The sequence below is a fragment of the Serratia sp. (in: enterobacteria) genome (assembly GCF_051654945.1).
In the GTDB taxonomy this organism is placed as follows: Bacteria; Pseudomonadota; Gammaproteobacteria; order Enterobacterales; family Enterobacteriaceae; genus Chania.
Genome location: NZ_JBOFZA010000118.1, coordinates 403,236 through 460,779 on the forward strand (window position 1 = coordinate 403,236; position 57,544 = coordinate 460,779).

Annotated in this window: 54 protein-coding genes, 1 pseudogene and 2 riboswitches (2 of these 57 only partly in view); of the genes and pseudogenes, 38 read left to right on the top strand and 17 right to left on the bottom strand. The window is 52.5% G+C overall.

Annotation, left to right across the window (positions count from 1 at the left end; translation table 11 throughout):
• Positions 1–945, bottom strand: partial view of an aldo/keto reductase gene (locus tag ACRDCA_RS27220; protein ID WP_438692287.1) — the 5' portion only. The gene continues 9 nt to the left of window position 1, outside the view; only the first 945 of its 954 coding nucleotides appear in the window; its start codon is at positions 943–945; its stop codon lies off the left edge, out of view.
• Positions 946–1,217: 272 nt separating this feature from the next.
• Between ACRDCA_RS27220 and ACRDCA_RS27225 the strand changes: the two genes are divergently transcribed.
• From ACRDCA_RS27225 to baeR, 6 genes are read left to right on the top strand one after another with little or no spacing between them, the layout of a single operon-like run.
• Positions 1,218–2,468 carry an MdtA/MuxA family multidrug efflux RND transporter periplasmic adaptor subunit gene (locus ACRDCA_RS27225; protein ID WP_438692288.1) on the top strand — a complete coding sequence of 417 codons (1,251 nt, stop codon included), beginning with the start codon at positions 1,218–1,220 and terminating at the stop codon, positions 2,466–2,468.
• Entirely contained in the window at positions 2,468–5,587 is a 3,120-nt protein-coding gene (locus tag ACRDCA_RS27230) for an MdtB/MuxB family multidrug efflux RND transporter permease subunit (RefSeq protein ID WP_438692289.1), read from the top strand. Before ACRDCA_RS27225 ends, ACRDCA_RS27230 begins: the two co-directional genes overlap by 1 nt.
• Complete coding sequence (mdtC, locus tag ACRDCA_RS27235) at positions 5,584–8,664, top strand: multidrug efflux RND transporter permease subunit MdtC (protein ID WP_438692290.1); 3,081 nt, start codon at positions 5,584–5,586, stop codon at positions 8,662–8,664. The genes ACRDCA_RS27230 and mdtC overlap by 4 nt, the downstream gene beginning before the upstream one ends.
• A 33-nt stretch (positions 8,665–8,697) precedes the next feature.
• Positions 8,698–10,143 (top strand): MFS transporter, encoded by a 1,446-nt coding sequence (locus tag ACRDCA_RS27240; protein WP_438692291.1) that lies wholly within the window; start codon positions 8,698–8,700, stop codon positions 10,141–10,143.
• Positions 10,140–11,516: a two-component system sensor histidine kinase BaeS gene (baeS, locus tag ACRDCA_RS27245; RefSeq protein WP_438692292.1), complete on the top strand. Its 1,377-nt coding sequence runs from the start codon at positions 10,140–10,142 to the stop codon at positions 11,514–11,516. The genes ACRDCA_RS27240 and baeS overlap by 4 nt, the downstream gene beginning before the upstream one ends.
• 12 nt (positions 11,517–11,528) lie before the next feature.
• Positions 11,529–12,245: a two-component system response regulator BaeR gene (gene baeR / locus ACRDCA_RS27250; protein ID WP_438692293.1), complete on the top strand. Its 717-nt coding sequence runs from the start codon at positions 11,529–11,531 to the stop codon at positions 12,243–12,245.
• 3 nt (positions 12,246–12,248) lie between these two features.
• Here baeR and ACRDCA_RS27255 read toward each other — a convergent pair whose 3' ends face one another.
• Both ACRDCA_RS27255 and ACRDCA_RS27260 read right to left on the bottom strand, forming a co-directional pair.
• Positions 12,249–12,638, bottom strand: a complete 390-nt coding sequence (locus ACRDCA_RS27255) for a type II toxin-antitoxin system VapC family toxin (RefSeq protein ID WP_438692294.1) — start codon at positions 12,636–12,638, stop codon at positions 12,249–12,251.
• Between the two features lie 6 nt (positions 12,639–12,644).
• Entirely contained in the window at positions 12,645–12,905 is a 261-nt protein-coding gene (locus tag ACRDCA_RS27260) for an antitoxin (protein ID WP_438692295.1), read from the bottom strand.
• Between the two features lie 353 nt (positions 12,906–13,258).
• Here ACRDCA_RS27260 and ACRDCA_RS27265 point away from each other — a divergent pair, with 353 nt between their 5' ends.
• From ACRDCA_RS27265 to gutQ, 16 genes are all read left to right on the top strand, one after another.
• Positions 13,259–13,597: a YegP family protein gene (locus ACRDCA_RS27265; protein ID WP_438692296.1), complete on the top strand. Its 339-nt coding sequence runs from the start codon at positions 13,259–13,261 to the stop codon at positions 13,595–13,597.
• A 178-nt stretch (positions 13,598–13,775) separates the two neighbouring features.
• Positions 13,776–15,128 carry a prephenate-dependent tRNA uridine(34) hydroxylase TrhP gene (trhP, locus tag ACRDCA_RS27270; protein ID WP_438692297.1) on the top strand — a complete coding sequence of 451 codons (1,353 nt, stop codon included), beginning with the start codon at positions 13,776–13,778 and terminating at the stop codon, positions 15,126–15,128.
• A gap of 534 nt (positions 15,129–15,662) precedes the next feature.
• On the top strand, positions 15,663–16,562 hold the full coding sequence (gene yegS / locus ACRDCA_RS27275; protein WP_438692298.1) for a lipid kinase YegS: 900 nt from the start codon (positions 15,663–15,665) through the stop codon (positions 16,560–16,562).
• 372 nt (positions 16,563–16,934) lie between these two features.
• A complete protein-coding gene (gene manD, locus ACRDCA_RS27280; RefSeq protein ID WP_438692299.1) occupies positions 16,935–18,149 on the top strand; it encodes a D-mannonate dehydratase ManD in 1,215 nt (404 codons plus the stop codon).
• A gap of 14 nt (positions 18,150–18,163) precedes the next feature.
• A complete protein-coding gene (locus tag ACRDCA_RS27285) occupies positions 18,164–19,177 on the top strand; it encodes a Zn-dependent oxidoreductase (protein ID WP_438692300.1) in 1,014 nt (337 codons plus the stop codon).
• A gap of 104 nt (positions 19,178–19,281) precedes the next feature.
• A complete protein-coding gene (locus tag ACRDCA_RS27290; RefSeq protein WP_438692518.1) occupies positions 19,282–20,676 on the top strand; it encodes an MFS transporter in 1,395 nt (464 codons plus the stop codon).
• Positions 20,677–20,744: 68 nt separating this feature from the next.
• Positions 20,745–22,205, top strand: coding sequence for a mannitol dehydrogenase family protein (locus ACRDCA_RS27295; RefSeq protein ID WP_438692301.1), 1,461 nt, complete (start codon positions 20,745–20,747; stop codon positions 22,203–22,205).
• Positions 22,206–22,304: 99 nt separating this feature from the next.
• A complete protein-coding gene (locus tag ACRDCA_RS27300) occupies positions 22,305–22,991 on the top strand; it encodes a GntR family transcriptional regulator (RefSeq protein ID WP_438692302.1) in 687 nt (228 codons plus the stop codon).
• Positions 22,992–23,221: 230 nt separating this feature from the next.
• Positions 23,222–24,271 carry a class I fructose-bisphosphate aldolase gene (fbaB, locus tag ACRDCA_RS27305; protein WP_438692303.1) on the top strand — a complete coding sequence of 350 codons (1,050 nt, stop codon included), beginning with the start codon at positions 23,222–23,224 and terminating at the stop codon, positions 24,269–24,271.
• Positions 24,272–24,511: 240 nt separating this feature from the next.
• Positions 24,512–25,060: a PTS glucitol/sorbitol transporter subunit IIC gene (gene srlA / locus ACRDCA_RS27310; protein ID WP_025121953.1), complete on the top strand. Its 549-nt coding sequence runs from the start codon at positions 24,512–24,514 to the stop codon at positions 25,058–25,060.
• A gap of 15 nt (positions 25,061–25,075) precedes the next feature.
• Complete coding sequence (srlE, locus tag ACRDCA_RS27315; protein ID WP_438692304.1) at positions 25,076–26,056, top strand: PTS glucitol/sorbitol transporter subunit IIB; 981 nt, start codon at positions 25,076–25,078, stop codon at positions 26,054–26,056.
• A gap of 18 nt (positions 26,057–26,074) precedes the next feature.
• The gene (gene srlB / locus ACRDCA_RS27320) at positions 26,075–26,437 is read left to right on the top strand and encodes a PTS glucitol/sorbitol transporter subunit IIA (RefSeq protein ID WP_438692305.1); all 363 of its coding nucleotides are present in this window, start codon (positions 26,075–26,077) and stop codon (positions 26,435–26,437) included.
• Positions 26,438–26,447: 10 nt separating this feature from the next.
• A complete protein-coding gene (gene srlD / locus ACRDCA_RS27325; protein ID WP_438692306.1) occupies positions 26,448–27,227 on the top strand; it encodes a sorbitol-6-phosphate dehydrogenase in 780 nt (259 codons plus the stop codon).
• A 327-nt stretch (positions 27,228–27,554) separates the two neighbouring features.
• On the top strand, positions 27,555–27,911 hold the full coding sequence (gutM, locus tag ACRDCA_RS27330) for a transcriptional regulator GutM (protein ID WP_438692307.1): 357 nt from the start codon (positions 27,555–27,557) through the stop codon (positions 27,909–27,911).
• 84 nt (positions 27,912–27,995) lie between these two features.
• The gene (gene srlR / locus ACRDCA_RS27335) at positions 27,996–28,772 is read left to right on the top strand and encodes a glucitol operon DNA-binding transcriptional repressor SrlR (RefSeq protein WP_438692308.1); all 777 of its coding nucleotides are present in this window, start codon (positions 27,996–27,998) and stop codon (positions 28,770–28,772) included.
• Entirely contained in the window at positions 28,765–29,736 is a 972-nt protein-coding gene (gene gutQ, locus ACRDCA_RS27340; protein WP_438692309.1) for an arabinose-5-phosphate isomerase GutQ, read from the top strand. Before srlR ends, gutQ begins: the two co-directional genes overlap by 8 nt.
• Before the next feature lie 42 nt (positions 29,737–29,778).
• On the opposite strand, the gene ACRDCA_RS27345 is transcribed toward gutQ, so the two are convergent.
• The 3 genes from ACRDCA_RS27345 to thiM form a co-directional block, all read right to left on the bottom strand.
• On the bottom strand, positions 29,779–30,237 hold the full coding sequence (locus ACRDCA_RS27345; protein ID WP_438692310.1) for an inhibitor of vertebrate lysozyme family protein: 459 nt from the start codon (positions 30,235–30,237) through the stop codon (positions 29,779–29,781).
• A gap of 259 nt (positions 30,238–30,496) precedes the next feature.
• Positions 30,497–31,297: a bifunctional hydroxymethylpyrimidine kinase/phosphomethylpyrimidine kinase gene (thiD, locus tag ACRDCA_RS27350; RefSeq protein ID WP_438692311.1), complete on the bottom strand. Its 801-nt coding sequence runs from the start codon at positions 31,295–31,297 to the stop codon at positions 30,497–30,499.
• Positions 31,294–32,088 carry a hydroxyethylthiazole kinase gene (gene thiM, locus ACRDCA_RS27355; RefSeq protein WP_438692312.1) on the bottom strand — a complete coding sequence of 265 codons (795 nt, stop codon included), beginning with the start codon at positions 32,086–32,088 and terminating at the stop codon, positions 31,294–31,296. Before thiM ends, thiD begins: the two co-directional genes overlap by 4 nt.
• 36 nt (positions 32,089–32,124) lie before the next feature.
• Positions 32,125–32,221, bottom strand: a riboswitch (TPP riboswitch).
• 197 nt (positions 32,222–32,418) lie between these two features.
• Here thiM and ACRDCA_RS27360 point away from each other — a divergent pair.
• Both ACRDCA_RS27360 and ACRDCA_RS27365 read left to right on the top strand, forming a co-directional pair.
• Positions 32,419–32,658 carry an HTH-like domain-containing protein gene (locus ACRDCA_RS27360; protein ID WP_001318412.1) on the top strand — a complete coding sequence of 80 codons (240 nt, stop codon included), beginning with the start codon at positions 32,419–32,421 and terminating at the stop codon, positions 32,656–32,658.
• Between the two features lie 46 nt (positions 32,659–32,704).
• On the top strand, positions 32,705–33,142 hold the full coding sequence (locus tag ACRDCA_RS27365) for a DUF6998 domain-containing protein (protein ID WP_438692313.1): 438 nt from the start codon (positions 32,705–32,707) through the stop codon (positions 33,140–33,142).
• A gap of 96 nt (positions 33,143–33,238) precedes the next feature.
• On the opposite strand, the gene ACRDCA_RS27370 is transcribed toward ACRDCA_RS27365, so the two are convergent.
• From ACRDCA_RS27370 to ACRDCA_RS27380, 3 genes are all read right to left on the bottom strand, one after another.
• Positions 33,239–34,012, bottom strand: a complete 774-nt coding sequence (locus ACRDCA_RS27370; RefSeq protein WP_438692314.1) for a hypothetical protein — start codon at positions 34,010–34,012, stop codon at positions 33,239–33,241.
• Between the two features lie 145 nt (positions 34,013–34,157).
• Positions 34,158–34,349, bottom strand: a complete 192-nt coding sequence (locus tag ACRDCA_RS27375) for a hypothetical protein (protein ID WP_438692315.1) — start codon at positions 34,347–34,349, stop codon at positions 34,158–34,160.
• Between the two features lie 1,461 nt (positions 34,350–35,810).
• Complete coding sequence (locus ACRDCA_RS27380) at positions 35,811–36,017, bottom strand: hypothetical protein (RefSeq protein WP_042718840.1); 207 nt, start codon at positions 36,015–36,017, stop codon at positions 35,811–35,813.
• Positions 36,018–36,202: 185 nt separating this feature from the next.
• Between ACRDCA_RS27380 and ACRDCA_RS27385 the strand changes: the two genes are divergently transcribed.
• The 4 genes and pseudogenes from ACRDCA_RS27385 to ACRDCA_RS27400 form a co-directional block, all read left to right on the top strand.
• Positions 36,203–36,553 (top strand): hypothetical protein, encoded by a 351-nt coding sequence (locus tag ACRDCA_RS27385; protein ID WP_042718839.1) that lies wholly within the window; start codon positions 36,203–36,205, stop codon positions 36,551–36,553.
• A 239-nt stretch (positions 36,554–36,792) separates the two neighbouring features.
• Complete coding sequence (locus ACRDCA_RS27390) at positions 36,793–37,350, top strand: recombinase family protein (RefSeq protein ID WP_438692316.1); 558 nt, start codon at positions 36,793–36,795, stop codon at positions 37,348–37,350.
• A gap of 361 nt (positions 37,351–37,711) precedes the next feature.
• Positions 37,712–38,815, top strand: a complete 1,104-nt coding sequence (locus ACRDCA_RS27395; protein ID WP_438692317.1) for a hypothetical protein — start codon at positions 37,712–37,714, stop codon at positions 38,813–38,815.
• Positions 38,816–38,904: 89 nt separating this feature from the next.
• Positions 38,905–39,214, top strand: a pseudogene (locus ACRDCA_RS27400) (recombinase family protein); the annotation flags it as partial.
• A gap of 152 nt (positions 39,215–39,366) precedes the next feature.
• Here ACRDCA_RS27400 and ACRDCA_RS27405 read toward each other — a convergent pair.
• The 3 genes from ACRDCA_RS27405 to ACRDCA_RS27415 all read right to left on the bottom strand — a co-directional run bounded on the left by ACRDCA_RS27405 (position 39,367) and on the right by ACRDCA_RS27415 (position 43,592).
• Positions 39,367–40,983 carry a TIGR02391 family protein gene (locus ACRDCA_RS27405; protein WP_438692318.1) on the bottom strand — a complete coding sequence of 539 codons (1,617 nt, stop codon included), beginning with the start codon at positions 40,981–40,983 and terminating at the stop codon, positions 39,367–39,369.
• Positions 40,984–40,987: 4 nt separating this feature from the next.
• Positions 40,988–42,037 carry a DNA cytosine methyltransferase gene (locus ACRDCA_RS27410; RefSeq protein WP_271132466.1) on the bottom strand — a complete coding sequence of 350 codons (1,050 nt, stop codon included), beginning with the start codon at positions 42,035–42,037 and terminating at the stop codon, positions 40,988–40,990.
• Between the two features lie 250 nt (positions 42,038–42,287).
• Positions 42,288–43,592 carry a tyrosine-type recombinase/integrase gene (locus tag ACRDCA_RS27415; protein WP_438692319.1) on the bottom strand — a complete coding sequence of 435 codons (1,305 nt, stop codon included), beginning with the start codon at positions 43,590–43,592 and terminating at the stop codon, positions 42,288–42,290.
• Positions 43,593–43,659: 67 nt separating this feature from the next.
• Positions 43,660–43,750: riboswitch (TPP riboswitch) on the bottom strand.
• Positions 43,751–43,861: 111 nt separating this feature from the next.
• Here ACRDCA_RS27415 and rluF point away from each other — a divergent pair.
• The 4 genes from rluF (at position 43,862) to ACRDCA_RS27435 (ending at position 48,377) form a co-directional block, all read left to right on the top strand.
• Complete coding sequence (gene rluF / locus ACRDCA_RS27420; protein WP_438692320.1) at positions 43,862–44,611, top strand: 23S rRNA pseudouridine(2604) synthase RluF; 750 nt, start codon at positions 43,862–43,864, stop codon at positions 44,609–44,611.
• A gap of 338 nt (positions 44,612–44,949) precedes the next feature.
• Positions 44,950–46,536 (top strand): phosphoethanolamine transferase, encoded by a 1,587-nt coding sequence (locus tag ACRDCA_RS27425; protein WP_438692321.1) that lies wholly within the window; start codon positions 44,950–44,952, stop codon positions 46,534–46,536.
• A gap of 83 nt (positions 46,537–46,619) precedes the next feature.
• The gene (locus tag ACRDCA_RS27430; protein ID WP_438692322.1) at positions 46,620–46,835 is read left to right on the top strand and encodes a YgdI/YgdR family lipoprotein; all 216 of its coding nucleotides are present in this window, start codon (positions 46,620–46,622) and stop codon (positions 46,833–46,835) included.
• Between the two features lie 123 nt (positions 46,836–46,958).
• Positions 46,959–48,377: an MFS transporter gene (locus ACRDCA_RS27435; RefSeq protein ID WP_438692323.1), complete on the top strand. Its 1,419-nt coding sequence runs from the start codon at positions 46,959–46,961 to the stop codon at positions 48,375–48,377.
• A 104-nt stretch (positions 48,378–48,481) separates the two neighbouring features.
• On the opposite strand, the gene glsA is transcribed toward ACRDCA_RS27435, so the two are convergent.
• Both glsA and pepT read right to left on the bottom strand, forming a co-directional pair.
• A complete protein-coding gene (glsA, locus tag ACRDCA_RS27440; protein ID WP_438692324.1) occupies positions 48,482–49,420 on the bottom strand; it encodes a glutaminase A in 939 nt (312 codons plus the stop codon).
• A gap of 290 nt (positions 49,421–49,710) precedes the next feature.
• The gene (gene pepT, locus ACRDCA_RS27445) at positions 49,711–50,940 is read right to left on the bottom strand and encodes a peptidase T (protein ID WP_438692325.1); all 1,230 of its coding nucleotides are present in this window, start codon (positions 50,938–50,940) and stop codon (positions 49,711–49,713) included.
• Between the two features lie 244 nt (positions 50,941–51,184).
• Between pepT and ACRDCA_RS27450 the strand changes: the two genes are divergently transcribed.
• From ACRDCA_RS27450 to ACRDCA_RS27460, 3 genes are all read left to right on the top strand, one after another.
• Positions 51,185–52,777: an ABC transporter substrate-binding protein gene (locus tag ACRDCA_RS27450; RefSeq protein ID WP_438692326.1), complete on the top strand. Its 1,593-nt coding sequence runs from the start codon at positions 51,185–51,187 to the stop codon at positions 52,775–52,777.
• A 300-nt stretch (positions 52,778–53,077) separates the two neighbouring features.
• Complete coding sequence (locus ACRDCA_RS27455) at positions 53,078–53,548, top strand: SRPBCC family protein (protein ID WP_438692327.1); 471 nt, start codon at positions 53,078–53,080, stop codon at positions 53,546–53,548.
• Between the two features lie 38 nt (positions 53,549–53,586).
• Positions 53,587–54,012 carry a GNAT family N-acetyltransferase gene (locus ACRDCA_RS27460; RefSeq protein ID WP_438692328.1) on the top strand — a complete coding sequence of 142 codons (426 nt, stop codon included), beginning with the start codon at positions 53,587–53,589 and terminating at the stop codon, positions 54,010–54,012.
• A 16-nt stretch (positions 54,013–54,028) separates the two neighbouring features.
• On the opposite strand, the gene ACRDCA_RS27465 is transcribed toward ACRDCA_RS27460, so the two are convergent.
• Complete coding sequence (locus ACRDCA_RS27465) at positions 54,029–55,231, bottom strand: MFS transporter (RefSeq protein ID WP_438692329.1); 1,203 nt, start codon at positions 55,229–55,231, stop codon at positions 54,029–54,031.
• A 94-nt stretch (positions 55,232–55,325) separates the two neighbouring features.
• Between ACRDCA_RS27465 and ACRDCA_RS27470 the strand changes: the two genes are divergently transcribed.
• The 3 genes from ACRDCA_RS27470 to ACRDCA_RS27480 are packed head-to-tail and all read left to right on the top strand — an operon-like array spanning position 55,326 to position 56,424.
• Entirely contained in the window at positions 55,326–55,778 is a 453-nt protein-coding gene (locus tag ACRDCA_RS27470) for a winged helix-turn-helix transcriptional regulator (RefSeq protein WP_438692330.1), read from the top strand.
• A 2-nt stretch (positions 55,779–55,780) separates the two neighbouring features.
• Complete coding sequence (locus ACRDCA_RS27475; protein WP_438692331.1) at positions 55,781–56,083, top strand: putative quinol monooxygenase; 303 nt, start codon at positions 55,781–55,783, stop codon at positions 56,081–56,083.
• Complete coding sequence (locus ACRDCA_RS27480) at positions 56,080–56,424, top strand: DUF2645 family protein (protein ID WP_438692332.1); 345 nt, start codon at positions 56,080–56,082, stop codon at positions 56,422–56,424. The genes ACRDCA_RS27475 and ACRDCA_RS27480 overlap by 4 nt, the downstream gene beginning before the upstream one ends.
• Positions 56,425–56,465: 41 nt before the next feature.
• Here the strand turns inward: ACRDCA_RS27480 and ACRDCA_RS27485 are convergent, their stop codons facing one another.
• Positions 56,466–56,804 carry a hypothetical protein gene (locus ACRDCA_RS27485; protein ID WP_438692333.1) on the bottom strand — a complete coding sequence of 113 codons (339 nt, stop codon included), beginning with the start codon at positions 56,802–56,804 and terminating at the stop codon, positions 56,466–56,468.
• A 152-nt stretch (positions 56,805–56,956) separates the two neighbouring features.
• A protein-coding gene (gene guaA / locus ACRDCA_RS27490) for a glutamine-hydrolyzing GMP synthase (RefSeq protein WP_438692334.1) crosses the window boundary here: on the bottom strand, positions 56,957–57,544 show its 3' portion. Its footprint extends 990 nt past the window's final position; 588 of the gene's 1,578 nt are visible here — the last part of the coding sequence; the start codon falls outside the window, past its right edge — the gene reads right to left on this strand; its stop codon occupies positions 56,957–56,959.

A 57,544-nucleotide genomic window follows, 5' to 3' on the forward strand; every position in this document is an offset into this window, starting at 1 on the left:
GCTCGCTTCATCCAACGTCTTGATATCCTCGGCAGCCAATTGCAGGTGTGTGGCACTCACCAACTCATCCAACTGGGCTAGCGAGGTGGCACTGACGATCGGCGCGGTGATACTCGGGCGGGCGATCAACCAGGCCAACGAGATCTGTGCGGGTGTGGTCTGGTGCTTCTCCGCCAGCCGATCGAGCGCAGCCAGAATGCGGAAACCGCGCGGGTTCAGATAGCGGGACACGATGGTGTCCCCGCGCTGGCTCTTACCCACATCCTGCGCGCTGCGATATTTGCCGGTAAGGAAACCGCTGGCCAACGAGAAAAAGTTGATCACCCCCAGACCATGCTGCTGCGCCACCGCTTCCAGCGCCTGCTCATAACCTTCACGGGCGTACAGATTATATTCCGGTTGCAGGGTTTCATAACGCGCCAACCCGTTCTGCTCACTGACTTTCAACGCTTCCACCAGCCGATCCGCCTGATAGTTGGAAGCCCCGATGGCGCGCACTTTCCCAGCCTTGATCAATTCATCGAACGCCGCCAGGGTTTCCGCCAGCGGAGTGTCCCGATCGTCATCATGGGACTGATAGAGATCGATATAATCGGTTTGCAAACGGCGCAATGAAGCTTCGACCGCCTGACGAATATAGCGCGGTGACAGGCCTTGCTTGCCCTCACCCATCGGTTTGCCCACCTTGGTCGCAATGATCACCTGGTCGCGCTTACCGCTTTTCTTCAGCCAGTTGCCGATCACCGTTTCCGATTCGCCGCCCTGATTGCCCGGTGCCCAGCTTGAATAGACGTCGGCAGTATCGATAAAATTCAGCTGATTGGCCACCAGCGCATCCAGCAGGCTGAAAGACGTGGCAACATCAGCCGTCCAGCCAAACACATTGCCGCCAAAGGTCAGTTGCGGCACCCGAATACCGGAACGGCCCAACTCTTGCTTGCTCATGATGTGGCTCCTGAGAGAAAGGAAAAAATTCGCTCTAAATTATTAGCGCGAAAACGATGGGAACGCTAAAACGAATCGGTTATATGTCAGAAAATGTAAAACTAAGCCTGGTTACGGCTAAATAGACATTTTCCTCCGATAAACCTGACGGTTCCTCCATATTTCCTTCATTTTTGCATCGTGACCGCTCGCTAAACTAGTATCCTGTAAGGAGAATCACTTTTGGCAATTGATTGCCCGCACGACTGTCTCTGGAGAGAATGTTCAACACCATGAATACAAAACCAAAACGCCGCTCATTGCCCTTGCGCCTGCTAACCATCGTTATCGTGGTACTCGCCGCCATTTTGCTCTGGCGTCACTTTAGCGCGCCACAGGCTACCGATGCAGCACTGGGTGCACGTCAGGCGGGTTCAGCCCCAGCCAATGCCGGTGGCAGAAGAGGTGCTCCGATGTCTCCGGTACAGGCAGCGACCGCCGTTGAGCAGAGTGTGCCGCGTTTCCTCTCGGGATTAGGTACCGCCACCGCAGCCAATACCGTGACCGTAACCAGCCGCGTCGATGGCCAATTGATGGCCATCCACTTTACCGAAGGCCAGCAGGTCAAAGCCGGTGATTTGCTGGTTGAGATCGACCCACGCCCTTACGAAGTGCAATTAACCCAGGCGCTGGGGCAGTTGGCCAAAGATCAGGCGACGCTGGCCAATGCCAAACGCGATCTGGCCCGTTATCAGCAGTTGGCAAAAACCAATCTGGTCTCGCGTCAGGAACTGGATACCCAGGAATCACTGGTACGCCAGACCGAAGGGGCGATCAAGGCCGATCAAGGAGCGGTGGACAGCGCCAGGCTGCAAATAACCTACAGCAAGATCACCGCGCCGATTGATGGCCGCGTGGGTCTGAAATTGGTTGATGTGGGCAATTACATCGCCAGTGGCAGCACCACCGGCATCGTGGTGATCACCCAAACGCATCCTATCGATGTGGTATTCACCCTGCCTGAGAGCAATATCGCCGATCTGGTCAAGGCACAGAAAACTGGCCCGGTGAGCGTCGAAGCCTGGGATCGTACCAATCAACAACTGTTAACCACCGGTGAGCTATTAAGCCTGGATAACCAGATCGATACCGCTACCGGCACCATCAAGCTAAAGGCTCGCTTTGCTAATCAGGACGATGCGTTGTTCCCAAACCAGTTCGTTAACGCCCGGCTGAAGGTCGCCACCCTGCAAAATGCGGTAGTGATCCCTACCGCTGCGCTGCAAATGGGCAACGAAGGCAACTTCGTCTGGATCCTGAACGCAGACAATAAGGTCAGTAAACATCTGGTCACTGCCGGCATCCAGGATAGCAAGCAGGTGGTCATCAGCGCCGGGATCAATGTGGGCGATCGCGTGGTCACCGACGGTATCGACCGCCTGACCGATGGCATGCAGGTTGAAGTAGTGGCGCCTCATAGCACCGCTGCCACATCGACCACGGAACCACCGAAACATCGCGGCAAGCCTCAGGGGAATTCCTGATGCAGTCGATGCCTCCTCATAGCGGCGGCGGGCCTTCCCGCCTGTTTATTCTGCGCCCGGTAGCCACCACACTGTTTATGCTGGCCATCATGTTGGCCGGGATTATCGGCTATCGTTCACTGCCGGTTTCTGCCTTGCCGGAAGTGGATTATCCTACGATCCAGATCGTCACGCTCTACCCTGGCGCCAGCCCGGATGTGGTCACCTCGGCGATCACCGCACCGCTGGAGCGCCAGTTCGGCCAGATGTCCGGCCTTAAGCAGATGGCCTCGCAAAGCTCTGGCGGTGCATCGGTGATCACCCTGCAATTCCAGCTTGAACTGCCGCTGGACGTTGCCGAGCAGGAAGTACAGGCAGCCATCAATGCCGCCACCAACCTGCTGCCCAGCGATCTGCCCTACCCGCCGATTTACAGCAAGGTTAACCCTGCCGATCCACCTATTCTGACGCTGGCCGTTACCTCAACCGCCATGCCGATGACCCAGGTAGAAGACATGGTGGAAACCCGGGTGGCGCAAAAGATTTCCCAGGTCACCGGGGTTGGTCTGGTCACCATTTCCGGTGGCCAGCGCCCGGCCGTGCGGGTGAAGCTCAATGCCACGGCGGTCGCCGCCTATGGGCTGGATAGCGAAACCATTCGCACCGCCATCAGTAACGCCAACGTCAACTCGGCCAAAGGTAGCCTGGATGGCCCGACGCGGTCGGTCACGCTGTCTGCCAACGATCAGATGAAAACCGCTGAGGATTACCGCCAGCTGATTATCGCCTATCAGAACGGCGCGGCTATCCGCCTGCAAGATATTGCCACCATTGAGCAAGGGGCAGAAAACAATCGCCTGGCCGCCTGGGCCAATAAAGACCCGGCTATCGTGCTCAATATTCAGCGCCAGCCAGGCGTCAACGTCATCACCACCGCCGACAGCATCCGCGAGATGCTGCCTGATTTGATCAAGAGCCTGCCCAAGTCGGTGGACGTCAAGGTACTGACCGACCGCACCACCACCATCCGCGCCTCGGTCAACGATGTGCAGTTTGAGCTGTTGCTGGCGATCGCCCTGGTGATCATGGTGATCTACGTCTTCCTGCGTAACGTCCCGGCGACTATTATCCCGAGTGTGGCAGTACCGCTTTCCCTGGTGGGCACCTTTGCCGCCATGTATTTCCTCGATTTCTCCATCAACAACCTGACGTTGATGGCGCTGACCATCGCCACCGGCTTTGTGGTGGATGACGCCATCGTGGTGATTGAAAACATCTCCCGCTATATCGAAAAGGGCGAAAAGCCGCTCGATGCGGCGCTGAAAGGGGCTGGAGAGATCGGCTTTACCATTATCTCGCTGACCTTCTCACTGGTGGCAGTGCTGATCCCGCTGCTGTTTATGGGCGATATCGTTGGCCGTCTGTTCCGCGAGTTTGCCGTAACGCTGGCGGTAGCGATCCTGATTTCCGCACTGGTGTCGCTGACGCTGACGCCGATGATGTGCGCCCGCATGCTCAGCCATGAGTCGCTGCGCAAGCAGAACCGTTTTTCCCGCGCCTCCGAACGTTTCTTTGACCGGGTGATCGCCCAATACGGCGTCTGGCTGAAAGTGGTGCTGAATCATCAGTGGTTAACGCTAGGCGTGGTCTTCGGCACCATGGCGCTGACCGTTTTACTGTATCTGGTGATGCCAAAAGGCTTCTTCCCGGTGCAGGATAACGGCATCATTCAGGGCACGCTGGAAGCGCCGCAAAGCGTTTCATTCAGCAATATGGCCGAACGCCAGCAACAGGTAGCAGCCGAAATCCTCAAGGATCCGGCGGTAGAGAGCCTGACGTCCTTTGTCGGTGTGGATGGCAGCAACGCCACGCTCAACAGCGGCCGTTTGCAGATCAACCTGAAACCGTTGAGCGAACGTAGCGATCGCATTCCGGCGATCATTACCCGCCTGCAACAACAGACGGCACAGTTTCCGGGTGTGAAACTGTATCTGCAACCGGTGCAGGATCTGACTATCGATACCCAGGTGAGCCGCACTCAGTACCAGTTCACCCTTCAGGCCATGTCGCTCGATGAGCTCAGCCTGTGGGTGCCGAAGCTGATGGCTGAATTACAGCAGGCACCGCAACTGAGCGAAGTGACCAGCAACTGGCAGGATCAGGGGCTGGTGGCCTTTGTCAATGTGGATAGGGACTCGGCCTCACGCCTTGGCATCACCATGAGCGATATCGACAGCGCGCTGTATAACGCCTTCGGTCAACGCCTGATCTCGACCATTTACACCCAGGCCAACCAGTATCGGGTGGTGCTGGAGCATGATGTCTCCAGCACTCCGGGGCTTACCGCGTTAAACGATATCCGCCTGACCAGTAGTAACGGCACCATCGTGCCATTAAGTACCATCGCCAAAATAGAAGAGCGCTTCGGGCCGCTGTCGATCAACCATCTCGCTCAGTTCCCGTCGGCCACGGTGTCGTTTAACGTGGCAGGTAATTACTCGCTCGGAGAAGCGGTGGAGGCGATCACTCAGGCAGAGAAAGACCTCGACATGCCTAAAGACATCACCACCCAGTTCCAGGGGGCCACGCTGGCGTTCCAGGCGGCGCTTGGCAGTACGCTATGGCTGATCCTGGCGGCGGTGGTGGCGATGTATATTGTGCTGGGCGTGTTGTATGAGAGCTTTATCCACCCGGTGACTATCCTGTCGACCCTGCCAACCGCCGGTGTCGGAGCGCTGCTGGCGCTGATGCTGTCCGGCCATGAGCTGGATGTAATCGCCATTATCGGCATCATCTTGCTGATCGGCATCGTCAAAAAGAACGCCATCATGATGATCGACTTTGCGCTGGCCGCCGAGCGTGAACAAGGCATGACGCCGTACGACGCCATCTATCAGGCCTGCCTGCTGCGTTTCCGGCCAATCCTGATGACCACGCTGGCCGCGCTGTTGGGCGCTTTACCGCTGATGCTGAGTACCGGCGTCGGGGCCGAACTACGTCGTCCACTGGGCGTCTGTATGGTCGGTGGCCTGGTGATGAGCCAGATCCTGACGCTGTTCACCACGCCGGTGATTTACCTGCTGTTTGATAAATTGGCGCGTAATACTCGCCGCCAGCCAGAACCGCAGGAGCTGCCGTGAAATTTTTCGCCCTGTTTATCTACCGGCCAGTCGCCACGACACTGCTGACGCTGGCGATCGCCATCGCCGGGGTGATTGGCTTCAAGCTGCTGCCGGTGTCGCCGTTGCCGCAGGTGGATTTCCCGGTGATCTCCATCAGTGCTTCTTTGCCCGGTGCCGATCCGGAAACCATGGCATCCTCGGTAGCGACGCCGTTGGAACGAGCGTTAGGCCGCATCGCCGGGGTCAATGAGATGACCTCGATGAGTTCGCTCGGCAGCACGCGGGTGATTTTGCAGTTCGATCTCGATCGCGATATCAACGGGGCCGCGCGTGACGTACAGGCGGCGATTAACGCCGCCCAAAGCCTGCTACCTACCGGAATGCCAAGCCGCCCCACCTACCGCAAGGTCAATCCGTCCGACGCGCCGATTATGATCCTGACGCTGACTTCGGATACCTACAGCCAGGGGCAGTTGTATGACTTCGCTTCAACGCAGCTGGCGCAGAAGATTGCCCAGACTGAAGGCGTAGGTGATGTCTCGGTCGGCGGCAGCTCCTTGCCAGCCGTGCGCGTGGAGCTTAATCCCGGTGCTCTGTTTAACCAGGGTATCTCACTGGATGCGGTGCGGCAAACCATTGCCAACGCCAACGTGCGCCGCCCGCAAGGCGCGGTTGATGACCCACAGCAGCGTTGGCAGATCCAGGCCAACGACGAACTGAAAACCGCGGCGGCGTATCAGCCGTTGGTCATCCACTACAACAATGGTGCAGCGGTGCGCCTGAGTGACGTGGCCAACGTCATCGATTCGGTGCAGGACGTACGCAACGCCGGGATGACCAACGCCAAACCGGCCATCATTCTGGCTATCAGCCGCGCCCCCGACGCCAATATCATTGAAACCGTGGATCGTATCCGCGCCGAGTTGCCCGCACTGCAAGAGAACATCCCCGCCTCGATCGAATTGAGTATCGCCCAGGATCGTTCGCCAACGATCCGTGCCTCGTTGGCTGAGGTGGAGCAGTCCCTGGTGATCGCCATCGGCCTGGTGATCCTGGTGGTGTTTATCTTCCTGCGTTCTGGCCGCGCGACGCTGATCCCGGCAGTAGCCGTGCCGGTGTCCCTGATCGGTTCGTTTGCCGCCATGTACCTGTGCGGCTTCAGCCTGAACAACCTGTCGTTAATGGCGCTGACCATCGCCACCGGTTTTGTGGTGGATGACGCCATCGTGGTGCTGGAAAACATCTCGCGCCACGTCGAGGCCGGGATGAAACCGATCAAAGCCGCCCTGCAAGGGGTGCGTGAGGTCGGCTTCACCGTGCTTTCCATGAGCGTATCGCTGGTGGCGGTGTTTATCCCCTTGCTGTTTATGGCCGGTTTGCCGGGCAGACTGTTTCGCGAGTTTGCCGTGACGCTGTCGGTCTCGATCGGGCTTTCGCTGCTGATTTCGCTGACGCTGACGCCGATGATGTGCGCCTATCTGTTACGCTACCAGCCAGCGCGTGAACAGCGACGTATCCGGGGTTTTGGCCGGTTGTTGCTGGGCTTGCAGCAGGGTTATGGCCGCTCGTTAAACTGGGTATTGGGCCATTCGCGCTGGGTGTTGGCGGTGTTCCTGGCCACCATCGCCATCAACGTCTGGCTGTATATCAGCATTCCCAAAACCTTCTTCCCCGAGCAGGATACCGGCCGCCTGATGGGCTTTATCCAGGCCGACCAGAGCATCTCTTTTCAGGCGATGAGCGTCAAACTGCAAGACTTTATGCGGATCGTCCGGGAAGACAAGGACGTGGATAACGTTACCGGCTTTACCGGCGGCTCACGCACCAACAGCGGTTCGATGTTTATCTCCCTTAAGCCGCTTTCGGAACGCACCGATGATGCCCAGAAGGTGATTGCCCGTTTGCGCGCCAAGCTGGCGAAAGAGCCGGGAGCCAGCCTGTTCCTGATGGCGGTGCAGGATATCCGCGTGGGTGGCAGGCAGGCCAACGCCAGTTACCAATACACGCTGTTGGCCGACGATTTGAGCGCACTACGCGAATGGGAGCCGAAGATCCGCACCGCACTGGCGGCGTTGCCAGAGCTGGCGGACGTCAACTCCGATCAGCAGGACAAAGGTTCGGAAATGGACCTGAGCTACGATCGCGAAACCATGTCGCGGTTGGGCATTTCGGTGAACGACGCTAACAATCTGCTCAACAACGCCTTCGGTCAGCGCCAGATTTCCACTATCTATCAGCCGCTGAACCAGTACAAAGTGGTGATGGAAGTGGCTCCGCCGTATACCCAGGACGTGAGCGCGCTGGAAAAAATGTTTGTGATTAACAGCGGTGGCCAGGCGATCCCATTGTCTTACTTTGCCCAATGGCGGCCAGCCAACGCTCCGCTGTCGGTAAACCATCAGGGCCTGTCGGCGGCCTCTACCATCTCGTTCAACCTGCCGGAAGGTGGCAGTCTGTCCGAAGCGACAGCAGCCATCGAACGCACCATGACCCAGTTGGGCGTACCTTCCACCGTGCGGGGTTCGTTTGCCGGTACCGCCCAGGTATTCCAGGAAACGCTGAAGTCACAGCTGTTCCTGATCGCGGCGGCTATCGCTACGGTGTATATCGTGCTGGGTATTCTGTATGAGAGCTATATCCATCCGCTGACCATTCTGTCCACGCTGCCTTCTGCCGGGGTAGGAGCGTTGCTGGCGCTGGAGCTGTTTGGCGCGCCCTTTAGCCTGATTGCGCTAATCGGTATTATGCTGTTGATTGGCATCGTCAAAAAGAACGCCATCATGATGGTCGACTTTGCCCTGGATGCGCAGCGCAACGGCGGGATCAGCGCCCGCGAGGCGATCTTCCAGGCCTGCCTGCTGCGTTTTCGCCCCATCATGATGACGACGTTGGCAGCCCTGTTCGGGGCATTACCGCTGGTGCTGTCGAGTGGTGACGGGGCAGAGCTGCGCCAACCGCTGGGGATCACCATCGCCGGGGGCCTGATAATGAGCCAATTGTTGACGCTGTATACCACTCCGGTGATCTATCTGTATTTCGACCGCCTGCAGATGAAGTTCCGTCGCGGCAAAAAACTGGCGCCGCTGCCGCAATAAGCGGCAGCAACATAGAGATAAAGAGCCAATGAGATGAGCATCAAACCAAGCTCCCCGCCAGGTTCGACTTCGGTACAATGGCAACTGTGGATCGTGGCGTTTGGCTTTTTTATGCAGACGCTGGATACCACCATCGTCAATACTGCGTTGCCCTCCATGGCGGTCAGCCTGGGGGAAAATCCGCTGCGCATGCAGTCGGTGATTGTCTCCTATGTGCTGACGGTGGCGGTGATGCTGCCTGCCAGCGGCTGGTTGGCGGATCGGATGGGCGTCAAACGGGTATTCTTCAGCGCTATCGTGCTGTTCACTCTCGGCTCAATCCTGTGTGCCCGTTCGGAAACATTGAACGAGCTGGTGGCCTCCCGCGTGATACAGGGCATCGGCGGCGCGATGATGGTGCCGGTTGGCAGACTGACGGTGATGAAAATCGTACCGCGTGAACAGTATATGGCAGCGATGACTTTCGTCACCCTGCCCGGCCAGATCGGCCCGCTGATGGGGCCAGCACTGGGGGGCTTTCTGGTGCAATACGCCAGTTGGCACTGGATTTTCCTGATCAACATTCCCGTCGGTATCGCTGGGGCCACCGCCACCGCGCTGCTGATGCCCAATTACACCATGCAGACCCGGCGTTTCGATATCAGCGGCTTTATCATGCTGGCGATCGGCATGGCCACGCTGACGCTGGCGCTCGACGGGCATAAAGGCATGGGGCTTTCTTCTGCCACCATCGCCGGGCTGGTCGTGATGGGTTGCGCGGCGCTGGCTGGCTACTGGTTGCACGCGCGCGGTAACAGCCGGGCGCTGTTTTCATTACGACTATTCAAGACGGAAACCTACCGCGTCGGCCTGACCGGCAGCCTGTTGGGGCGCATCGGCAGCGGTATGTTGCCGTTTATGACCCCACTGTTTCTCCAGATCGGCATGGGCTTTTCCCCGTTCCACGCCGGGTTGATGATGATCCCGATGATCATCGGCAGCATGGGCATGAAGCGCATCGTGGTGCAGGTCGTTAACCGTTATGGCTACCGTAACGTGCTGGTGGCCGCCACGCTGATGCTGGCGCTGGTCACCCTGAGTTTCCCACTGGTAGCAATGCTGGGCTGGGTGTATCTGCTGCCGGTGGTGCTGTTCTTCCAGGGGATGGTAAACTCCTTGCGTTTCTCCGCCATGAATACCCTGACGCTGAAAGATCTGCCCGATCGGCTGGCCAGCAGCGGCAACAGCCTGCTGTCGATGGTGATGCAGCTTTCCATGAGCCTGGGCGTCAGCATTGCCGGGATCCTGATCGGCAGCTTCGCTCATCATCAGATGGTCGCCGATAGCCCGGCCATCCACAGCGCCTTTATCTACAGCTACGGCTGCATGGCGCTGATTATTGCCCTACCCGCGCTGGCCTTCGCCCGGGTACCGACCGACATCGCCCCCAACCGCACGTTGACCAAAGAGCCGGGCACCGGCTCCACGAGGATGCAATGAGAATTGGCATTACCGGCAAGCTGTTTATGGCGATCCTCGCCACCTGTATGTTGGTGTTAATCACCATGCACTGGGGCGTACGCGTCAGCTTTGAACGGGGTTTTATCGACTATATCAAGCACAGCAATGAGCAACGCATCAGCATGCTCGGCGACGCGTTGGAAGATCAGTATCGCCGCCACGGCAACTGGGAGTTTCTGCGTAACAACGATCAGGTGGTGTTTCAAATCATGCGCTCGTTCGAACAGAACAGCGACAGTAGCCACAATCTACCGCCAAAAGGTTGGCGCACCCAGTTCTGGGTTGTGGATAGCCAGTATCACAAGCTGGTCGGCTCTTCAGCCCCGATCCCCAGGGAGAATGAGAGTACACGCCACCCGATTCATTTCAATAATCAGATTGTCGGCTGGGTGGTGGCTACTCCGCCGGAGAAACTGACGCGCAACGCGGATATCAACTTCGATCGCCAGCAGCGGCGCACCAGTTGGATGATTGTTGGGCTATCCACTTTGTTGGCTGCGGCAGTGACCTGGTTGATGTCGCGTGGGCTACTGGCACCGGTTAAACGCCTGGTCGGCGGCACACATCGCCTGGCGGCGGGAGATTTCAGCGCCAGGGTTGCGGTCAGCAGCCAGGATGAGCTGGGCAGACTGGCGCAGGATTTCAATCAGCTTGCCACCTCGCTGGAGAAAAACGAACAGATGCGACGGGCGTTTATGGCAGATGTTTCCCACGAGTTGCGCACCCCGCTGGCGGTACTACGCGGCGAGCTGGAGGCGCTGCAAGACGGCGTTCGCCAGCCGACGCCAGCCTCACTCAGTTCGCTACAGGCGGAGGTCTCCACCCTCACCAAGCTGGTGGACGATCTGCACCAACTTTCACTCTCCGATCTCGGCGCCCTCGCCTACCGTAAATTACCGGTAGATTGCGTACACCTGGTGCAGATCGCGGTAGCCGCCTTCCGTGAGCGTTTTCACGCCAAGCAATTGAAGATCGTCACTTACTTGCCGGAACAGATGCCGCTATTTGGCGATCCCGATCGTTTAAACCAGCTGTTCAACAACCTGTTGGAAAACAGCCTGCGCTATACCGATGCCGGTGGTAGGCTGGAGATTGGTATCGAACGCCTGCCTGGAACGGTGCGAATTTATTGGCAGGACAGTGCTCCTAGCGTGAATGACGAACAGTTGGCGCGCATCTTCGAACGCTTTTACCGCACCGAAGGATCGCGTAACCGCGCCAGCGGCGGTTCAGGGTTGGGCCTGTCCATCTGCCAGAACATTGTTGAGGCACACGGCGGCGAGATCCGTGCACAGCACTCGCCTTTCGGCGGCGTGCGCATTACAGTAGATTTCCCCACCTCTGGTGAATAACAAGGCTTCGTAATGGAAAACTCAAATCAGCCACTGCAGATCATGATTGTGGAAGATGAACCCAAGCTGGGCCAACTGTTGGTGGATTACCTGCAAGCTGCTGGCTATGCCACCCGCTGGCTGAGCAACGGCAGCGAAGTGATCCCGGCAGTCCATGAGCATCCACCAGCGCTTATTTTGCTGGATCTGATGCTACCGGGCTGCGATGGCTTAACCGTTTGCCGTGAACTGCGCCGTTTTACCGATATCCCCATCATGATGGTGACCGCTAAAATCGAGGAGATCGACCGCCTGCTGGGGCTGGAGATCGGGGCGGATGATTACATCTGCAAGCCCTATAGCCCGCGTGAAGTGGTGGCCAGGGTAAAAACCATATTGCGCCGTTGCTATCGCCCGCTGGAGCACAGCGACGATGAATCACTGCTGCATATCGATGAGCCGCGCTTTCAGGCCAGCTATCAAGGCAATATCCTGGATCTGACGCCAGCAGAGTTCCGCCTGCTGAAAACCCTGGCCTGCCAGCCGGGCAACGTATTTTCGCGCGAACAACTGCTGAACAATCTGTATGACGATTACCGGGTGGTGACCGATCGCACCATCGATAGCCATATTAAAAACCTACGCCGCAAGCTGGAACTGATCGATGGCGACAAGGCGTTTATCCGTTCTGTCTACGGGGTGGGCTACCGTTGGGAAGCGGAGCAGTGCCGGTTGGTCAATGGGCTGTGACGCTCACAGCGTCCAGTCTTCCACCTCGAGATCCGTGACCATCGTGAAAGCCCGATCGCTGGTCACTATGGTCGCCCCCCGGCTCACTGCGTGTGCAGCAATAAGCTGATCCAGGGCCCCCATCGGCTTGCCTTGCTTTTCCATCTTCGCCCGCAACGTGCCATAGCATTGCGCCGCCGCCGGATCCCAAGGGTAAATGGTCACGGCATCCAGAAACAGCGTCACCGATTGCTTTAATGCTTTATTTTGACGCTTGGCGACGCCATATAACAACTCTGCCTGAGTGATGCTGGAAATGCACACGACTGACGGCGGAACCCGGCTCATCGCAACAAGGAGCCGGGGATGTTGACGAAAAAGATGACTCACCGTGTTCGTGTCGAACATATACATTGTTAACTATTCCTCCTTAAACGGATCCCGCTCGGCAATGCCTTGCTGGCGATCTTCGGCCGTCAGGAAATCATCTGGCACCGCCACACGTTGCAGCATTGTCAGCAACGGCTGCCAAGAATCAGGTTTCATTGGCTGCGTCGACAAAATGACGTTGCCTTGTTCATCACGGCGGATATACACCTGGTCCGTATCGAATTCGAATTCCACTGGCAATCTCACCGCCTGATTTCTACCATTTTTAAAAAGCTTAGCGATTCTTTCCATGCGCACCTCCATAAACTGGCATAGGCCAAAGCATATGCCAGTTCAGCCTGGATGCCAAGGCTAAGCTGCCTATTTTTTGTTCGCATAAAGAATGCGGATATCAGTCACCCTATCCTCTCAACACAGCGAAATCACCTGATGTTGAACGTTTTATGCCAACCATGCGAACGGCTTCGCAATCCCTATGCAACTGGGTAAACCCGTCGTCCAACAGCGGGTTTACCATGCAAACCATCAGCACAAAAAGTCACCAATTTCTGTGCACTGGCGCGCAATACTTCCTTGTAGCAAAAACGCTTTTCAAGACATTAACTACACTTATCTCACTTATCGGAACCGACAGGAGCAAGACCATGGCAACCGGACATTATGAACTGACAAAATCGAGCAACGGGCAGTATCACTTCAACCTGAAAGCCAGCAACGGCGAGATCATTCTCTCCAGTGAAATGTATGCCAGCAAAGCCTCGGCGGAAAACGGGATTGCCTCCGTGCAAACCAATTCCCCACACGAGGCGCAGTTTGAAGTGAAAGTCAGCAGTAACAACAAACCCTATTTCGTGTTGAAAGCCAAAAACCATCAGGTGATTGGTACCAGCCAGATGTACAGTTCGGAAAGCGCGGCGAAAAACGGTATTCAGTCGGTGATTAAAAACGGCCCGTCCACCGACGTGCGAGACTTGAGTGCCTGATCCCATCCCGCCTACGCGCGGTGCTGACTGCCGCGCGGTTTTCTAATGATGAAGATCAATCTCCCCTAAGAATTTCCGGTTAATTGCTGATTTCTTGCCGGGCTGCCGTTACAATCCCCCGCTTTCACTGCGCCATTGAGTGGCGCGGTGCTGACCTGAAATCAGACCGAGAATCACTATGTTTACTCCAGAACTCCTTTCCCCGGCGGGAACGCTGAAAAACATGCGTTACGCCTTTGCCTATGGTGCCGATGCGGTTTACGCTGGCCAACCGCGTTACAGCCTGCGGGTACGCAACAACGAATTTAACCACGAGAACCTACAGCAGGGCATTAACGAAGCCCATGCGCTAGGCAAAAGATTCTACGTGGTGGTTAACATCGCGCCGCACAATGCCAAACTGAAAACCTTCCTGCGCGATCTGAAACCCGTGATCGACATGGGTCCAGATGCGCTGATCATGTCCGACCCCGGTTTGATCATGATGGTGCGTGAAGCCTTCCCGCAGATGGACATTCACCTCTCGGTGCAGGCCAACGCGGTCAACTGGGCAACGGTGAAGTTCTGGCAGCAAATGGGCTTGACGCGGGTGATCCTTTCCCGCGAGCTATCGCTGGATGAAGTGGCGGAAATCCGTAGCCAGGTGCCAGAGATGGAGTTGGAGATCTTCGTTCATGGCGCACTCTGCATGGCCTACTCAGGCCGCTGCCTGCTTTCCGGTTACATCAACAAACGCGATCCCAACCAGGGGACCTGCACCAATGCCTGCCGCTGGCAGTACAAGGCGGAAGAAGGTAAAGAAGACGATACCGGCAGCATCGTGCATATGCATGAGCCAATCCCGGTGCAAAATGTCGAGCCGACGCTGGGTATCGGCGCACCAACCGATAAAGTGTTTATGCTTTCCGAAGCGCAGAAGCCCGGCGAGTACATGAGCGCGTTCGAGGACGAGCACGGCACCTACATCATGAACTCCAAAGATCTGCGGGCCATCCAGCACGTGGAGCGACTCACCCAGTTGGGCGTACACTCGCTGAAGATTGAAGGCCGTACCAAGTCGTTCTATTACTGCGCCCGTACCGCACAGGTTTATCGCCGTGCCATCGACGATGCCGTTGCGGGTAAACCCTTCGACCCGAGCCTGCTGACCACTTTGGAAGGTCTGGCTCACCGTGGCTATACCGAAGGTTTCCTACGCCGCCATACGCACGACGCCCATCAGAACTACGATTACGGTTCTTCCATTTCCGAGCTGCAACAGTTTGTCGGCGAGTTTACCGGTGTGCGTCGCAACGGTTGGGCTGAAGTGGATGTCAAAAACAAGTTCCTGGTCGGTGACAGCGTAGAGATGATGACACCAGGCGGTAACGTATTGTTTACCTTGGAAAGTCTGCAAAACAAGAAGGGCGAAACGATTGATGTCGCCCCGGGCAATGGCCATATCGTTTATTTGCCAATCCCCGAGGATATCAACCTCGATTATGCGTTGCTGATCCGTAATTTACCGAAAGACACTAGCCAGGCTGGTTAAAATGTTAATCGCCACCCGTCTGGGTGGCAATTTTTGACGAAATATTAGAATCAGATCACATCAATTAGCGTACGGCTTGGTTATTATCAAGCTGCTTAAAACTAACAACGAAAATATTTGCATAGCAATACTAGGAACCACCTCCTTAGCCAGCCCAATCTCCCTTGGGTTGGCCTTTTCTTTTTTTCCCCTTTAAATTCAATTAACTGAAATTCCATTGACTCTTTTTAGGATATTTCTTGCAATGTAGCTATCGGCTAATCATTCCTGTTGCAATATATAAATTATTCTATAGCGATTAATGAACTGGTTAATACGAACGTTTATCTCTCGCCAAGAAAGATATTACTCCCATTGGGCATTGACGAAATAAATATCCTCCCGCGAACTAATTCGGTATTACCTGAATATTCTTATGGCCCACCACGGGGTTGTGGTTTATCGTTAACGGCTTGTGTTAGGGTTCAAACCATTGGGAAGCCTTACCTGGCCACCCCTTGCAAGCCGATTTGTTTTTCACCACAAGGATCAGGAATGCACCAATATTCACCAGCACTGCTTATCATCAATGGTAAAAGCTCCGGCAACGAGGAAGTTCGCGCAGCGGTAAACATGCTGCGCCATGAGGGCCAGACCCTGCATGTTCGCGTCACCTGGGAATTGGGTGATGCCGCTCGTTACGTCAAAGAGGCCAGCCAACTGAGGGTGGAAACCGTGATCGCCGGTGGCGGCGACGGCACGATCAACGAGGTCGCTGCCGCATTGGCACAGCTTCCCGCTGAGTTTCGCCCAATACTTGGCATCCTGCCGTTGGGCACCGCCAACGACTTTGCGACCGCCTGCTCGATCCCGCTACAGCCAGATTTGGCCTTGCAGTTGGCGATCAAGGGCCGGGCTGTGCCGATCGATCTGGCCAAGGTGAACGACGAACGCTATTTCGTCAACATGGCGACCGGCGGTTTCGGCACCCGCATCACCACCGAAACCCCGGAAAAACTGAAGGCGGCGCTGGGGGGCGTCTCTTATTTCATCCACGGGCTGCTGCGCCTGGATGCGTTGAAAGCCGACAGTTGCGAGATCCGTGGGCCTGATTTTCATTGGACTGGGGAAGCACTGGTGATTGGTATCGGTAACGGCAGGCAGGCCGGGGGTGGGCAAAAACTCTGCCCTGGCGCACTGATTAACGATGGTTTATTGCAGGTACGCCTGCTCACTGCCGAAGAGTTGCTGCCGACATTGGTGAGTATTCTGTTCAGCGGTGAGGAAGATTCCAACGTCGTCGATGCCTCATTGCCATGGTTGGAGATCTCCGCGCCGCATGACATCACCTTCAACCTTGATGGCGAGCCACTAAAGGGCCGCAACTTCCGCATTGAGGTGCTGCCGAATGCCATTGAGTGCCGTCTGCCGCCGAATTGTGATTTGCTGGAATAATCACGTTTCACCCCGGTGTAATTCCCCTCACCCTAACCCTCTCCCCAAGGAGTGGGGACGGTACGTGCCACAATTTGGCTCCTGCACCTGACCTCGGCTCGGAACCTGCCCCCTCTCCCAAAAACCAGTGTTCATGGGACCCCGCGCTATCTCGTTGGAGAGGGATGGGGTGAGGGGCTCATACCACTAATTGCCTCTCCTCCCTGAACATATCTACGCACCAATCCACCTCTTTTCCCTGCAACCCACAACCCGCGATCCACGAATAATTGTGATCTGCTTCGGCAATTCTCGCAAATCATACTTGTATGGTAGTTAGTTCAAGGTTAATTTCCGCCCATACGTTATCAGCCAGAACAGGATGTGGAAGTCATGAAAATTGTTAAAGCCGAGGTGTTCGTCACTTGCCCAGGGCGAAATTTCGTCACCCTGAAGATCACTACCGATAGCGGGCTGACCGGGATCGGCGATGCGACCCTGAATGGCCGCGAACTGCCAGTAGCCTCTTACCTGGAAGATCACGTCTGCCCACAGCTGATCGGTCGTGATGCTCACCAGATCGAAGACATCTGGCAGTACTTCTACAAAGGCGCCTACTGGCGTCGTGGCCCGGTGACCATGTCGGCCATCTCTGCGGTGGATACGGCGCTGTGGGATATCAAGGCCAAAGCGGCCAATATGCCGCTGTACCAACTGCTGGGCGGCGCTTCACGTACCGGCGTCATGGTGTATTGCCACACCACCGGCCACTCGATTGACGAAGTGCTGGACGATTATGCCAAGCACAAAGAAATGGGCTTCAAAGCGATCCGTGCGCAATGTGGCGTGCCAGGCATGAAAACTACCTACGGTATGGCCAAGGGCAAAGGCCTGGCGTATGAGCCAGCCACCAAAGGCAACTGGCCGGAAGAGCAGCTGTGGTCAACCGAAAAATACCTCGATTTCACCCCTAAACTGTTTGAAGCCGTGCGTGACAAATTCGGTTTCGACGAGCACCTGCTGCACGATATGCATCACCGCCTGACGCCGATCGAAGCCGCCCGCTTTGGCAAAAGCGTTGAACAATACCGCCTGTTCTGGATGGAAGATCCAACCCCGGCCGAAAACCAGGAGTGCTTCCGCCTGATCCGCCAACATACCGTGACTCCGATTGCGGTGGGTGAAGTGTTCAACAGCATCTGGGATTGCAAACAGCTGATTGAAGAACAGCTGATCGATTACATCCGCACCACCATCACCCACGCCGGGGGCATCACCGGGATGCGCCGCATCGCCGATTTCGCCTCACTGTATCAGGTTCGTACCGGCTCGCACGGCCCTTCCGATCTTTCGCCAATCTGCATGGCGGCGGCGTTGCACTTTGACCTGTGGGTACCGAACTTCGGCGTGCAGGAATATATGGGCTACTCCGAACAGATGCTGGAAGTGTTCCCACATAACTGGACGTTCGACAACGGCTATATGCATCCGGGCGAAAAACCAGGGTTAGGCATCGAGTTTGACGAGAAACTGGCTGCCAAATATCCCTACGATCCCGCCTACCTGCCGGTAGCACGCCTGGAAGACGGCACCCTGTGGAACTGGTAAACCTAGGAGTTTCTATGAAAAGCATTACTGTTCAACAGCCAGGGCAATTAGTGATTGAAGAGCGCCCGTTGCCATCGCCGCAGCCAGGCGAAGTCCGTATCCGCGTGGTGAGCGCCGGGATCTGTGGTTCCGACGTGCATATCCATCGCGGCCACAATCCGTTTGCCAAATATCCACGCGTGATCGGCCATGAATTCTTTGGCCATATCGACGCTATCGGCGAAGGCGTCGAGCCGTCACGCATTGGCGAACGCGTTGTAGGCGACCCGGTAGTCAGCTGCGGCCATTGCTACCCTTGTTCGGTCGGCAGGCCCAACGTCTGCACCGAATTACAGGTCATTGGCGTACACCGTGACGGCGGTTTCAGCGAATACGTGACACTACCGGCCAAAAATGCCCATCTTGTGCCGGACAGCATTCCCGACAACGCCGCCACGATGGTCGAGCCCTTTACCATTGCCGCCAATATGTGTAGTCAGCTGCAACCTGGCCCGTTAGATGTCGCATTGGTGTATGGCGCGGGCCCGATGGGCCTCACCTCCATTCAGGCTCTGCGCGGTGTGTACGGCGTCAAAGAAATTATTGTGGCCGACCGTATCGATGAACGTCTGGCGATGGCTACCGCCAACGGCGCGGATCGGGCGATCAATAATACCCAGCTGGATTTGGCCAGCGAACTGCAAAAGCTCGGCATCCGGCCAACGCTGATCATTGATGCGGCCTGCCATCCAGCCATTTTGCCAGAGGCTATCGGCTTGGCTTCTCCAGCCGCACGCATTGGCATTATGGGCTTCTCTGCCGACCCCTGCGTGCTCAGCCAGCAAGCCATTACCAGTAAAGAGATCTCGATTTTCAGTTCACGCCTGAACAGCAACCGCTTCCCACAGGTGATTGCCTGGATGACAGAACACAAGATCCAGCCGGAAAAGCTGATCACCCATCAGTTTGGTTATACGCAAGTGCTCGACGCGATGGAGATCTTCGAAAAGGACCAAAAACAGTGCTGTAAGGTTCTATTGAAATTCTGACCTGTTCCCTCCGGCGACAGCCCTGGTCGCTGGAGGGAAACGGGGGCTTCTGAACCTAATCTTTGCCGTACCTACAACAACAATTTGCAGAGAACAGAACAATGATGAACGCAAAAATTGACAACACTCAGCCGGAAAGAAGTACCTCGGACCTGATCAAGGCGGCCGTTTCCGGCTGGCTTGGTACCGCGCTGGAATTTATGGATTTTCAGCTTTATTCACTAGGCGCAGCGTTAGTTTTTCATGAAATATTTTTCCCGGAGCAGTCTGCCGCCATGGCATTGATTCTGGCGATGGGAACCTACGGAGCGGGATATATCGCCCGTATTGCCGGGGCCTTCTTCTTCGGGCGCATGGGGGATACCATTGGCCGCAAGCGGGTGCTGTTTATTACCATTACCATGATGGGGATTTGCACCACCTTAATCGGCGTACTGCCCACCTATGCGCAAATCGGTATTTTTGCCCCTTTACTGCTGGTGTTGCTGCGTATTATTCAAGGGCTGGGCGCCGGCGCGGAAATATCCGGTGCCGGTACCATGCTGGCAGAATATGCGCCTAAAGGTAAACGCGGCATTATCTCCTCGCTGGTTGCCATGGGCACCAACTGCGGCACGCTGTCGGCAACCGCTATCTGGGCGGTGATGTTCTTCTTCCTGTCGAAAGAAGAGCTGCTGGCCTGGGGCTGGCGCGTACCTTTCCTGGCCAGCGTGGTGGTGATGCTGTTCGCCATCTGGCTGCGTATGAACCTGAAAGAAAGCCCGGTATTTGAAAAGGTTAACGACGATAGCACCACCGCAACCCCGGCTAACGCCGTGGCCGATAATACCCATTCGCTGGCGGCAATGTTCACCAGCAAATCCTTCTGGCTGGCTACCGGGCTGCGTTTTGGTCAGGCGGGCAACTCCGGCCTGATCCAGACCTTCCTGGCCGGCTATCTGGTGCAAACCCTGCTGTTTGAGAAGGCTATCCCAACCGATGCCCTGATGATCAGCTCCGCCATCGGCTTTATTACCATTCCATTCCTGGGTTGGCTCTCCGACAAAATCGGCCGCCGGATCCCTTATATCCTGGTCAATATCTCCGCCATCATTCTGGCTTATCCGATGATCTCGATGATTGTGGATAAGAGCAATGAGGTGAGCGTGATTATGGCCTCGATCATTATCATTCATAACGTTGCGGTGCTGGGGCTGTTTGCGCTGGAAAACATCACCATGGCGGAAATGTTTGGCTCCCGTAACCGCTTCACCCGTATGGCAATCTCCAAAGAGGCCGGTGGTTTGGTGGCGGTTGGGTTTGGCCCGGTATTAGCCGGTATTTTCTGCAATATGACCGACTCCTGGTGGCCAATCGCCGTGATGATGATCGTTTACTCCGTTATCGGCTTGCTGGCCGCCATCTTGATGCCTGAGGTGAAAGATCGCGACCTGAGCCTGGCAGAGGATGCAGCAGAAACCCCAGCGTTACCGGTGGCCCAACGCGTACGCAGTCATTAATCCCTCTTCGATCACCTGCCGCAGATAACGTTCTGCGGCAATCGATCCATCACACAGTGAGTTTTAACATGGATAGCAAGCTGTTGGCGGCCAACGCCATTGTTCCACAGTACGATCGCAACCAACTGGTTCCGCGCCTGGTGCATTTGGGCTTCGGGGCTTTTCATCGTGCCCATCAGGCGGTGTATGCCGATATCCTGGCACAGGAGCACGGCAGCGACTGGGGGTATTGTGAAATCAACCTGATCGGGGGCGAACAGCAAATCGCCGATCTCAAGCAGCAGGACATGCTGTACAGCGTGGCAGAGATGTCCGCCGATGCCTGGCAATGCCGGGTGGTAGGCGTAGTGAAACAGGCGCTGCATGCGCAAGTCGACGGGCTGGATGCAGTATTCCACGCCCTGGCTCAGCCTGAAGTGGCGATTGTCTCCATGACCATCACCGAAAAAGGCTATTGCCATTCCCCTGCCACCGGTCAGTTACAGCTGGAGCATCCGCTGATTGTGCAAGACCTGGCTAATCCGCAGCGGCCACAGAGCGCCGTTGGGGTCATCGTCGAAGCCCTGGCACAGCGTAAGGCTGCCGGACAGCCAGCATTTAGCGTCATGTCCTGCGACAACATGCCGGAGAACGGCCATGTCACCCGCAATGTGATCACCGCCTACGCCAAAGCGCTCGACCCGGCATTAGCAGCCTGGATCGCAACCCAGGTCACCTTCCCTTCCACCATGGTCGACCGCATCGTACCTGCCGTAACACCCGCTACCCTGGCCCAGGTCGCGCAACAAACCGGTGTGCAGGATCCGGCAGCCGTAGCCTGCGAGCCGTTCCGCCAATGGGTGATTGAGGACAATTTTGTCGCAGGCCGCCCGGCATGGGAAAAAGCCGGGGCCGAGCTGGTCAGCGATGTCTTACCGTTTGAAGAGATGAAGCTGCGCATGCTGAACGGCAGCCACTCGTTCCTGGCCTATCTGGGTTATCTGGCCGGTTACCCACACATCAGCGACTGTATGCAGGATGAGCATTACGTCAATGCCGCTCGCCATCTGATGCTGGCAGAGCAGGCTCCAACGCTGAACACCCCAGGAACCGATCTTGAGAAATATGCCGATTCCCTGCTGGCACGCTATCGCAACACGGCGTTGAAACACCGCACCTGGCAGATCGCCATGGACGGAACGCAAAAGCTGCCGCAGCGGATGTTGGACTCGGTGCGTTGGCACTTAGCCAACGGCAGCGATTTTGACTGCCTGGCGCTGGGCGTGGCAGGTTGGATGCGTTACGTTGGCGGGAAGGATGAGCAAGGCCAACCGATCGACATCAGCGATCCATTGCGTGAGGAGATCGCCCAACGCGTTGCCAACAGTGCTGAAGGCGAACCCCGCGTGATGGCGTTACTGCAAATGACCTCGGTATTCGGACATGACCTGCCGGATAATCAGCGCTTCGTGAATGCCGTGACCAGTGCTTATCTGGCGCTGTTGGCGCGGGGAGCCAAAGCGACGGTGGCACGAGTGCTGGCGCGTTAGCAAAGCATTAAGCAACGGGTGGATTTATCCGCCCGCTTTCGCAGGGTAATCTGCTAGTATGGTGGCATTCGCTATCATCCATACTCATTGATTGTCGCCATGTCAGAATCCTACAGCCTCACGAATAACGTCCCGGTCAATCAGCAGATCTATCGTTTCCTGCGTAAGGATATCGTCGATTGCACTATCCCGCCGGGCACGCTGCTTTCCGAGAAAGAGATCTCCACCCGTTTCAGCGTCTCACGCCAGCCGGTGCGCGAAGCCTTTATCAAATTGGCGGAAGCGGGTCTGGTGCAGATCTTGCCGCAGCGCGGCACTTTCGTGATGAAAATTTCTGCCAAACGGGTAGCCGATGGGCGCTTTATCCGTCAGGCGGTGGAATGTGCCATCGTGCGGCGCGCTGCCACCAGCATCACCCCCGAGCAACTGATGACGCTGGAACATAACCTGCATCGCCAGGAACTGGCGGCACAGAATAATCAGATCCGTGAGTTTTTGGCGCTGGACGATGAATTCCACTATTTGCTGACACAAATCGCCAACTGCGCCCTGGCTTGGGAAACCATCGAAACGATTAAAGCGACGATGGATCGGGTGCGCTTCCTCAGCCTGAGTGAAGTGTCACCGCCAGAGAACCTGATCCACCAGCATTACCGTATTTTTGAGGCGCTCAAAGCCCAGGATCCGGACGCGGCGGAGCTGGCCATTCACGAGCATTTGCAGGAGATGATCTATTCGATCACCCCGATTGCCCTGCAAAACACCGACTGGTTTGAAGCCGAATAAAGCCCAATGCCATTCCCTTTTCCACCAGGAAAGGGGAAGCGCCCCACCCGCGCTAGCTCGCAAATTGTGCCTTCTAAATAGCATTTCTTCTCAATCGCATCTATTGTCTCTTCGCACCATCAGGTTTTGATTAGTATCTTTTGCCTAGCTTCAATCACCGCTTTTGACTACGCCGGTGGCCAAATACCCAGACTTACCGGTGTATGAGGAAGCTTTAACGGGAGTGAATCATGACGGATATTGCACAATTGTTAGGTAAGGAAGCGGAAGATCTTTTGCAACATCGCTGTACCACCATCCCTGCCGAAAATCTGTATCTGCCCGGTGGCGACTTTGTCGATCGGGTGATGATCGATAACAACCGCCCGAACAGCGTACTGCGCTCGATGCAAACCCTGTTGAACCATGGCCGCCTGGCGGGCACCGGTTACCTGTCGATCCTACCGGTCGATCAGGGTATCGAACACTCAGCCGGGGCCTCATTCGCCGCCAACCCACTCTACTTTGATCCGAAAAACATCGTTGAACTGGCGATCGAAGCCGGCTGTAACTGCGTGGCTTCCACTTACGGCGTGCTAGCTGCGGTCTCCCGCCGCTATGCCCATAAGATCCCGTTCCTGGTCAAACTGAACCACAACGAAACCCTGAGCTATCCAACACAATACGACCAAACCCTGTACGCCAGCGTTGAGCAGGCTTTTAATATGGGGGCGGTGGCGGTGGGTGCGACCATTTACTTCGGTTCTGAACAGTCACGCCGCCAGATTGAAGAGATCTCGATTGCCTTTGAGCGTGCTCACGAGCTGGGCATGGTGACGGTGCTATGGGCCTACCTGCGTAACCCGGCGTTCAATAAAGACGGCGTCGATTATCACTCCAGTGCGGACCTCACCGGCCAGGCCAACCACATCGCGGCCACCATCGGTGCGGATATCGTCAAACAGAAGATGGCCGAGAACAACGGCGGCTACCGGGCGGTGAAATTCGGTTACACCGACGATCGCGTCTACAGCAAGCTGACCACCGACCATCCGATCGATCTGGTGCGCTACCAGTTGGCCAACTGCTATATGGGCCGCGCCGGATTGATCAACTCGGGTGGTGCCGCCGGGGAGAACGATCTGCAAGAGTCCGTGCGCACTGCGGTGATCAACAAACGGGCCGGTGGCATGGGCCTGATCCTGGGGCGTAAAGCGTTCAAGAAATCGATGAAAGACGGCATTGCCCTGATTAATGCCGTGCAGGATACCTATCTCGACGAGAGTATCACCATCGCTTAATCGTTATTTATCAAATCATTAGTTTCAAGGCTCAGCTCTGCTGGGCCTTTTTCATGTCCCTCATCCCATCCTTTCGTCATTAATTGTTTTTCTTTCAAATTAACCTTTCACAATAAAATATTTATCTTTCAAAGTGTGATCTATTTAAAACAAAAGCCGAACCAAAGTGGTTACTGTATGACTCATGGCGACAGAGCCGCACTTCGCTCCAGGCCATGGCATCCATCACAGGAGAAAAAAATGATTGAGCTAATAACCCACGGAGCCGAATGGTTTATCGGTCTGTTCCAAAAAGGCGGGGAAGTGTTTGTCGGTATGGTAACCGGCATTTTACCGTTGTTGATCAGCCTGTTAGTTATCATGAACGCCTTGATCAAGTTTGTAGGCCAGGAACGTATTGAACGTTTGGCGCAGCGCTGTGCCGGTAACCCGGTGTCACGCTATCTGTTGCTGCCGCTGATCGGCACCTTTGTGTTCTGTAACCCCATGACCCTCAGCCTCGGGCGCTTTATGCCTGAGAAGTACAAACCGAGTTACTACGCCGCAGCCTCCTACAGCTGCCACTCGATGAACGGCCTGTTCCCACATATCAACCCCGGCGAACTGTTTGTCTACCTCGGTATCGCCAGCGGATTGACCACGCTTGGCTTGCCGCTGGGGCCTTTGGCGGTGAGCTATTTCCTGGTGGGGTTGTTCACCAACTTCTTCCGGGGCTGGATCACCGATCTCACCACCAGCGTGTTTGAACGCAAGATGGGCATCCAACTGGATCGTCAGGTTCAACTTTAATTTGTGGAGTGCAGCATGAGTGCTTATATCCGTATCGAGAAAGGTGCCAGCGGCTGGGGCGGCCCACTGCAATTACCCATCGAGCCTGGCAAAAAGATCGTCTATATCACCGCCGGTACCCGCCCGGCGATCGTCGACAAACTCAGCGAGCTGACCGGCTGGCCTGCGGTTGACGGCTTCAAGGAAGGTGAGCCGCCAGCGGAAGAGATCGGCCTGGCAATTATCGACTGTGGCGGTACCTTACGTTGTGGCATCTACCCTAAACGCCGCATCCCCACCATCAATATCCACGCGACCGGCAAGTCCGGCCCGCTGGCACAGTTTATTCTGGAAGATATCTACGTTTCTGGCGTGCGGGAAAACAACATCAGTCTGGTCGAGGTTGCCGAGAGTTCTGCCGCCCCGGAACACCAGGCTCAGCCGAAAGCCCGCGACTACGACACCAGCAAGAAAATTACCGAGCAAAGCGATGGTTTGCTGGCCAAGGTTGGCATGGGCATGGGCTCGGTGGTAGCCGTGTTCTTCCAGGCCGGGCGTGACACCATCGACACCGTGCTGAAAACCATTCTGCCGTTTATGGCCTTCGTCTCGGCGCTGATCGGCATCATCATGGCCTCTGGTCTCGGTGACTTTATCGCCCATGGCCTGACACCGCTGGCCAGCAGCCCAATTGGCTTGGTGACATTGGCGTTGATCTGCTCCTTCCCGCTGCTTTCACCATTCCTTGGCCCTGGTGCCGTTATCGCGCAGGTTATCGGCGTGTTGGTGGGCGTACAGATTGGCCTTGGTCACATCCCCCCTCAGTTGGCACTCCCGGCCCTGTTCGCCATTAATGCTCAGGCCGCCTGCGACTTTATCCCGGTAGGCCTGTCCCTGGCAGAAGCCAAACAGGATACGGTGCGGGTCGGTGTCCCTTCGGTGTTGGTCGGGCGTTTCCTTACTGGCGCACCAACGGTGCTGATTGCCTGGGCCGCCTCGGCCTTTATTTACCAATAAATTGCACGTAGGAAAACCATGAACACTATTTTCCAGACCACCATCACCCAAATTGGCGGCTGCGCCCGTGACGCCCTGTTGGACAACATGCTGATCACTTTCCGCGAAGGCGCCCCGGCAGATATTGAAGAGTATTGCTTCATCCACCAGCACGGCGATACCGCCGGGGAATTACAAACCGGTGGCGTGATGGAGCTTGGCGATCGGTGCTACCCGATCACCGCCGTCGGTGAAGTTGCCACCCAGAATCTGCGTGAGCTGGGCCATATCACAGTGCGTTTTGACGGCGAAACGCAGGCCGAATTTCCTGGCACGATCCACGTCACAGGCAGTACGCCCGCGGATATCCCGTTAGGCAGCACGTTAAAATTTATCGCATAAGGAGTAGATCATGTCTGAAGTAGCTGTAGTGATTGGCGGTGGTCAAACGCTGGGAGCTTTCCTGTGCCATGGCCTGGCTGAAGCGGGCTATCGCGTTGCGGTGGCCGATCTGAATGCCGACAACGCCAATCTGGTGGCACAGCAAATCAATCAGGAATTCGGTACCGATCGCGCCATCGGTTTCCAGGCCGATGCTACCGATGAAGCTAGCGTTATCGCGCTGGCGGGAGCGGTCGACCGGGCCTTCGGTCAGACAAACCTGTTGGTATACAGCGCCGGGATTGCCAAAGCAGCCCCCATCACCGATTTCCCACTAGGGGATTTTGACCGCTCCTTACAGGTGAATCTGGTGGGCTATTTCCTGTGCGCCCGCGAGTTCTCCCGCCTGATGATCCGCGATGGTATCGCCGGGCGCATCATTCAAATCAACTCCAAATCCGGCAAGGTCGGCAGCAAGCACAACTCCGGCTACAGCGCCGCCAAGTTCGGTGGCGTTGGGCTGACACAGTCGTTGGCACTCGATCTGGCAGATTACGGCATTACCGTACACTCGTTGATGCTCGGTAACCTGTTGAAGTCACCGATGTTCCAATCGCTACTGCCGCAATATGCGCAGAAGCTGGGCATCCAGCCGGAGGAGGTCGAGAAGTATTACACCGATAAGGTGCCGCTGAAACGCGGCTGTGACTATCAGGACGTGCTGAATACGCTGCTGTTTTATGCCAGCGATAAAGCCTCTTACTGCACTGGCCAGTCGATCAATATTACTGGCGGCCAGGTGATGTTCTGACATTTATGGGCTGAGAAATTTGACTGCCCCTCACCCCCGCCCTCTCCCAATTTATAGACCGGGATCTACACAAACACCGGTTGTGGGGAGAGGGAGCTAGCCCGAGTCACGATTAGGCGCAGGCGTTAATGGGTAGCACGGTCCCTCTAATGCATAAGCCGGACTCCACAAAAATACCGGCTTGAGGAGAAGGGGATAGCCCGAGTCACTGTTAGGCGTAGGCGTTAATGGGTAGCACGGTCGATCCCCTCTCCCTGTGGGAGAGGGTTAGGGTGAGGGGAAATTCACTAGACTCTCCCCCTTCATTTCACACAGGAGAACAACAACATGACCAGCGCATTAATCACCTTCGCCGTTATCGCCTGGCTGATGCAGATCGCCCTCGGTTGGTGGCAAATCCAACGCTTTAACCGCGCTTTCGAGCGTTTATGTCAACAAGGCACGGTAGGCGTTGGCCGCTCCGGCGGACGGTTCAAGCCCCGCGTGGTATTGGCACTGGCATTTGACGCACAACAACGAGTGTGCGGCAGCATGCTGATGCGCGGCCTGACCATTTTTGCCCAGCCTAAACAACTCAAGCAGTTACATGGCCTGCACCAACAACAACTCTGCCCAGATGTGATCTTCCCTGAGGATCGGGCATGCCAAACTGCACTATCATTAGCGATTGCACCGAAATCATGATATTTTCACATTAAAAGACATTACCTTTCATAGTGAACTATCTCACCGGGAGGAATGGTCAACTCTTGTGAACAGGGAATCGCAATGAAACCAAAGCAGCGGCAAGCCGCTATCCTCGAATACTTGCAGCGGCACGGTAAAACGGCAGTGGATGCCTTGGCAGAGCATTTTTCCACTACCGGCACCACTATCCGCAAAGACCTCACCCTGCTGGAAGAAGAAGGCGAGGTGATCCGCACCTACGGCGGCGTCGTCCTTAGCCGCGACGATGGCGACCAACCTATCGATCGTAAAACCCATATCAACACCGAAAAGAAACGGCAGATCGCCTATGCTGCCATCAAACTGATCGACGATGGGGATTCGTTGATCTTTGACGCGGGCAGCACGGTGTTGCAGATGGTACCGCATCTGGCGCAGTTCAATAACATCACCGTGATGACCAACAGCCTGACCATCGTCAACGCGCTGGTAGAACTGGATAACGATCAAACCATCCTGATGCCCGGCGGCACCTACCGTAAAAAATCGGCCTCCTTCCACGGCAGCCTGGCTGAGTCGGCGTTTCAGCAGTTCAGCTTCGATAAGCTGTTTATCGGTGCCGACGGTGTCGATCTCAATGCGGGTGTCACCACCTTTAATGAGGTGCATAATGTCAGCAAGGCGATGTGTGAAGCCGCCAGCCGCATTGTGTTGCTGGTCGATTCCTCGAAGTTTGGTCGCAAAAGCCCCAACGTGGTGTGCGATCTGAGCGTCGTGGATACCCTGATCACCGATAACGGCATCAACCCGGATTACCTGGCTGCGCTGCGCGCCAAAGGTATCAATATCATTCTGGTAGGAGACCCCATTAATGAGTAACGCCACTGCCCTGCTCAATTTTGCCCGTGAAACGCTGGAAATTGAGCTGACCGAAGCGCAACGCCTGCTGACGCGCCTGGATGACAACTTTGTCCGCGCCTGCGAACTGCTGCTTAACTGCCGTGGCAAGGCGGTGATTTCCGGTATCGGTAAATCCGGTCATATCGGCAAGAAAATTGCCGCTTCTCTGGCAAGTACCGGCACCCCCTCATTTTTCGTTCATCCGGCAGAGGCCTTACATGGCGACCTGGGGATGATCGGTGCCGATGACGTGGTGATCTTCATCTCCTATTCCGGCCGCGCCAAAGAGTTGGATCTGATCCTGCCGCTGTTGGCGGAAAGCAAGATCCCCGTCATTGCCATGACCGGCGGCAAAGAGTCGCCACTGGCGCTAGGAGCTGCCTGTACTCTGGACATTAGTGTTGAACGCGAAGCCTGCCCAATGGGCTTGGCACCGACCTCCAGCGGAGTGACTACGCTGATGATGGGAGATGCGTTGGCGATGGCATTGATGCGCCAGCGCGGTTTTAATGCCGAGGACTTCGCTCGCTCACATCCAGGCGGCAGCCTGGGCGCACGCCTGTTGAATCGCGTACACCATTTGATGCGTACCGGCGATCGCCTGCCGGTGGTGCAGGAAAGCGCCAACGTGATGGAAGCGATGCTGGAACTGAGCCGCACCGGGCTAGGCCTGGTAGCCGTATGCGATGCGCAGCAAAAAGTGGTGGGGGTATTCACCGACGGTGACCTGCGCCGCTGGTTGGTGAAGGGCAATAGCCTCAATGATGGCCTGAGCCCGGCGATCACCCGTCCTGGCTATCGCTTACCTGAACAGTGGCGTGCGGGTGAGGCTTTGGAAGCCTTGCACGAACAACACATCAGCGCCGCACCGGTAGTGGATCTCGATGGCGTGCTGGTAGGCGCTATCAACCTGCATGACCTGCATCAGGCCGGGATCGGCTGATCGACCAAAACGGCAGGGCGTGCCAAATACGCCCTGCATGCATTACTTCCAGTCTGGATTACTCTCAAACTGCTTTTTCAGCAGCGCTTTCATCGCGTCATCCGGCTTGCCCAACCATTGATATTTGGCGTATTTCTTCGGATGATCGATCGCCTGCGGCTTATTAGGCACTTCAACCCGCACGCCCCATGCCTGAGACTTGTCGGCCTTGAAAGCCACAATCATAAAGTTATTGGCGCAGTCATGCGGCTTACAGATATTACCGATCTGGTAGCTTTGGTCTTTCCAGGTGACCGTTTCGGCTGGCGTAGAAGTGCCAACCCCTTTGCGCGCCCAACCTGGCAACTGCGCCTGGCCCTTCACCATATTTTTCCAACTGGTCTGGTAGCCCGGCTGCTGGATCAGATCAGAGGTAGTGACAATCTGTTCGGCAAAACTGCCAGCGCTAAAACCAAGCAGGGCCGCAACCATGGCTCCCTGCAATATCTTTTTTCCAATCATGGCATTCTCCCTCGGTAAATCAAAAGCGTAGTTCCAAGTAGCTCAGACCACAATTAGACGGGAAAGTTGGCTGCCCATCAGACTTGAAAGCGGAGGGGAAGTTTTCTTCCGACATTTCTTCCGACATTTCTTCCGACATTTCTTCCGACATTTCTTCCGACATTGTGGCATGCCATCTGTTCAGGTCACCAATAATCTAGGGCAATACCACCGCTCTTTTTTCTAGCATGAACTCTATAAATGCAGTGTAATCGTTGGCTCACCACCAGGCATGAAAATGGTGCACCGGCCCAATACCCTGCCCCACTTCCAGGCTATCGGCCTGCTGTAAGGCTTGTTGCAGGTAGTTTTTGGCCGCAGCCACGGTATCTGCCCAATTGGGGTGGCGTGGGCGCAGTGCAGCTAACGCCGCAGACAGGGTACAGCCAGTGCCATGCGTATGTCTGGTCGCTATGCGTGGTGCGCTAAAGCGCTGCTCAAAATCAGGAGTGAATAACCAATCTGGACTTTCCCCGTCACTCAAATGGCCGCCTTTCATCAACACGGCCTGACAACCCATCGCCAACAGAGCCTGGCCCTGCTCGCGCATTTGCGATTCGTTTTCCGCCGGGGAACAGGCCAACAAGGCAGCGGCCTCTGGCAAGTTGGGCGTGATAATAGAAACCAGCGGCATTAGCTCACGGCGAATGGATTCAACCGCTTCTGGGGCCAGCAACGGATCGCCGCTCTTCGCTAGCATCACCGTGTCCAGTACTACATAGGGCAGCTTGTAATGGCGCAGACGTTCAGCAACGGCCACCACGATTTCTGCATTGGCCAACATGCCAATTTTCGCACTGTCGATACGCACGTCGCTGAGCACCGAATCCAGTTGCGCCGCAACAAACGCCGGATCGATGTGATACACCGACTGCACGCCATGGGTATTTTGCGCCACCAGCGCGGTGATCACGCTGGTACCGTATGCTCCTAATGCGGAGAAAGCCTTCAGATCGGCCTGAATACCGGCCCCGCCGCTCGGATCGGTACCGGCGATGGTTAAAGCGTTAATCCGTTTCATCGCAGATCCTCCATGCGCAGTTGGTAAAGCGCATCCAGGAAGGCTGGAGTAAAACTACCGGGGCCGGAACATTGCGCCGTTGCCCTTTCACCACACAGCGCCATCACCCGACAAGCGGTGGCAACATTATCCAACCGGTCGCCCGGTAAACTGCAAAATGCCGCCACGACGGCCGATAGCGCGCAGCCCGTCCCCACCACGCGCGTCATCAAGACATCCCCGCCGGTGACGGCCCAGTCTCTCTCACCATCGGTGATGTAATCTGTCTCACCGGTGACCGCCACAATGGCCCCACAGTTACGCGCCAAAACGCGGGCTGCGGGTAGCGCCACCAGCGAATCATCCTGGCTATCCACGCCACGGGCACTGGTTTGCAGGCCGCTCAATGCAATGATTTCCGAAGCGTTACCACGGATCGCCGCAGGCCGCAGGGTAAGCAAACGGCGGGCAAAGGCAGCGCGATACTCCAATCCCCCCACGGCAACCGGATCCAGTAACCAGGGGGTTTCCGCCAAATTGGCAGCCTCGATGGCGGCCAACATGGCTTCGGCCCGCGCGGCGTGTAAAGTACCGATATTGATCAACAGCGCATCGGCCAGGCGGCTGAACTGTGCCGCTTCTTCCGGCTCTACTACCATGGCAGGGGAAGCGCCTAGCGCCAGCAGCACGTTAGCCGTCAGTTCCTGTACCACTTCGTTGGTCAGGCAGTGGATCAATGGAGGTTGGCGTTTAAATTGGTTAAAGCAGGCCGCGGCACGAGCACCGGGTAGCACATCAGGTCGAGTAAACATATAGCTCCCAACCGGCGTTCAAGAAGGCGGGTACCGGCTGAGATACCGAGACTTCCCTACGCTGGCATTATCCAGATCAGGTAATACGGGTATTTCTCAGCCCATCATTGATGGGGCACCCCGAGTCATGAAGATTGATTCTCTATACTTTTTGCCAGCTTAGGGGAAGTTGCTTGCTCTTGCAAGCCCGCCCTTCCGGTTATCGCTTCTTCACGCTGTACCCCACCTTGTACCTCAGTTTGTACCCCATGTCTGTATAACAAAACCCCTTGATTATCTAAATTAGCTAATTTATATTATTTATCTAAACTTGATAAGTGAGATATGCAAATGACAGAAACCCAGATCTACGAGAACATTAAGCAAGCCATTAACAGCGCACCGCGAAATGGTCAAACGGTTGAAATGCACCTCCAGATGATCAAATACGCCGACCACCTGAAAAACGTCACTGCAAAAGAGTTTTGCGAGGGTGTGGGACTTAAAGCCAGTTTTGGTACCGAATTCAGCAAAATGAGGAATCTCACCGAACGGCTTAAAGCCGCTGGGCTTGATACCTCGAAGCTGTGATTAACAAGATCATCGGTATCTACGTTTAGTTAACGAGGTTAGATGGATGAGTGCGCGTGAAGCATATCGGCAGTATCGAGAAGCGGTGACTGCTTGCAAGGGCATTTTTGCCCGAGGTGGTAATGTCACTGGTGATTATGGTGAACATCTCGTAAAGCAACTTTATGGTGGTGAATTATTGCCAAACTCCCATAAAAGCGCCGATGTAAGATTAGGCGATGGCACGCTGTTGCAGGTCAAAACCAGAGTCAATAAAACCCAGTTAGGCGGAATTCGCTCCTGGGATTTCGATTACCTGATCGGTATTCAGCTTAATGACGATGCCGAAGTCATGTTGGCAGTTCGTGTCCCTGTAAATGTTTGTCGCCAAATTGCCGGATATGCCAGCCATGATAACAAATTTGTGATCCATCTTAATGGCGTGCTTCTTAAAACGCCTGGCGTAGAAAACGTCACTGAAGAGTTTCGTCAGTGTAATCCTTAAGTGTTCGTTTTTTTCTTTTCTGGATGCGAGTGGAAATGTACCAAACAGCGCGAAAGAATAAGAAAATGTAGAGCGGGGTAACCATAATCCTCCTGGTTAAAATGGTATTGGGTCGAAAACATTATAGAGTTCAGGGTGGTTAATCTTGAAGTAATCCTCGATCCCTGTTGGTAGTCGTATATTTCGATTATTTCGACTAACCCTTTCGGTAAACTGGGTGAAACTTTCCATTTCAGCCTGATGGTCAATGTTCTGAATCAAGAACTCACAAGCCGCGCTCATTCTATTCATTGGTGGTGTTGGTCTTGGTATAACATCGTCTTTTCTGTTGAACCAATCGGACACATCATCACCTCCCCTTTCCTCTACGGTAGCAGGTTCAGGTGCTGGCATTTGTGCTGGCTGGTCAGATATCACGGTAGAAACGATAATCGGTGCTGCTGGTAGTTGGTCAGGTGGTATAACGTGTGCATCTGTTATTTCAAGAGCGGTATAAATTAAAGTTCCCCCCTTCATATCTGGATGTGGATCTTTTCTTACCAGTCCCATTTTCACCAACTCTTCGATTTTATCGCCTATCGTCCCAGGGTCACTTCTAAATATTTTCCCTAATCGCCCCTGGCTTTCGTAACATTTATTCCCGCTACTCTGGAAACGTTTAAATCGGCAATATAACTCAATGTGAAGAAGTTCGAGCATTTTCCCTTCCGGGTACTCTTTCGAGTAAATGCAGTTTATGTCCTCGAAGTAGTCATAATTTTTGGTGAAAGCCTGAGATATGCGTCCATCTGAATTTGTCGCTTCGTGATCTTTCATAATCTCGGCGATTGACTTACCTGAGTTAGGTACGAGTTTTTTCTTTTTTGGCATTTGTTTTCTCTTTAGTAAGGACGGCGGTTAATAGTTCGTTTACCAATTTTGGGATCGATTTCCCTTCTGCGTTGGCACGGTGTAATAAAAATTGGAAAGTTGCAGAGTCAAAGTTGATCTTCATTGTCTAATCTTTTCTTCTGGGTTAGCTGGTCATCGGGGTGAAGTTTGGCGTTGCTCGCCATTCATCAAAGCGTCGGATCGCTTCCTCGAATATCTCCACTCTGCCGGGCTGTTCGCGCTTACGCGCTCGGACAAGTGAACTGTAGACAAGTGTTCGTGTTGTTCGGCCTGTGATCAAATCTGCGTAGATTTGATCAACGTTGAAGTAACGCATGTTATTTGCTCCTGTTTGGTTTTCTCCAGACGCAAAAAAGCCCCCGCACCAAAAACCTGGTGGAGGCTGCAATTAATGCGTATGGAATGTTGTTAGATGGGGGGGGTAAATGATAACGCTTATCACTATACTTCTCATAGTACACTAAAGGCGCACCTATTGTCAATATATTTTTCAATAACTTTGAAAAAGTCAAGTGCATTACGTGCTTTACACCAAAAATGAATGATTGCTGTCAGCTGGAATTTATGGTAGAATTTGCCACCAGAGAAGACAGCCACAAGAAACTCACAAAACAGCCTGCAACGTTCTGACGCTTTCAGGCTACCTTCGTATTCCCTACCCTCTTAAAATCGCTCTACGGGCTTCCTGTGCGCCCTCTGGCACTTATCTCACACCAACACCAAGAATCTGCACTCAGAAGATTGAACGGCAGTAAGATCGAACGGGTGTAGATGATTGGATATGTTGGCTTGGTGAACTGGAACCTTGCACGGTGAACAGTGAACCTTAGCCTCTGACTTACTGAAACCTTGCACGTAATGAAATGGAGGGTAAGAGTTGAAGTTAGTCAGCTTATCAGGTGGTCAATCAACGGGAGTTGGTTGGTCAGATGATAATTCCGCGCACAGCGCAAAGGTATTCGCCCGTGGCGAAATGATCATGTGCAACCGTTTCACGGTGGCAAAGCCATTGCATCATACAGAGGGTGTAACTTGCGTAGCGTCGAGAGCGGAACGAGGCCAGCCCACGAAGCCCGAAAGGTAGCGAAGTAAGGCTGCTTGCCAGGAGTGACAGCGACACGCGCAGCAAAAGAGAAAATGAAGAAGATCATTCTTGCGCGGCGTAGCCTGACCTAAGTCAGCGTAAAAGATAATGATCTAATAACTGATCTTATTATTAGTATTATAGTTAATCTTATTGTCGGGTATAGTGCCTGAACCCCTCCGGTTCTTTACCTGACCCTCCGCAGGTATAATACCTGACCCCCTCCGGTAAAGTGCCTGAGCCTACCATTCAGAGAGTGACCAAACGTCACTTCACCCAACGGCAGATCGTCAACCTGCTCACTGCGTACCGTTCCACCAACTGAGCAACTTTAGCGCCCTTCCGGTGTGCCTGGATAATCTCATCTCTTACACTGTGCGAATGTTGCAGCGGCTTCCTGTTACGTCTGCCGGATATGTCATGCAGCAGTACCCCATGCAGCAACGCCCAAGTTAATTCCTATCAAACAGGCATGTAACCCGGTGGTAATTGGCAGGTAAAGAAGCGCCATTGATACGGGGTAAAGTTGCCATACCCACCGAGATCGTAACAATTAAAACTATCACCTACCGTGCATAAAACCTTGCTCCGTGCGGAATTCACAGAAATAATAGTAAAATCATTATGATACTTGTGTTAAGCAAACGGCCTTGATTCGAATTTAAAATTACCCGGCTCGTTTTATCCCAGCTACTACTGAGCATCATCAGTGTCAAATGTCTTCGCAAATGGGCACTTGCCCTTTGTTATGTAGGTGAACAGGTAAATGCTGTTCTGGTATGTGCAGAGCGTCTTTCCACTCTCCGTCATTTCCTGCTGGGGATCGGTCATTGTGATCTGCCCTGCTGCCGCCAACGGTGAAAACAGTAGTCCCGATATCACCAATATTGCTTTCTTCATAAGCCTCACTCCAGTTGCTTGTTATCGTCGAATAGCTTAGCGCTCATTGTTTACACAATAGCATTGTGCCATTCAAATCGATCGATTTTACTGATTCATAAGATCGATTTTATTAATTAAGGTGGTAAGATAAAGTAATGCGATAACAGCGCCTTGTCAGTAAATCCAACAAGAAAAGGAAGACCATGAAAAAATTGATTCTCGCGGCGCTGCTCGTCCTCCCCTTCGCCTCAAGTGCAACCACATTCACCTGTAAGGCGATCCAGGAAGGGCAGATCGATTCTGGTAGCCAAAAATCCTCAGTCGAGACTCACCTTGATGTTCAGGACAAAAGCATGAAAGTGAGCATGGGTGGTAAAACCTGGCGGCTGGGTTTCATTGGAGAGAAAAGTATTGCGAAGATGTACGCCACTCCAGACGGTGGAATAGCGGTTACTTACATCGACAACGGCAGTGATCCAATTTTCGTTATGCGCCCAACTAACAACGATGGTGAAACGGCACTCTACACGCTGAGCCTGTGCTCTGAGATCTAAACAAAGGCGTGAGCAATCACGCCCAATAAGTTGACTGTCCATTCCGAATTTCCAGCCTCCCCATATTCTCGTTCTAAGCCTCTATTCCTAAACCGTTGCTATCCAGTCTCAAAACCATCTCCTTATAAGACCACACCGACGCAACGACAGAATGCGGCTTCGCTTTGTCTCAAAAGGTTGATCTTTAATTTTGGGACGGCCATAATTTTGATACTACCTTTTGAGACTTAGAGAACATCATGACTACTGTAATCGGATATGTGCGAGTTTCCACAAGCGACCAAAACGTTGAAAACCAGAAGCAGCAGATAGCCGATGCTGGTTATAGCGTTACTCGCTGGTTCAGTGATGAAGCGGTGAGTGGTGCAGTCAAAGCAAGTGAACGTCCAGGGTTTGGTGAACTACTAAGTTATGTGCGAGAAGGCGATACGCTGATCGTGATTGCTATAGACCGCCTGGGACGTAACACGGTTGATGTTCTTTCCACTGTGGAAATGTTGCAGACGAAAGGCGTGAAAGTTGTCAGCTTGCGTGAAGGGTTCGACCTGTCAACGCCCGTTGGCAAAGCGATGCTTACCATGATGGCAGGACTCGCCAGCCTTGAGAAAGACCTGATAGCAGAACGCAGAACAGCAGGTATTAAGCGTGCTCAGTCTGAAGGTAAGCATTGCGGCAGACCTATTAAAGCAACTATTGAACAGGTGCGAGAGTTGTTAGCGCAGGGTCTACCGCCAGCAGTAGTGCAACACAGGTTAGGTATCAGCAAAGCCACCTTCTACCGACTAAAGACCTTCTGATCTACATCACTGATATTTAAGGATTTTTGTTAATCAGGTAGGTGATAGGAAAAGTTAGAGCTTAGCAGTTCAAGCAACAAGATAACTTATTCTCAGTAGTAGCGACTAAGGATGCTAAATAAGTACAAGTAGTTAACTACTAAAGTTTGTCTCATTTGCGTATACCCAAAAGAGATATCTTCATAGTAATTTCCCTTGCGGATATTTGGGGGGCTTGACGGCACAAAAACGGGTACGTCAAAAATCTACACTAAATACTTTCTCCAACCGCGCCTCTATATAGGCTTCCTTGTTAGTGCTGTTGCGCATCATCGTTGTTCAGGTGTAACTTTAGGTAAACTCCTAAAACACTGAATATCAAATGATGAAACGCCTTGTCAGAAATCCTGGGAAGTTCGAAGCTCTGGAAGTATTTACAGCATTCAGTCGTGAACATGACTACAAGTTAAAATCACCAGAGGACACTGAAACGTTCCTTGAGCAGTTTGGCGAATCGCTTAAGGCTTCACAGGAAAATCAAATACTACTGCACGGTAAACGCATGGAAGCGTGTTTTGGTCAAATTGCCGCAGGGTTGCATGGGTGTCGCCTGATAAAAACTGAAGATACTGGTGACGTAATTTCTGATGATGCCGACATTTTACTTCCCGACTACAGGCTCGTCCTGAAGGATGGTAGACAGATATTCGTTGAGGTGAAAAACAGCAGCCTCCCGAACCCTACATCAACATACCTACTAAGAAAGGACTACGTTGCAAAACTTCAACGTTATAGTGAGCTAAACGGTGTCCCATTGTATTTTGCAATCTATTACCGCTGTCTCAGAATGTGGACATTGCTGCCGGTGAGTTCATTTATTGAACTGAAACAGAAGTATGAAACGACACCGATACATTCACTTGCTAATAACGAAATGGCAATGCTCGGTGACGTGACCGTGGGGACTAAGCCCCCTCTTGTCTTCGAACTGGTAGCTGACAGGACTAAAGACGCCTCTGTTGACGAAGACAATCGAGCGAATTTCATTTGCGGTGACGTGAAGATGTACTGTGGCGAAAAAGAGATTGAAGACCACGAAGAGAAGAATATTGCATTCTACCTGATGCGGTTCGGTCGTTGGGAATGTGGTGAACCTGAGGGAATTATGGACGAGAACGGGAAACTTCACTGTGTGCGCTTCACGTTTAATCCTGACACATTAGAGGATGTCGAACGCAATGGTTTTGCCATGTTTGGTAGCCTCAGCTCAATGATAACTGAAGCATTTAACGAGCATACAGTATATGAGCAAGAAGTGACCGCTATAACTCCGAAAGCTGACCCTGATGTATTCTCTGTTGAGATTCCAAAGGATTACAAAGGTAAGGCTCTGGGTTTGTGGTGTTTCATTATGCAAGCAAATCCTGATTTCAAATTAGGAGCTGGGGAGAAGATGCATTACGAGTACACGGTGGATAAATCATGACATTCACTGACTGGCTAATTCTAAGCTGGCACACCAGCTATATATCTAAAGTCATTGAATCATTACTATCAACAATTTTTTATATGAAAGTGAAGGGCGTGAAGGTTGTCAGCTTGCGAGAAGAATTTGATCTTTCAACTCCAGTGGGTAAGCGATGCTCACTATGATGGCAGGACTTGCAAGCCTGGAAAAGACCTGATCGCAGAGCGTAGAACAGCAGAAATCAAACGTGCTCAATCTGAAGGTAAACATTGCGGCAGACCTATCAAAGCAACTGTTGAACAGGTGCGAGAGTTGCTGGCGCAAGGTTTACCACCAGTTGCGGTCCAGGATTGGTTAGCGATCAGTGAAGCAACCTTCTACAGACTTAAGAAATTCGAACAACTTTCGGATATTTGAGAATTCCGAATGCCGCATTGGAGAGGTCCAAAAATTAACGTTTAACTGCTCAAATAACCACGCTACTAATCAACGGGGGATTAGGACACTCTGAATGAAGCATACACTAAACCCTGAGTATGCTTTCATATCTTCAGAATTTAAATTAATTACTATGCATCTCCTGTTTCCGTGATAACTTCAGCACCTTCCATCCTTTCAAAAAGATAAGAAATCAAACTTAAAACGTTTAAACAATCCAACTCAGAATATTGCTCAGGAACTAATTTATCCAATGGCATATGCGCAGCCGGGTTTCTAAAGGACTCAATAACCCCTTGGGAAAGTGAACGCTGTCCACTTTGAATACTCATTCCTGTTTGAGTCGAAATATCACATAATTTAATGACAGGTTTTTTAGGGGAAAAAACTAAATTAACAAGTTCTGTGCCATCAAATGTCAGGCCAGTGAGTTCACGAATAACCTCACAGTATATTTTCGTTCCTTGATCCGCTGCCATTCCATATTGTTTGTTTGTGTAGAATGTTTTTATTCTATCTTTAATTTTCTCATTTAAATATCGCCAGTGTAACAAAGGATATTCTGGCACTATTGTATGCAGCGCTTCAATAACAGGACTGTACTTCTCAAGCGCGTCTTCTTCACCAAGAAAATCTATAATTTTTGATGCTTGCTGTCTGATATCTTCAGGCATCGTACTCATCCATTGATTAGTATCTATGCCAGTTGTTACTTCAAATTCTTTTTCCTTTTTCTCTTTTCGTTTATTTCTCCATTCATTATTAACCTGGTTAATAATTGTTGAGAGATATTCACGAAGAAGAGTCATTTCCTCATTATCCCAATCAATAGACTGCCGGTTGGTTGAGATGACGTCATCATCAAGATCATCAATAAAATCAACAGATATCCATCCGGTCAAGTATTGAAAGAAATGGCTTGATGTGCTGTTTGAAAAAAACTCGGGGTTATTAACAAGTTTCCCTCTTGAAAACAGTGAAATTCCTCTTAAACCTGAATTTGGTCTTATCGGAGTCCGTGAAGTATACAAGGTACCCTTCAATTTATCTTTATAAGGGCTGTCATCTTTCACCAAAGATTCAACATCCCATTCGAACTGCTGCTCAAAACCACTATACCGACGAGCATTATTTACCGTTACAACATGACCATGTTGGTCTTTAAGATTTATATTAAAGTTTTCATCAACGATAAATATTTTTGACAAACTGTTAGCAATCGCTTCAAGATCAAACGGCGATTGTCGTTTGAGTTTGGATAATTTTATCGTCGTTCCATTTGCAGCATCTGTAGGTTCATCAGATAACTCTACAGTAGGATTATAGACGCCATCAGCATTAAGTAGTGCATTCCAATCAAGTACAAACCTATTTCTTTTTCCATCCTTAACGGTATCAATAGTTATTTCCCTGGCGAGACCAAACAGGGCTAATTTTCCTAAACCTTTTTTGCCTGTAGCATAACGTCCAAATCGTGGGGTTGGCTTATCACCATCATGTCGACGTCTATTTCTGCCTATAACTAAAAATCGCTGTTGAATATCTGTGGCACTCATCCCTGTACCATCATCTTTGATGCTAATAAATTTGTTACTCCCTACTTCCAAAAAATCGAGAGTCACGTTTCCTGAGTCAGCATCATAAGCATTTGAAATCAGTTCAGCAAGCGCTGGTGGAAGCGTAGAATACATTTTCACGCCGAGATGTTCTATCGTATGAGGATCAAACTTCATTTCGTAATCAGACATGTTTTTATTCCCTATTCTGTTTTTCCGACTTATTCAAATGCTCAATAATCTTGGTTGCATGTGCACAGATAAAGGCAGGTGGTAAGGCATTGCCGATCATCAGTGCAGCGAACTCTCTTCCCCTATCCAGCGAGAAGGCATAATTTTTTGGAAAAGTTTGAAGCGCGGCAGCTTCACGCAATGTGATAGATCTATCTTGTTCAGGATGTAAAAAACGGCCCTTTGAAGGATTGGTACACCCACCGGTAATGGTTGGAGAAACTTTATCCCATGACATTCGTCCATAAACATCTTTATATCCATCTGGATTTTTCAAATGGCAAGGTAGCCAAAACTGTTTCGGTAAATCTGCTCTCGAACCACCATTTTTAGGAATGTTTCTTATCATGGCTTTAATTTTATCGGTTCTGTTCGGAATAAAGTCATGAAGATTGTCATTACCTTCACCAGGAACATGAAAATCTGCGATTGCATCTTTTACAGTCTTTGGAGAGGCTACTTTTAAAGGCTCGTCGATATCACCAAACTTAGATGCGATAAGGATCATTCTTTTTCTGCGTTGAGGAACGCCATAACAAGCGGTATCTTTCACTTGCAATGTTTTTTCACCGATGACATACCCACGATCACGTAGCTCGGCAATGACCTTAGTAATCCTCTCATCTTTAGCCAGTGCAGGAACGTTCTCGATCATGACTGTTTTAGGTTCAAACGCCCTCACAAACCTCATTAAATCAAAAATAAGGTCATTTCTAATATCTTCAACTGAAGTACATTTGTTTCGAGTGCGATGAGATGAGAAACCTTGGCATGGAGGGCAACCCGCTAATAAATCCAACTCCCCTGGTTGAAGCTGCAACTCCTCCATAATTTTTAGAGGGTTTAACGTGCGAATATCAGCTTCATAGAGAATATGATCGGCATGGTTAATTTTGTAAGTTTTTGCTGCAACCGCTTCAAGCTCGACACCAGCGATAACTTTAAAGCCAGCATCTTTTAAACCACATGTCAACCCACCAGCACCGCAGAATAGGTCAATTGCTGTGAAATTCATTGATTAGATCCATATTTTCGTTCCTTTCTGCAATTTTGACATAGTATCAATCACATGAAAAGTAAAGAAAAAACTCTAATTGGTATCAATAGGTTAAGAACCATCATACATTTATCACTAACCCTTTGATCCAGTGGAGATAAGCTCCATCCAGAAGAGCTGACTCACAACCCGTTTCCCTGCAATCTTACTGGGTAAAGTATATTTATCACACAGTAAATGCTGTTGCACTATCAGGAACTACAGTTCGTTAACTCGTCCAACTCAAACCGTCTATCACGTAGCAAATCGTAGATAGCGGAAATATATGTAGATAGCGCTTAGTTATTCCCCCACTCTTCTCATGACCGACAGTCTGCTGAAGATGAAGAATGTTAGTAACCCAGCCAGCCATTGCAGCAGAACAGACCGAGTGACGGATCGAATGCAGTAACCGCCGTTGTCCATAATCGTCCAGATAAGGTATACCCAATTGATCTCGAACATCAGCAAACACTTTACCGATCTTCGTTATGTTCGTACCTGCCACTTCTGAAAAAATCCGCTCTTTCCACTGGCGATCAACGTAATCCATGAAACCCCATTCGATTAACTTAGGGTGGATAGCAACCTGCCTTGTAGCGTTCTCAGTTTTCCCCTGCCCTCCTTCGGCAATCAGGAAATAGTAACGCTGGCTATCTTCGTCGAATTTGATTTGTGACTTTTCCAGTTTGGCAATCTCGCCTCTTCTGGCTCCGGTATATGCCAGCAGCAATGTGATCCATTTTTGCCAGTTGTCAGGCTGCTTAAGCGCCCACCCTACAAATTTTTTCATCTCCGCTGTGCTGTATGCACCAAATCTCGCTTTCGATGGTGCAGCCACTACGCCATCAGTTGGCGACTTAGATAAAATGTCTTTGCTTTCCGTGAGGAAGGTTTTGAAGAGTGATTTATACAGCTTGAGATGCTTATGGATGGCCTCAACGCCTACCAGTTGATCCGGTGGAACATCATCGCACTCAATCAGTTGCTGAATCGACATTGAGCGGTAAGGCTGAACAACACGCTTAGGAAGGATTTCAACGATTTCCATCACCTGTTTAATGTCCTGTTTGCTAATCGCCGCTACATCAGTTTCCCCTCCCAAGACCGTTAACAGCACTTCCATATAGCGCTCATTTGCCATTGAGATCGATTTTGTCCAGTTGCGTCCCTTTTCGTCTTTGTACATCGTCCACGCATCCGAGAGAGTTAGCACTTTTTCCGGTTCGGCTGGCGGTTGAGATTCCACGATTTCAACAAGAGGAGCTATCTGCTGGTAGGCCAAAAATGGATTTTTCGCAGACTTGCGTTCCGACGCAATCAGATTAGACAAAAATGATTCGAACACGAGGAGCGGCGTAGCTAATGATTGAACAAAAGGAATGTGTGGCGTAACGCCAATCATCAAAGCAGATGCTTCACGATAGCTGTCAGTGAGGAGAGATTTCTTATAAATCTTGCCATTTGAAAGCCGGATTTGCAGGTAGTAGTTGCCGTTTCGCTGAAACGTGTATGGAAGAGTTTTGTACCCCATGAATACACCCTTTTTGTACCTCAAGTGCATTACGCACCGACAAAAAGAGAGTCAATCTCATGATAAGTAGGCCGAATTTCGGCCCCCTACGCTGGTATAATCCAGATCAGGTAATACGGGTAATTTCTCAGCCCCAAAGGGCACCCCGAGTCGACGTTTGTCATTATTGGGGTTGCAGCCAGGAAGGTCAATCACGCTATAGCATCAACAAATAAAAAGAAACGCAACGCACCACAGGTATTGTATAGTTCGCGTTTTACGCGGGATCCATGCTCATTAACTCATCCATTCGCCTTAACAAATACATTAGCGACAGCGGCATTTGCTCTCGTCGTGCTGCTGACCGCCACATCAGACTGGGCAACGTTTTCATCAACGGCAGCTTGGCCTCCGTGGGCGCTCAGGTATTTGCCGGGGATGTGGTGAAAGTTAACGGCCAGCCGATCGAACCGCGCGATGCGGACGATCTGGTGCTTATCGCGCTGAATAAGCCTGTTGGTATCATCACCAGCATGGGAAAGCACGTGCGGGATAACATCGGTGATTACGTTAATCACAGCACACGCATCTTTCCCATCGGGCGGCTGGATAAGGACTCCCAGGGGCTGATTTTCCTGACCAACAACGGCGAACTGTTCAATAAGATCCTCCGTGCCGGTAATAATCATCAAAAAGAGTACCTGGTCACCGTCAACAAACCGGTGACCGATGAGTTTATTCAGGGTATGGGCGCAGGCGTCCCCATATTGGATACGGTGACTCATCCATGCCTGGTGGAGCAAGAAGCCCCGCAGGTGTTTCGCATCACGCTGGTGCAGGGGCTTAATCGCCAAATCCGCCGCATGTGCAAATACTTTGGTTATCATGTCACCAAGCTTGAGCGCCAACGGATTATGAACATCACTCTGCAAGGGTTGCCGCTGGGCGAATGGCGGGATTTTACCGAGGATGAACGGAGCGAACTATTTAAGCTGCTTGAAAACTCCTCGTCCGAGGATGTTTCCTCTCCGCTTCAATAAGGAGCCCTGAGATAAAATGCGCTTTGTTACCCCTAAACAGGGGTGTACGGACAGCGATCCGCCCTCGTAGAAGGTAACAACTTGTTGCTGCAATTTTCTGAAAATTCACACCTTGCCACTTTGCTGCTCATTCCTTGCCGAATTGCTATCAACCTCTCAAAACAACCTTTACTTATCAGTTGATATTGTCTTCGTTCGGCACTATCTTCTCGCATCCGTGTACATGAAGCGGCTCGCTGGATGTGGTCAAATCCTCCTACCTCTCCGTCTAACCAAACGGATTAATGACTCTGGTCTTGTCAGAGTTACCACATAGCCTTTTGTAGATTTCGGTAAACATGAACTCAACGGTTAAAGATACCCTGGCAGCCCGTGACGTCACCCTAACCCCGTGGACAGGCTTTTACTTCCTGCAATCGCTGCTGATCAACTTCGCGCTCGGCTATCCCTTCAGCCTGCTTTATGCCGTGGCGTTCAGCTGTATTTTACTGCTGCTGTGGCGAACCAGCCCGCGCCTGCAAAAGGGTGTGATTATGCTGTGTAGCATCATCGCCGCCATGTATTTCCCGTTCTCTCAAGCTTATGGTTCACCCAATTTCAATACCCTGCTGGCGTTGCACTCGACTACGCTGGAAGAATCCAGCGAGATAATGACCATCTTCCCGTGGTACAGCTATCTGGTGTCGCTGTTTATTCTGGCACTTGGCATTATCGCGTTGCGCCGTAAGCCCACCCCAAAAGGTGCCTGGAACACTCTCCACAGCCTGTGTCTCACCATCAGCGTGGTGTGTTTTTTTGTCACGCCGGTGCAGAATCTGGTTTATGGCGGCGTGTTTAAAGTTGGCGATGCCGGCTATCCCGTTTTCCGCTTCGTTAAAGATGTGATCGTCAATAATCAGGAAGTCATTGATGAGCAAGCCCGTATGCAGGCGTACTCGCAAATGAAAGACTCCTGGAGCGTGCTGGCAGTGAAACCGAAATACCATATCTACGTAGTGGTCATTGGTGAAAGCGCGCGGCGAGATGCCATGGGCGCGTTTGGTGGGCACTGGGACAACACTCCCTTTGCCAGCCAGGTAAATGGCGATCTATTGCTGGATTATATTGCTGCCAGCGGCTCAACACAGAAGTCACTCGGCATAACCTTAACCCGGGTCGTCAACGGCAAACCGCAGTATCAGGATAACTTCGTCACGCTGGCCAATCGGGCCGGTTTTCAAACCTGGTGGTTCTCTAACCAGGGCCAAATTGGTGAATATGACACCGCCATCGCCAGCATTGCCAAACGAGCCGATGAAGTCCAGTTCCTGAAAAGCGGTGATTTTGAAGCGGATAAAAATACCCATGATGAAACGCTGCTCAAGATGACCGCCCAGGTTTTTGCCGCTCCGCGTACCACGGCCCCGCAGCTGATTGTCTTGCACCTGATGGGTTCACACCCACAGGCCTGCGATCGGACGCAGGGCAAATACGTGGACTTTGTGCAATCCAAAGAGACCTCTTGCTATCTCTACACCATGACGCAAACTGACAGCCTGCTCAAACAGCTCTATCAGCAGTTGCGCGACACCGGGGAAAGTTTCTCGATGGTCTATTTCTCCGATCACGGGCTGGCGTTTAAAGAGCGAGGTACCCAGGTGCAATATCTGGCGCACGATGACCAGTTTCAACAAAATTTCCAGGTCCCCTTTATGGTGCTTTCCAGCGATGACACCAAGCACCGCCTGATAAAAGCGCGCCGTTCAGCCAATGATTTCCTGACTTTTTTCGCCTCGTGGACCGGGATAAAAACCAAGGAGCTGACGCCGAAATATCAGTTCTTATCGGAGCAGAAAGCCAGCCCCGTGTATATCACCAACTTTAAACTCAAACAGGTGGACTACACTCATTTACCCTCGGATATCTTTGAAACCAAAACGCGCTGAGGTGTAACCAGGTAGCCTTTGCATCACAGGCCACTTTGTTTGTAGTATGAGGCAGTTAAATTGAAAAAAGAGCCTATTGAACGATGAAGAAACTCATTTTCCTGCCTCTGATATTCCTGACCTTGGCGCTGACGGGATGCACCAGTGACTACATTATCACCACCAAATCTGGCGATATTTTGCAGGCTCACGGCGAGCCGGATACTGACCGCGATAGCGGCATGACCAGCTATACCGGCATGAACGGTGACTATCATCTGATCAATACCAATGATATTTCAGGCATAGTCAAAAAATAACCGTTTCTGCACCAGGGTAAATGTTAAGGATCGTAGCAACACCAAACGTTAAAAGTCCGCATTCGCACTCATCAAGTGGCTGTTCTACTATAAATAGAGAGCCCACCTGATAAGCGAATTTAGATGGCAACTGCAATCACTCCAACTATGCATAAAGCTTTGCCATGGATTGCAGCTATTGCTTATTTTATGCAAGCGCTAGATACCTCCATTCTCAATACCGCGCTTCCCAAAATGGCAGCAGACCTCCATGAATCACCGTTGAATATGGAGTCTGCGGTGATTTGCTATGCTCTCAGCCTGGCCCTGTTCATTCCTGCCAGCGGGTTTCTCTCCGATAAGTTCGGTACCAGAAACGTGTTTATATTTGCCCTGACGTTCTTTTCCATCGGCTCCTTGTGCAGTGCGAGCTCACCATCGTTGTTTTGGCTGGACGTGTCCCGAGTCATTCAAGGGGTCGGGGGGGCCATGATGGTACCGGTCTCCAGGCTGACGCTGATCAAGTCGTTTGACAGAAAAGATTTTCTCAAGGCCTTGAACACATCGACGCTGTTAGGGTTGGCAGGTCCCTTTCTTGGCCCCGTGCTGGGTGGGTTCCTGGTTGAAAAATTCACTTGGCACTGGATCTTCCTGATCAACGTCCCCATAGGTATTCTGGGGATCTTCTTCAGCCTGAAATTCATGCCGAATATCCGCGGTAAATCAACAGACCTGGATGTGAAGGGACTGGTTCTGGTTTCCCTGGCTTTTATTATTACCACCTTGAGCCTCGAAATGATGAGCGATGGGGATGGCCTGCACTATCCGATATTATTGTTTATCCCGGGGGGGCTCCTGCTGTATGTCTACGTCACTCACGCCAGAAAAAACCTTAACGTTTTTCATAAAAGCTCTATCTTTCCCCTTGAGCTATTCCAGGTAAAAACCTTTAGCATCGGCCTGGCAGGCAACTTTGCCTCACGTCTAGGCGCTCAGGCCATACCTTTCCTGCTTCCGTTGATGCTACAACTGGCATTAGGGTTTTCAGCCATTCACTCTGGCTTGATGCTCATACCTCTGGCCCTGGCAGCCATGATCATGAAGGAACTGGTCACCCCAATCCTCCGTCATTATGGATATCGCAAGGTGCTGATACTGAGTACGTTCTTTGTCGGCATAGCCATAATGGCCCTAGGCCTGTTTGACCAGAACACGCCAATATATTTACTGGCGATCAACCTGTTCCTGATCGGCTTCGTCAACTCGCTGCGCTTTACCGCCATGAGTAGCATTACCCTTGCCGACCTGTACGATGAGAAGGCCAGTAGCGGCAACAGTTTAATGTCCGTTAGCCAGCAACTCGCCACAACGTTCGGCGTTGCATTCAGCGCGGTGCTCTTGAGGATATTTCAAAAACCTGATCAATTCATTCAGTTGGATCTGGTTGATTCATTCAGAGTGACTTTCGTTATTCTGGGAGTATTAACCCTGGTCTCTGGATTGATTTTCTTCCGGCTGTCGGCACAAGACGGAGCAAATCTGACCGCCAGGCATGAAAAGTAAATTACGCTACGCTTTGTAAAGAGCCGTTTGTCCGGGCCGTGCCAAAAATTCCGCGCCCACCGGAGATGTATCTTTACTCGCAGGAACCCACGGCCCGTTGATGATTATCGGCCCCGATAAAGGTTATATCCCAGTTGTTGGGCCACAGACGCAGCCAACTTTTGCCCGCGTACGCTGTTACCGACCGGATCAAGAGGGGGAGAAAACGCGGCAATCCCCATGACTCCAGGCACCACGGCCAGGATACCGCCCCCCACTCCGCTCTTGCCGGGCAGGCCTACCGTGTAGGCCCAATCGCCGGAACTACCGTACATCCCCTCCATCGTCATTTCAGCCAGAATATAGGGAGTATTAGACTCGCTCAGCACGCGTTTTTTGCTGATCGGGTTAACGCCACCAGCAGCAAGCGTAGCCCCTATGGTGGCCAGTTCAATGGTATTAAGCAGCGTTGAACATTGGCGAGTATAGACATCGCAGGCTTCCATCGGGTCGCAATACATTGCCCCAGCTGAATAAAGCAGCCAGGCGATAGCTCGATTATGGAAATTGGTGGTTTGCTCTGAATCGTTCACTTCATCGGAGAGTGCGATCTGCGCCCCCGTTAACTGCTGTTGCATAGCCAGAATACGTAACCAACGGTCTTCACGGTCACTCGCTTTCACCAGACTCACCGTTGACATTGCCCCCGCATTCACCAGCGGCGAAAGAGGTTTGCCGTTATGCAACTCCAAGGCAATTACCGAGTTAAAAGGTAAACCGGTGGGATCAGCGCCAATCTTGTCCTGCACTTCCTGTGGGCCAACGTCTTCTAGCGCCAGGGCAAGCGAACACACTTTTGAAATAGACTCCAGCGCAAAGCGAAACTCCGCATCGCCCTGAGAAATGATATCCCCGTCGACGGTCACAATCGCCAAAGCGGCTAAATGGCTTGGCACACTGGCTAAAAAAGGAATATAGCTGGCATTTTCGCCACCGCTCAAAGTGGAATACTGGGAATAGGCATCCGCTGCCACCTGCTGAAGACGCTGCACATCGATAGTCATGCTTTTAACTCCCAAACTGGGTTTGATAGGCAGAGAGCCGGTGCTCCCTTGAAAGGACCATTACGCTTTGGCAACGGGGCACTTGAGATCGAAGGCTCAAAAGCTTCACCATATCGGTTGTGTGGAGAGCGACAAAGGTTTCGTCAGCAGTCTCAACATCATCTTTGTCAGCCATCAAATGACTCCCAGACGCGTGCTAATTTAAACACTAGCCCAACCCTATAAATCCCACCAGTCTAGCGAGCAATGCCTGGCTGAATGCTCCCGCAATCAGCCAAATGCCTCCCTCCTTATTTCGCCGCCAGCTTACACAGCGTTAACGCTACGTTATAGGACGCTTCGAACGACTTGAGGGGTAAAAACTCAAACCGTGAATGGAAGTTATGTGCGCCGGTAAAGAAGTTGGGTGTTAGCAACCCTTTGGCAGACAATGCCGCACCGTCTGTGCCGCCGCGCATCGGGATCACTTTTGGCTCAATGTTTAACTCGGCCAGTGCGGCAAAAATCAAATCAATCGCCCGGCGATCGTCGGTGATGGCATTGCTGATATTGCTGTAAGTATCGCTGATGTGATACTCCACGCGGGCGGTTGGATACTGTGCGGCAATCTTATCGGCCACTTCGCCAATCTGCTGTTTACGGCGCTCAAAGTTCGCCAAATCGAAATCACGGATATTGGCCTTCAGCAGCGCTTCGCTTTGCGATGCCTGCATGCCGTTAAACCAGATATAGCCTTCGCGCCCTTCGGTATGTTCAGGAGTCTGCTGGCGATCGAAATAGCCGATGTAATCCATCGCCATCAGCAGCGGATTCACCAGCACGCCTTTGGAAGACATCGGGTGGCTGGTCACGCCGGTGAAGCGCAGTTCAGCGCTGGCGGCGTTGAAGTTTTCATACACCACTTCACCCAATTCACAGCAATCGATGGTCCAGGCAAAGTCGACGTCAAACCGCGACAAATCCAGCGCTTTGGCACCACACAGGCCAATCTCCTCGTCCGGTACAAACGCCACCACGATATCACCGTGCTGGTGCTCTGCGGTGAGGTTCTCCAGCACGGTCATTACTACCGTGACGGCCGCTTTGTTATCCGCACCCAACACGCTGGTGCCGTCGCTGAAAATGATCTCTTCCCCAGGATAGGCTTTGATTTCCGGGTGCTCAGCGGTGCGTAACCAGATATCTTGCTGCGCATTCAGGCACAAATCCTCACCGGTAAAGCGCAAGATTTGCGGATGGATGTCCGGCGATAGACCGACGTCAACGGTATCGATATGGGTGATAAAGCCGATGCGTGGCGCACCGGGTACGTTGCCTTTTTTCACTGCGGTGACGGTGGCATGTTCGTCAATGACCACATTATCCAGGCCGAGTTGGCGTAGCTCTTCCGCCAGCATTTCCGCCATTGCAAACTGGCCGGGAGTGCTGGGCAAAGTGCTGACAGCTGGGTTGCTCTGGCTGGTAACGGCCAGGTAGCGGAAGAAACGTTGGGTCAACTGCGTGGCGAGCGGTGAAGACATAATGTTGTATATGAACGCATCCCGTTTGCACGGCTTCCATGGTTGGGTTACCAGAGCAATCTTTCAGAATTCACCCTTTCGTTAGAGTTTATCTTTGCCAACTACCGCCTTTGCCGAGGCTAGCGTTGACCTCATGGTTATCATTCAATGTTGTTTGCTGACAATGTAAATTTAATGTTATTTATTAAGCGCTTTAGTACAAGCTTTATTTTTCAGTGATAGGCTCACCAACAGGAAGAGAGTGATGATAATTAAAATTACAAAGCTTGCGCTGGCCATAGCAGCGCTCTCAATAAGCTCTGGGGTAGCAGCAAAAACGTTGGTCTATTGTTCCGAAGGTTCACCAGAAAACTTTAACCCGCAACTCTACACCTCCGGGACCAGCGTGGATGCCAGCGCGGTACCGATCTATAACCGTCTGGTGGATTTCAAAGTAGGTACCACCGAGCTGCAACCTAGCCTGGCGGAAAGCTGGGACGTGAGCGAAGACGGCAAGGTGTATACCTTCCATCTGCGCCAAGGGGTGAAGTTCCAGAGCAACAAATATTTCAAGCCAACGCGCGATTTTAACGCCGACGATGTGATCTTCTCGTTCATGCGCCAGAAGGATGCCAATCATCCCTATCACAACGTGTCCAACGGCAATTACTCCAACTTCGAAAGCCTGGAGTTTGGCAAGTTAATCACCGCCATCGACAAGGTTGATGACCACACGGTGCGGTTCACGCTGGCCTATCCCGAAGCGCCGTTTGTCGCCGACTTAGGCTGGTATTTCGCCTCCATTCTCTCTGCGGAATACGCCAATAGCATGTTGAAAGCGGGCACGCCAGAACGTGTGGATATGGATCCGATTGGCACCGGGCCGTTCGAGCTGAAGCAATACCAGAAAGACTCACGCATCCTGTTTAGCGCCTTCCCAGACTACTGGCAGGGCAAGGCGAAAATCGACCGTCTGGTGTTCTCCATCACACCGGACGCGTCGATCCGTTACGCCAAGCTGGAAAAAAATGAATGCCAGGTGATGCCGTTCCCTAACCCGGCCGATCTGCCGCGCATGAAGGAAAATAAAGACATCAACCTGATGCAAAAAGCGGGTTTGAACACCGGCTTCCTGGCGTTTAACACCCAGAAAGCTCCGCTGGATAACGTCAAGGTTCGTCAGGCGCTGGCACTGGCCATCAATAAACCGGCAATCATCGAGGCAGTATTCCACGGTACCGGGATCGCGGCGAAAAATCTGCTGCCACCGGGCGTGTGGAGCGCCGACGCCGATTTGAAAGATTACGACTACGACCCGGAACAAGCCAAAGCGTTGTTGAAAGAGGCCGGCTTCGCCAACGGCATGACCATCGATCTGTGGGCAATGCCGGTTCAACGCCCGTATAACCCTAACGCCAAGCGCATGGCCGAGATGATCCAGGCAGACTGGGCGAAAGTGGGCGTCACGGCCAAAATCGTGACCTTTGAATGGGGCGAGTATTTGACCCGGGTGAAAAACGGCGAACATCAGGCCGCACTGATGGGCTGGACCACCGCAACGGGTGACCCGGACAACTTCTTTGGCCCGCTGTATAGCTGCACGTCCGCGAATGGCGGCTCCAACTCGTCAAAATGGTGTTACCAGCCGTTTGACAAACTGATCCTGGAAGCGCGTGCAGAGAGCAATCATGAGAAACGTGTGGTGCTCTACAAACAAGCCCAGCAGATGATGCACGATCAGATGCCTGCGGTGATGATTGCCCACTCAACGATTTTCGAACCGGTGCGCAAAGAGGTCACCGGGTACGAAATCGACCCGTTTGGCAAACACATTTTCTATCAGGTCGATATCAAGTAAACACTGACCCATAATCGATTTCAGGGCTTCAAACCGAGAGGGATGGAGCCTTTTTTATTTCTTCGCCAAGTCGTTAAAACCCTAGAAATCATCATAACCATTTGAATATTGTTATATTTTAATATCTTAACAATTAAACCACTATCGTCTGTGATCCAGATCCTATATTTAATCATGAGGGGCAACCTTTCTGACCCTATGCCCACAGGGAGAAGACTATCAAACCGTGACGATGGATGCGCTGGTGCTTAATCTGCATTTTCCCGCTAACTTCTTTACTCCTTAAGGCAGAACCTGACTATGGCCGAATACCAGCTAGCCACTACCTGGCGTATCAAAGCCCCGTTATCCGCGGTGTGGGAGGCGCTTTATCAACCCGATATCTGGCCAAGCTGGTGGAAAAACCTGTTACAGGTGGTTGAGATAGGTAAAGGCGACGCACTCGGCATCGGCGCGTTACATCGTTATACCTGGCAAGGCGTGCTGCCTTATCGCATCACCTTCGATATGCATGTCGTGAATATCGTGCCATTGCGATTACTCGAAGGACAAGCCAGCGGCGAAGTAGAAGGAAGGGGGCAATGGCTGTTAAGTTCCGACGGGGCTTATACTCTTGCGAGTTATACCTGGCATGTGCGAACCACGACGCGCTGGATGAACTATCTGGCCCCGTTGGCCGCACCGCTATTTCGCTGGAATCACAATGCGGTGATGCGGGCTGGAGCCAAGGGGTTGGCCCAACGATTGGGTACCAGCGTGGAAATGAGTTGATTGTCGGCTATAGTTGCAGGAAATAATCTGGAGCCGCCATGCAAATAAGACCCTTCAAAGAACCTGACCGCCCACGCCTACGCGCCCTGTATCTGGACTCGCGCCAAGCCGCCTTTACCTGGCGTGAGACGCAACATTACCGACTGGAAGATTTCGATCGCTCAACGCGAGGGGAAGAGATCTGGGTGGCAGAGCGGGATGGCAGTCTGCTGGGCTTTGTCTCGATTTACCGCGCCGATAATTTTATTCATAACCTGTACATTGATCCCCATCTACCGCCACAAGGCGTTGGTAGTGCGCTGCTACATGCCGCCGAGCAGACCTTTACCACCACCGGTTCACTCAAGTGCCTGGTAAAAAATGCCAAAGCGCTGGCCTTTTATCACAAACACGGTTGGCAGATCATTTCACCAGGCTGCGACGGTGGTGAGGAGTATTATTTGATGTATTCACCGCAGCGATAGAGTTGTTTGTCGCACATCAGTATTTCAACGTACGCAACCAAAACAGCAACGCCGCCAGGCTGACCAACCCACCCAGCCAGCAGACACCGTGCCAGCCAGCCCAGGCATAAATATGGCTACCGGCAAAGGCTCCCAGCCCACTGCCAACGGCATAAAACAACATGTAGCAACCAACCAGGCGGCTGTGGGATTGCGGATGTGCAGTGAAAATCATGCTCTGATTCAGCACATGGATCGCCTGTCCGGCCAGATCCAGCAGGATGATTCCGCCAACCAGGTAAATGATCCCCTGGCCCATCAGGCCCAAAGGTAGCCAGGCGAAAACCAGTATTAACAGGCTGACTCCACTTACCCTTTGCGCCCAGCCCCGATCGGCCAGATGCCCGGCCTTCATCGCCGCTAGCGCACCGACTGCCCCAACTAGTCCAAATACACCAATGGCCGAATGAGAAAACAGGAATGGGGGTTGGCTCAAGGGAAGCACCAACGTACTCCAGAAGATGCTGAATGCTGCGAACATCAGCAACGCCAGCATACCTCGTACCTGCAAGATCCGATCGTGGCGCAGCAGGCTCAACATGGAGCGCAGCAATTGCCAGTAGCTTAGCTTCAATTCAGAGGCAGGCTGCTTTGGCAGCATACTTGCCAGAATGGGCAGCAATATCAGTGTGATCGCCGCAGAGAAAAAGTAGACGGTACGCCAACCGCCGATATCTGCCAGTAAGCCAGAAAGCGTTCGCGCCACCAGCAAACCAATTACCACCCCACCCTGTGCGGCCCCCACCACACGCCCGCGCTCCTGTGGCGTTGCCAATGTAGCGGCAAAGGCAATCAATCCCTGCGTCATCGCAGTGCCTAATAACCCAACCAACAACATAGCTGCCAGCAACACTAAGCTGCTGCTCGATACCCCGACCATCAGCAGCGCGGCGATCAATAGGATTTGCTGCACGGCCAGCAGGCGATGGCGATTTAACCTGTCGCCTAACGGAACAACCAATAGCAACGCGCAGGCACAGCCGATCTGAGTCGCCGCGATCACCATCCCCACCCTAGCCAGGCTGATAGTAAAATCAGCCGCAATGGCATCAAGCAGCGGTTGCGCGTAATAAACATTGGCCACGCTGAAAGCACAGGCCGCTGATAGCAGCAGCACCAATGACATAGGCAAAGATTCGACAGACTTTGCGCGGATCGTTGCCAGCGGTTTATCACTCATCCTGTGCCTCGTTAAAGTAGTTTCATTATTAAACTCAATGCACTTTAGTTAAAGAAGTTTTATAATGCAACCAGAATAATGATGGAGCTGAACGATGAAACGTAAAAGCCTTGAAGATGCTCAATGCCCGGTGGCGCGCGCCTTGGATGTACTAGGGGATTGGTGGTCATTGCTGATCATCCGCGACGCCTTTGATGGCATCAGCCGATTCAGTGAGTTTCAAAAAAACCTGGGGATGGCAAAAAATATCCTTGCCACTCGCCTGCGTACGCTGGTGGCCCAGGGCATTTTGCAAGTTTGCCCAGCCGCCGATGGCAGCGCCTATCAGGAGTATGTGCTGACCGATAAAGGCCGCGAGATCTTCCCGATAATCGTTGCGCTGCGCCAATGGGGAGAAGACCATCTTTTTGCCACCGGAGAGGATTATTCACGTTTAGTGGAAGCTGACAGTGGGCAGCCAATACCCCGTATGACGCCGATCGGCCATGCCGGGCAAGAACTCAATCTAGGCAATACTCGGGTCGTAAAAGTGGATGATGAGGAATAGAAATGCTGAAAGTCATTGCTGAAGATTTTATCAAGGTTGAAGCGATAGAAATCGTGCTGCCGCTTTATCGGGAGCTGGTTGCAGCCACCAAGAAGGAACCTCGGTGTATCGCTTATGATCTGTATGTCGATCAAAAGGATGCCGGGCACTTTATCTTTATCGAAGAGTGGCCCGATCGCGCGGCGTTGGATGCGCACTGCAAGAGCGAACATTTTAAACGTCTAGTACCGCTGATTGATCAACACAAGCGTAAGGATGCCAGCTATATATTGATGGATGGCTTTTCTATGGATATAACCGGGTGAAGATAGATCAAAAAAGACTGGTCGAAATTCTTTCTCTAGGTGGGTACTTTGTGCTCGTTTATCTATGCATGCAGCTTTTCAGCAGCAGCGAATATGACTGGATGCTGGAGCCGGGAGAAAACATCTGTAACTTACCGCCAGACCCGGATGACACAAGGGACATCACCGCGCCGCTGTCTCTGTTGTTTCTGGGAGTCCCTCTGCTGATTGCTTTAATACGAGACATCATCTTTAAGGATATCTTCAAGGTGGTTCTCTACGCTTTCGGGCTGACCACGCTCATCGTTTACTGGTGGTGGTCGTTCTGGGGACAATATAGCGCCTGTGGTGGCGCAGCTTAACGCAACCGCAATAACATCAGGCTCAGAGTGCCGTTTGCCCCTCAGAGATCCCGTTCGGTTATCTGAAAATCTTCATCCCATAGCTCCAATACCCGAATACGGGAGATGAGCATTGCGTATTCCTCCGCCGATAAATCCGCCACTTTAAAAATAAATGCATGAAACCAGGGATTATTATGGCTGCTGTCGATATCAACCTGGCAACGCTGTCCCACATCGATGGCTGCGCAGACTTCGCGCAGGGCATACACCAGATCATCGCCAGCATCATCGAAATTGCCGTGGCCATAGACACCTTCAATCTGCAATAGAGAGATGCGAATTGTACGCCAATGCAATGCGCTGCATGCTGGGGAGTACTTTCTATAAGTTGCTTTCATTAGTCAGCTCCGCATATTTTCTTTACATCAAAAATGAAAGCTAGTGACTTTCAGTAGAACAGTAACAGCTCTTAATATTAACAAAAAACCCGCAATTACGCGGGTTTAGCTATCTTATTTGCCTATCAAGCCAGCACAATCAGGGCCGTACATCATTCCCACTCAATCGTTGCCGGTGGTTTCCCGCTAATATCATAAACCACACGGGAAATACCGTTGACTTCGTTAATGATGCGGTTGGAAACACGGCCGAGGAAATCGTACGGCAGGTGTGCCCAATGCGCGGTCATAAAGTCGATGGTTTCTACCGCACGCAGTGAAACCACCCAATCGTATTTACGGCCATCGCCCATCACGCCCACGGAGCGCACCGGCAAGAACACGGTGAACGCCTGGCTGACCTTGTTGTACAGATCGGCTTTGTGCAACTCTTCGATAAAGATCGCATCGGCACGGCGCAGCAGATCGCAATACTCTTTCTTCACTTCGCCCAAGACGCGCACGCCCAGACCTGGCCCTGGGAACGGGTGACGGAACAGCATGTCGTACGGCAGGCCAAGCTCCAGACCAATCTTGCGCACTTCGTCTTTGAACAGCTCTTTCAGCGGCTCAACCAGGCCCAGCTTCATCTCTTTCGGCAGGCCACCCACGTTGTGGTGCGATTTGATCACGTGCGCTTTGCCGGTAGCGGAAGCGGCGGATTCGATCACATCCGGGTAGATGGTGCCTTGTGCCAGCCA

Bases quoted from the DNA above. Each gene is read 5' to 3' on its own strand.
- ACRDCA_RS27225 (WP_438692288.1), top strand. From the start codon at position 1,218: ATGAATACAAAACCAAAACGCCGCTCATTGCCCTTGCGCCTGCTAACC.
- ACRDCA_RS27230 (WP_438692289.1), top strand. From the start codon at position 2,468: ATGCAGTCGATGCCTCCTCATAGCGGCGGCGGGCCTTCCCGCCTGTTT.
- ACRDCA_RS27240 (WP_438692291.1), top strand. From the start codon at position 8,698: ATGAGCATCAAACCAAGCTCCCCGCCAGGTTCGACTTCGGTACAATGG.
- baeS (WP_438692292.1), top strand. From the start codon at position 10,140: ATGAGAATTGGCATTACCGGCAAGCTGTTTATGGCGATCCTCGCCACC.
- baeR (WP_438692293.1), top strand. From the start codon at position 11,529: ATGGAAAACTCAAATCAGCCACTGCAGATCATGATTGTGGAAGATGAA.
- ACRDCA_RS27255 (WP_438692294.1), bottom strand. From the start codon at position 12,638: ATGTATATGTTCGACACGAACACGGTGAGTCATCTTTTTCGTCAACAT.
- ACRDCA_RS27260 (WP_438692295.1), bottom strand. From the start codon at position 12,905: ATGGAAAGAATCGCTAAGCTTTTTAAAAATGGTAGAAATCAGGCGGTG.
- ACRDCA_RS27265 (WP_438692296.1), top strand. From the start codon at position 13,259: ATGGCAACCGGACATTATGAACTGACAAAATCGAGCAACGGGCAGTAT.
- trhP (WP_438692297.1), top strand. From the start codon at position 13,776: ATGTTTACTCCAGAACTCCTTTCCCCGGCGGGAACGCTGAAAAACATG.
- yegS (WP_438692298.1), top strand. From the start codon at position 15,663: ATGCACCAATATTCACCAGCACTGCTTATCATCAATGGTAAAAGCTCC.
- manD (WP_438692299.1), top strand. From the start codon at position 16,935: ATGAAAATTGTTAAAGCCGAGGTGTTCGTCACTTGCCCAGGGCGAAAT.
- ACRDCA_RS27285 (WP_438692300.1), top strand. From the start codon at position 18,164: ATGAAAAGCATTACTGTTCAACAGCCAGGGCAATTAGTGATTGAAGAG.
- ACRDCA_RS27290 (WP_438692518.1), top strand. From the start codon at position 19,282: ATGAACGCAAAAATTGACAACACTCAGCCGGAAAGAAGTACCTCGGAC.
- ACRDCA_RS27295 (WP_438692301.1), top strand. From the start codon at position 20,745: ATGGATAGCAAGCTGTTGGCGGCCAACGCCATTGTTCCACAGTACGAT.
- ACRDCA_RS27300 (WP_438692302.1), top strand. From the start codon at position 22,305: ATGTCAGAATCCTACAGCCTCACGAATAACGTCCCGGTCAATCAGCAG.
- fbaB (WP_438692303.1), top strand. From the start codon at position 23,222: ATGACGGATATTGCACAATTGTTAGGTAAGGAAGCGGAAGATCTTTTG.
- srlA (WP_025121953.1), top strand. From the start codon at position 24,512: ATGATTGAGCTAATAACCCACGGAGCCGAATGGTTTATCGGTCTGTTC.
- srlE (WP_438692304.1), top strand. From the start codon at position 25,076: ATGAGTGCTTATATCCGTATCGAGAAAGGTGCCAGCGGCTGGGGCGGC.
- srlB (WP_438692305.1), top strand. From the start codon at position 26,075: ATGAACACTATTTTCCAGACCACCATCACCCAAATTGGCGGCTGCGCC.
- srlD (WP_438692306.1), top strand. From the start codon at position 26,448: ATGTCTGAAGTAGCTGTAGTGATTGGCGGTGGTCAAACGCTGGGAGCT.
- gutM (WP_438692307.1), top strand. From the start codon at position 27,555: ATGACCAGCGCATTAATCACCTTCGCCGTTATCGCCTGGCTGATGCAG.
- srlR (WP_438692308.1), top strand. From the start codon at position 27,996: ATGAAACCAAAGCAGCGGCAAGCCGCTATCCTCGAATACTTGCAGCGG.
- gutQ (WP_438692309.1), top strand. From the start codon at position 28,765: ATGAGTAACGCCACTGCCCTGCTCAATTTTGCCCGTGAAACGCTGGAA.
- ACRDCA_RS27345 (WP_438692310.1), bottom strand. From the start codon at position 30,237: ATGATTGGAAAAAAGATATTGCAGGGAGCCATGGTTGCGGCCCTGCTT.
- thiD (WP_438692311.1), bottom strand. From the start codon at position 31,297: ATGAAACGGATTAACGCTTTAACCATCGCCGGTACCGATCCGAGCGGC.
- thiM (WP_438692312.1), bottom strand. From the start codon at position 32,088: ATGTTTACTCGACCTGATGTGCTACCCGGTGCTCGTGCCGCGGCCTGC.
- ACRDCA_RS27360 (WP_001318412.1), top strand. From the start codon at position 32,419: ATGACAGAAACCCAGATCTACGAGAACATTAAGCAAGCCATTAACAGC.
- ACRDCA_RS27365 (WP_438692313.1), top strand. From the start codon at position 32,705: ATGAGTGCGCGTGAAGCATATCGGCAGTATCGAGAAGCGGTGACTGCT.
- ACRDCA_RS27370 (WP_438692314.1), bottom strand. From the start codon at position 34,012: ATGCCAAAAAAGAAAAAACTCGTACCTAACTCAGGTAAGTCAATCGCC.
- ACRDCA_RS27375 (WP_438692315.1), bottom strand. From the start codon at position 34,349: ATGCGTTACTTCAACGTTGATCAAATCTACGCAGATTTGATCACAGGC.
- ACRDCA_RS27380 (WP_042718840.1), bottom strand. From the start codon at position 36,017: ATGAAGAAAGCAATATTGGTGATATCGGGACTACTGTTTTCACCGTTG.
- ACRDCA_RS27385 (WP_042718839.1), top strand. From the start codon at position 36,203: ATGAAAAAATTGATTCTCGCGGCGCTGCTCGTCCTCCCCTTCGCCTCA.
- ACRDCA_RS27390 (WP_438692316.1), top strand. From the start codon at position 36,793: ATGACTACTGTAATCGGATATGTGCGAGTTTCCACAAGCGACCAAAAC.
- ACRDCA_RS27395 (WP_438692317.1), top strand. From the start codon at position 37,712: ATGATGAAACGCCTTGTCAGAAATCCTGGGAAGTTCGAAGCTCTGGAA.
- ACRDCA_RS27405 (WP_438692318.1), bottom strand. From the start codon at position 40,983: ATGTCTGATTACGAAATGAAGTTTGATCCTCATACGATAGAACATCTC.
- ACRDCA_RS27410 (WP_271132466.1), bottom strand. From the start codon at position 42,037: ATGAATTTCACAGCAATTGACCTATTCTGCGGTGCTGGTGGGTTGACA.
- ACRDCA_RS27415 (WP_438692319.1), bottom strand. From the start codon at position 43,592: ATGGGGTACAAAACTCTTCCATACACGTTTCAGCGAAACGGCAACTAC.
- rluF (WP_438692320.1), top strand. From the start codon at position 43,862: ATGCTCATTAACTCATCCATTCGCCTTAACAAATACATTAGCGACAGC.
- ACRDCA_RS27425 (WP_438692321.1), top strand. From the start codon at position 44,950: ATGAACTCAACGGTTAAAGATACCCTGGCAGCCCGTGACGTCACCCTA.
- ACRDCA_RS27430 (WP_438692322.1), top strand. From the start codon at position 46,620: ATGAAGAAACTCATTTTCCTGCCTCTGATATTCCTGACCTTGGCGCTG.
- ACRDCA_RS27435 (WP_438692323.1), top strand. From the start codon at position 46,959: ATGGCAACTGCAATCACTCCAACTATGCATAAAGCTTTGCCATGGATT.
- glsA (WP_438692324.1), bottom strand. From the start codon at position 49,420: ATGACTATCGATGTGCAGCGTCTTCAGCAGGTGGCAGCGGATGCCTAT.
- pepT (WP_438692325.1), bottom strand. From the start codon at position 50,940: ATGTCTTCACCGCTCGCCACGCAGTTGACCCAACGTTTCTTCCGCTAC.
- ACRDCA_RS27450 (WP_438692326.1), top strand. From the start codon at position 51,185: ATGATAATTAAAATTACAAAGCTTGCGCTGGCCATAGCAGCGCTCTCA.
- ACRDCA_RS27455 (WP_438692327.1), top strand. From the start codon at position 53,078: ATGGCCGAATACCAGCTAGCCACTACCTGGCGTATCAAAGCCCCGTTA.
- ACRDCA_RS27460 (WP_438692328.1), top strand. From the start codon at position 53,587: ATGCAAATAAGACCCTTCAAAGAACCTGACCGCCCACGCCTACGCGCC.
- ACRDCA_RS27465 (WP_438692329.1), bottom strand. From the start codon at position 55,231: ATGAGTGATAAACCGCTGGCAACGATCCGCGCAAAGTCTGTCGAATCT.
- ACRDCA_RS27470 (WP_438692330.1), top strand. From the start codon at position 55,326: ATGAAACGTAAAAGCCTTGAAGATGCTCAATGCCCGGTGGCGCGCGCC.
- ACRDCA_RS27475 (WP_438692331.1), top strand. From the start codon at position 55,781: ATGCTGAAAGTCATTGCTGAAGATTTTATCAAGGTTGAAGCGATAGAA.
- ACRDCA_RS27485 (WP_438692333.1), bottom strand. From the start codon at position 56,804: ATGAAAGCAACTTATAGAAAGTACTCCCCAGCATGCAGCGCATTGCAT.